Origin of the sequence: Paenibacillus fonticola DSM 21315 (assembly GCF_000381905.1) — a bacterium.
GTDB classification, from domain to species: Bacteria; Bacillota; Bacilli; order Paenibacillales; family Paenibacillaceae; genus Fontibacillus; species Fontibacillus fonticola.
The window spans coordinates 57672-115342 of the sequence record NZ_KB907257.1 but is presented as its reverse complement, the minus strand read 5'-3'; the positions used below and the strand labels follow the sequence as shown (position 1 = coordinate 115342).

Here is a 57671-nt window from a genome sequence, read left to right as displayed (position 1 = left end):
ACTAGCGTCCGGTCAACGGGGGTGGGGCTGGCGGCTTCGTTTGGCCGTATCGGCGGCGTGATCGCACCTTATATGGTTGGCCTGCTCGTGGCCAGGCAATATGAGATTGGCACGATTTTCTGGATTTTTTTCATCACGATTATCGTTGGCGTGATTGCCGTACTTTGGTTAGGTGTCGAGACAAAGGGAAAAGAATTAATAGATTAGATAAAGCCCCCTTTTGCTGCCTTAGCATAACGGGGGCTTGCTTGATTGCTTAAACATTGCGCCGACGATAAAATATCGTGATTATAAGCTAAGCTGATGATGGTGAAGCTCTTCGCCGGGCTGCAATGCATGCCCGGTTATGCCCAGCTTGCCCAGCTCTTCCGCGAACCGGTTGCCATCCTGCCGAATGAGGTCAAATGTATTGTAGTGGATCGGAACGACATGTCTGGCATTAATCCACTCGGCTGCGGTTAATGCGTCCTCGGGTCCCATCGTAAAGTAATCACCGATCGGGATAAAAGCGAGGTCAATCCGGCTGCGGTGGCCGACCAGCTGCAAATCACTGAATAGTGCGGTATCCCCTGCATGGTACACCGTAAAGCCGTTTAATTCCAGCAAAATGCCTGCAGGGACTCCAAGATAAACGTTCGTACCGTCTACCTGGACGGACGAGCTATGCAGAGCTGGCGTAAATTTTAGTTTTCCGAACGGAAAAGAATGGGAACCGCCGAGATTCATGCCGATCGTTTCTACCCCTTTAGCCTGAAAATAATCGGCTAATTCTACAATGGCAATAATCGGGCATTGATTGTTGCGGGCGATCGCTTCAGCATCCCCAATATGGTCAGAATGGCCGTGCGTCAGCAGTACATAATCAGCTTGAATGTCCTCCGCCCGGACAGTCGCCACCGGGTTGCCAGTCAAAAATGGATCAATGATCAGCTTGTATTCACCAGTGTCGATATGAACGGAGGAGTGCCCTAAATAGGTCAGCTTCATAATTAATCACCTCAATAACATAGTTGATATGCTACTAAATTATAACTGACTTGAGTGCGCGAGTCACTTTTTCCATAAATTATTCCAAATTATGCTCAAACGGATTTTGGTGAAAATGTCAGCGGTTTTCTAATAAAGGTTTGAATTCTTACACTGAACATGCTACGTTTTGAAGCAAGAGGTGAAATCGATGAGTATCGTATTTGAGCAATTGCAGCGGGAGCGAATCATCGCCATTTTACGAAACGTCCCGGAAAATCAGGCGGATGCTTTAGTGGAAGCATTGGCCCGAGCCGGAGTCGTGTTCGTAGAAGCGACGCTGAACAGCGCTGGCGCGCTCGCCATGATCTCCCGCTGGCGTGAATGTTATGGTGATCGTATGCGCATTGGCGCAGGGACGGTTATTGATTTGAATCGGGCAAGGGAAGCGGTAGCGGCAGGGGCGCAGTATTTGATTTCGCCAAATTTAGATGAGGCTGTCATCGACTATGCCCGGGAACAAGCCGTTGATGTATATCCTGGGGCAATGACTCCTAGTGAAATTGTCCGGGCCTGGAACGCTGGAGCTACTGCTGTGAAGGTGTTTCCAATGGCTTCGTTAGGTTTGGCCTATTTGCAGGAAATCCGGGCTCCCCTTGATCATATTCCGATGATATCGACGGGCGGCGTGCGGCTTGATAATATTCAGCAATTTCTGGCCGCCGGCGTTACCGCTGTAGGGCTAGGCGGGAGTATTGCAAATTTGGCCTTAGTGAGGGAAGGGCGGTTTGATGAGATTGAGCGGAATGCTGCAGCGCTCGTCCAGGCGGCAAAATCAGCGGCGGGAGTCGTGAACAGCTAACCGCTGCTGTTTGTATCGTCAGATTAAAGACTAAGCAAGCTCCTTTGGCCAGTAATTCAGTAATTAGAGCCGCCAGAGCTTGCTGCTTTGTTTTAACGGGATTTTAACAATATATCATAAAAACACTCTGGCCATTGCACTGAGGCTGTCCGGGGCGAATCATAAGCCGCAGCCCAGTAATAATTGCCGGCCAGCACGCGCTGCGGCCAGAAGCCAACCTGACCCGAAGTTTCTGGCAAGGCTTCAGAGTGAGCAAACAAAATACCATTCGGATCAGGGGCCAGTTCAACATATTTTCCGCCGTTGTAGGTGAAGCGTCCGAATACTCTGGCTGTAATTTGCTCCCCGGTTTCATAATCGGTCACTTTCAGGGCAACCCTCGAGCGCGTGCCGTCGCGGACGATATGCATCCCGTCGATGATCATCGGGCGCAAATTCGTAGGAGCAGTTGTGGCGGCAGCTTCGTGTGAAGCGGGGCCGATGTTGCCGCTGATGTCTTTCGCTGCAACTTTATAGTAGTAAGTCGTGTCCGGCAGCAGCCCGCGATCGATGTAGGTCAAATTGCGGGATTGGCCGGCAATGTTCGATAGATCAGGCTCGAAATCCGGTTCGGTGCTGCGGTAAATGACATAATCTTCGATATCGGAATCGTCGAAAGCCCTTCCATAACGGAGGGTGATGCTCTGGTAGTCAAAGGCTTTAGCGGATGGCTGTACACTGACAGCCGACGGCAGTGTTACATCTTCGGGAGTAACTGTCCATTTTAAACCTCCCGGGCCCCAGGCGGATGGAAGCCAGCGGATCGAGTCATAATGGTGCATGGCGATGCCTCCGAAAGCCGGATTATTGTTGAATGAGGCATACACTTTATCCAGCTCGCTCTCCATATGAGCACGGCCTTCCTCCCGGAACGTTATCGTCTCTGGATCACCGCTGTTTGCAATATCGAGCGTCTCGACGCCGATAATAACCGAGTTCGGCTTGCCGATCCGGTTAGCATAATCGATCTCCCCCTGTGCATGAGCAATAATCCCTGCGGTTCCATCGGCGGTATCCCGATAATCCATAATCGTAATATAATCGCTTATGTCCTGAATGTGCTCGGAAAGCCATTTCGTTTGGCCCTTCCAGGTAATGTCCTTCGCCGGATCATTACTGTCGAACCATCTAGGAATAGCGGGACCGAACAGCAAAGGGATACCTGCTGTATTTCTCCTTTGCACCAGCTTCTCCATAATATCCAAATACTGCAGCTGAACAGATGGTTTATTCGGCCTGAATTCAGGAAGAATATAAGGCTCGATATCGACGTTAACTCCATCGAACTGTTCGGCAGGGGAGGAGGATAAATTATAGTTAATGACCTTTTCCATTTCCCGGACAGCAAGATCGTGATAGGCTGTCAACGCTCCGAAATACGGCGGAACCGTCCCTCCGGCAATACAGGCGTGGACCTTATAACCTTGTTCGTGTGCCCAAGTAACGAAATCACGGACTTTAGCTGTTTCCTCCTCTAATATATCTATGCCTTCGTATGGAAAAACACCGAGATAGAACGTTGTTACCGGATCGGAATTAAATGTGGCTGTATCATCGGCAAAAGCTTTTAATGCCGTCCGTGATCCGGGGTTAAGGAACAAATTATAGGCGGCCTTCTCCCAAATCCAGATGGCACGATCCTGTCTTTCCAGCGTGACAGCTTCTTGGATAATCTCCCCGTTTCTGACATAGACCGTCATACTTCGACCTATATTGCCATACTCATCTATCGCTCTTGCTTCAATGCTTGAACTGCCGTTCAGAGCAGTTTCTGTATCCCACATATATTCATAATGCTCATTAGCTGCAATTGCCGGGCTCCATGAACCGCCGTTGAGTCTAATCTCTACAGCATGAACGGGATTTATTGCGTAAACGGACAGAGTAACCGTAATTTCACCTTCAACGCGGGAGCCGTCAGTTGGATGATCAATACGGACAAGAGGGGGAGAAGCAGGGGGATTGTTGACTTGAATTACTTTTTGCGGCGTTGTTACCCCGTATCTGGTATCACTCTGCAGGCCCCGGGCAACAAGCCTGATGTTACCGTGATACTTGCTCGTATCCAGCTCGGCATACCATGTGCCTGTCTCAGTGCCGCTCAAATTGTTCATGTGTGCATCGAGCTGTTCTTTTCCATTTACAATGAGTTTCAGATCAAAGACGTCGACATAATGACCTGAAATGGTCACGATTCCCGAATCAACCAGCTGGCCATTTTCGTGTGAATCAATCGTAATTTGCGATTCAGCTGAAACGGAGGGAAGTGTAAACAACGGAAACGACGGTAAGACTGGTAACAACGGCACCATACTTACAACGATCATCATAACAAACCATTTGACCAGCAAAGGGAAAACGTTTAATTTCCAGCTCTTTCTGTAGTCTGTCATCGTAAATCCCTCTTTTCATGGGGCAATAACGCCGCTTTTATAGTTGTAAACGATTACATTTACCATTGTAACGGCTGAAAAAAAGGCACGGCAACAGCCTTAAATTGACCTAATAAAAAGCCCCCTTCACTTGCTGAATGTTAATACATTCCAAGTGAAGAGGGCTATTTGCTGCTTTATAGTTCAAAATCAGGCTTAAGGCTAGTTTCGTTCGGCCATTTCTTTCAATGCGAGAAGATCGTGAACGGCAATTCCGCCAAAGGTTGAGTACTGTCCGCCAAGCTGTTCAAGCTTAGCTAACTCGGAGTTAAGATATTCATAACTATTTTTATAGAACGATACGTGATCGCCTTCGGAGGAATATTTCGTTTCGACGGCGGTATATACGCGTTTGTTCAATGCTTCCGCTTCCTCGAATTCTTGCACTGCAAGGCCGATTACAGCCTTAGCCGTATCGCGGTAAGACATCAGGGTGACGGATTCATATTTTGAAATCATCCAGGAGCTCAGGGTTTCTTTCGTATCGCTTGTATCGCTTGTATTGCTCGTTTCGCTCGTATCGTCCGGTTCCTCAACCGTATACTTATCTAACCAAAAAGGCAGGTCTGCCGCAATAGGAAGGTTTAAATTGGCTGCTTCCTGAACGAGAAACTCTACATTGGACTGCCATTGCGGGATGACATCGTACACATTATTTTTCCATTCCTGAGTTAAATAAGGTTCAATATCAACGTGTATACCTGTAAATTTCTCCTCGGCAGCCGCTGACTGTTGGTAGTCTCTGATCCAGTCCATAAAGTCTCGCAAATGCTTTCTGTTTGCTTCCAGCGCCCAATTAGGCGCGCCATTCAGGGCATGAATTTCGATGCCGTATTGATTTGCTTTAGAGATAAAACTTTTGTAGTGACGAATATCGACATTTTTGCTGACCTGCAGGTAAATGACATATATCCCTTCAGAAGCAGCAAACGAGAGAAGCTCGTCAGACTGCGTTTCGATCAATTGGACTTTCCATAGCCATGTAGCTTTAGGAACTTTAACCGCTGTACTTGCTTCCGTTGAAGCGGGGAAGCCGATTGAACCGAAAATAATGATGCTGCTAAGCAGCGTAAAGAACAAGCGCTGTATACAATTTTTTTGATGTGAGTTTATGATGTCCCACTCCTTCAATATTAAAATTTACTCATAAAAATAGGGCTATAGTGCTTAAAATGATAAATAAAATGATTTTAGATTACTGTTAGTTCCAGGCCCTACCTCCTATAATTTATCTTTACCAGATGAAAATGACATGTTGAAATGGTTATGAAAGTACTATATCATACATTTCGACATAACTGTCGGAATTTGTCATAGGTCTTTAGGATGATTTTTTTTAATTTTTGTTTCAATTTTGTTGTTTTTGGGTAAATAAAATTTTTTGAACATGTATCTTTGAACAAGTATCCCGTATGAACAAGAATAAATAGGCTAGCTTCGAGATAAAATAGAGCTGATCATTTCATTTAAAAAATATTGCTGAGCTATTATTAAATGTTTAATTTCCAGCGTAGAATGCTCTATATTAAGGAGAAGATATAATAGACATGAAAATTATCATTACGCAGAGTGAGGCGGTAGAGAAAGGGATTTGGTTAAAGGTGATGAAAGCTTTTGGACTGAACGAGGAGGACGACGTATGGGAGCGGGAACAGTTCATTCTGACGGAGGAACAGGCCCGGGAATTTGGATTGATCCGCTGATTCCACACACAGGATTTTCCATTAAAAAACGCCGACCCAATCGGATCGGCGAAATTTCCATTCATAAATAAAATAATATTTGATAATTTTATATTACTATGTTAAAATGACGGATAGTCAAATAACAATAATAATTTTAGAATTGCTTTTATATTAGCATAAAAGCTGGCAATTGTCAAACGAATAATAGATAAGATCACTATGGTTGACTTGTATTTTTTATTGATGGGTGGGGGTCTGAATCGTGACAGAAGATTTGCAGCTTCATAATGAATCAGAATTTACAGAAGACCTGACGTTACCGCCAGGTATTAAGATTGATGATCCTGTACGTATGTATTTGAAAGAAATCGGTCGAGTCCCCCTGCTGTCAGCTGAGGAAGAAATCGAGCTGGCGAAAAGAATAGAACAGGGTGATGAGGAGGCCAAACGCAGACTGGCTGAAGCTAACTTGCGTCTTGTTGTAAGCATAGCCCGCCGGTATGTTGGCCGGGGTATGGTGTTTCTGGACTTGATTCAGGAAGGGAACATGGGCCTGATCAAAGCAGTTGAGAAGTTTGACTTCAAGAAGGGGTTCAAATTCAGCACGTATGCGACATGGTGGATTCGTCAGGCCATCACAAGAGCGATCGCCGATCAGGCGAGAACGATTCGCATTCCTGTTCATATGGTGGAAACGATCAACAAGCTGATCCGTATTTCCCGTCAACTCCTTCAGGAAATAGGCCGTGAGCCGACGCCGGAGGAAATTGCCAAGGAGATGGAATTGACGCCGGAAAAAGTGCGTGAAATTATGAAGATTGCCCAGGAGCCTGTGTCGCTGGAAACGCCGATTGGGGAAGAGAACGACTCCAATCTGGGTGATTTTATCGAGGATCAGGACGCCCTGGCTCCAGCGGATGCTGCTGCCTATGAATTGTTGAAGGAGCAGCTGGAAGAAGTGCTCGATACGTTAACGGAACGTGAAGAGAACGTACTTCGCTTGCGCTTTGGAATGGATGACGGCCGCACACGAACGCTGGAAGAGGTCGGTAAGGAATTTGGAGTTACCCGGGAACGGATTAGACAGATTGAAGCCAAAGCGCTTCGTAAATTGAGACATCCAAGCCGCAGTAAGCGCTTGAAGGATTTTATGGAATAATATCGTACGTCTTTTTTGGCAACGTAAGAGCCGCTCTTCGATTGATCATCGGAAGCGGCTCTTTTGTTATGATTTAGCATTTATGATCTATGAATTATGATGCATGATTGATGGAGTATAAATTATAGAATATGTCTTGTGCGCTGCACTTTTTGCGGTGCGTTACACTTTTTTCGCATTGTCGGATGTGCATCTATTACCGGCGGTTGTTCTAATGGAACGCAGCAATTCAGGCGGAAGAGGCTGGGTAAATAAATAGTTGCGGCTATGCGCAGGCCGTGAAGCTTGAACCTTTCGGCCTTTGCGCCCCGGGAGAGCTACCCTAGTATTGAACACTTGCATAAACCATTCTACCGGATATGAAATCGATAAGAGGCCGTCGGCTGAACCGGCATAATTGACAGCCGCCGCCAGGTTGCCTCGACGGGTAAGCCAGACAGAACCCGAATCGCCGCTTAGCGAAACAGGCTGTTTCCCGCGAATGACGCTTTGATTTTTGAAGGTAATCGTTCCTAAGCCGCCATATTGTCCGTACCCGACCCGAATATCGGTATGAATAGACTCTACTGTTCCTTTGGTTATGCCAGTAGTGCGGCCTACTTTTCTGAATTGATCTCCAATGCGGTAGGAGCGCAGATGACCTGGAACCGTTCCGAACACCGCGTAACTGGGCTTAAGTAATGAGCGGCGAAGCGGCTTCGCCGTCGCTGCGTCCAAGTAATTGTTCCGCCTCTTACTTAACCGGACAAAACGGTGCATTTCTCCGATCCGATCCTTATTTACCGTTCCGCCATCGGCCCCTCCGGGCTGCAAAGTTTTGGAGCAGCGGCCCGTATTCTCGTTGACGAGAACGTGGTTGTTGCTTAGGACATAACGGTTTTTCCCGCGGGTATCAGTTATGATCAGGCCTGCGGTACCGGATACATTAGGCGTGCCTATGCTGTATCCGGCGATAACCGGTCTGATTCTTCTTCTGAATCGGGGGATATCAACATTACCGTTCTTATGGAAGCTTGTAGATTTAACAATTCGGATGGGCACCCCCGATTTATCCTTTAAATATAAATGAGAGGTGCTCTTCCGCTTTGACTTTTTGAGTTTGGATTTAGCAGTGGATGACAGGGCATTCGCGTAAACAATGACGGCTGCTCCTTTTTTGGGATTGGAAGGATCACAAAGTCCTACCCCGATGCCGTGAATACTGCGTCTTTTAAGCATGCGGGCCGCCAATTGTTGCTTAAGCTTATACGCTCTATGAAAGCTGGCCAAATGAAATCCCCATTTCGGTTTGATTTGTATTATCATATGCTGAGGATGGAAAATTGCCTTTGCACTATGTGAGTAACGCCTGGTTTAATCGGTGTCCGTGATTTACTGTAAGGGTGTACTGTGTGCCGACTTGGATTTTTGTTATGATATGAAATGTTAACATAAGGGATTAACACAATTTAAGCGCTGCTGTTTGGGGGATATATAGGATGAAGTTCAGAATGTATCATTCGATCAAACATATTGCTTCTTATCCTGGCTCATTTTTGCGGTGGGTTATTTTGGGGAGCGCGGTTGGTTTGTTTACAGGCTCGGCTTCTGCTATATTCCTCATCAGCCTGGATACGGTAACCAACTGGAGATATGATCATCCCTGGTTGCTATGGTTTCTGCCTCTCGGGGGAGCGCTCGTCAGTTACGTGTATTTGAAATGGGGAAAGCAAAGCATTCAAGGCAATAACCTCATTTTGGAGCAAATCCAGGGCGGGAATGAACAAGTTCCACTGCGCATGGCTCCGCTTGTATTGTTCGGAACCTTGGTGACCCATCTGTTCGGAGGGTCGGCAGGAAGAGAAGGAACAGCCGTGCAAATGGGCGGAAGCTTGGCAGAATGGTTCGGTAAGCAGATCAGGCTTAATGCTATGGATCGCCGGGTGTTGCTTATGTGCGGGATTAGTGGAGGATTCGGTTCGGTATTCGGGACGCCGCTTGCGGGAACAATGTTCGGTCTTGAGGTAGCCGTACTTGGCCTTTTGAGCTACCGTGCGCTAATTCCTTGTTTCGCCGCGAGTTTCGTCGGTGATTTGGTCACGACGCAGCTGTGGAAAGTTCAGCATCATATTTATGAAATAGGCACGGTGCCGGAGTTTTCTGGGGCAATACTGATGAAGGTCGTAATCGCATCGATTTTGTTCGGGCTGGTCAGCCTGTTGTTCAGCGAGCTGACGCACTTGTTAAAAAGATGGTTTACCCGTATCTTCGTCAGCCCTGTAATAAAGAGCGCGGTTGGCGGACTTATAATTATCGGGCTCGTATACGTTACCGGAACCCGGGATTACCTGGGCCTTGGATTGCCGCTGATTGCCGATTCTTTCGACGCCGGCGTATCGCCGTTTACCTTTTTAGGAAAGCTGCTGTTTACATCCGTGACGCTGGGGGCCGGCTTCCAGGGAGGAGAAGTGACGCCGCTGTTTGCAATTGGGGCGAGTTTCGGCTACACATTGGCCGGATGGCTTCATTTATACGGACCATTTCTTGCTGCTCTCGGCTTTATCGCAGTGTTCTGCGGAGCAGCGAATACGCCGATTGCCTGCTTCATTATGGGCATAGAGCTATTTGGCGGGGAGGGAGCGCTTTACATGTTTATCGCTTGTTTGGTGAGCTATATATTTTCAGGTCATAGCGGCATTTACACTTCACAGCAGATCGGAACCTCCAAGAGTAGTTTGCTGGACATCTCGCCGGACACAAGGATAGGCAGCAGAAGAGAGGGCGGCAAACGCCGTTCGAAAGGATGAAGCAGGAAAGCAATTATGATCATGGCACAAAGTGTAATGTATGCTTGGAAATTGCGGTTGAATCAACTCAATGGTACAGGATGGCAAATCAGCAAGCGAAATTCGTACATTGATTGACGAGAAGTACCGGGAAGGTTATGCTAAGCCAACGGACACTCCGCTGCCATTGTAATGTTCATATCATAGACTTGCGCAATCAAATCATATGAGGCAGGATTATACGAAGATGAAAAAATTTAAAAAGTTTTATATCGAAACGACAAGCATTTGTAATTTGGCCTGCAGCTTTTGCCCGCCAACCGAGCGGAAAGCACAGTTCATCAAAGTGGATGATTTTGTGAAAATATTGGATGAGGTTAAGCCGCATACCGACTATATTTATTTTCATGTAAAAGGCGAACCGCTGCTTCATCCTAAAATTGATACTTTGCTGGATATAAGTCATGAAAAGGGCTTTAAAGTAAATATTACATCGAACGGGACGCTCATTAGAAAGGCCGGACCTAAAATTATCAATAAGCCGGCGCTGAGGCAAATGAACTTCTCGCTGCATAGCTTTGATGGCCATGAAGGCTCGACAGACCGGGAGGGATATATTCGGAGTATTTTGTCTTTTGTAAAGGAAGCGGTGAGCTCATCGGATCTGATCGTTTCATTCCGGTTATGGAATCTGGACAAAAACAATGAGACGAATTTGGTGCGCAGCCGCAACCGGGCCACACTCGAAATGATCGAGCAGGAATTTGGACTGGACTATCATATTGAGGAAAAGGTCGTTCCGGGAGGCGGATTAAAGCTGGCAGAGCGGGTTTATTTGAATCAGGATCATGAATTTGACTGGCCGGATTTAAGAGCGGAGGAGGACGACGGTTACGGCTTTTGTCATGCTCTGCGCAACCAGGCGGGTATTCTTGTGGACGGCACGGTAATTCCGTGCTGCCTGGACGGTGAAGGGGTCATTAACTTGGGCAACGTCTACGAAACACCCTTCTCGGAGATTGTGGAAGGAGAGCGTGCCAATCGATTGTATGAAGGCTTCTCGCGCAGAATGGCCGTGGAAGAGCTGTGTCGTAAATGCGGTTACCGCAAGCGTTTTGGCGGAAGAGCTTAAATAGGCAGCAGTCCCGTCCGCAATCATGTATCGGCGAGCCGCCGAGTCAAGCAAAAGGAGCCGATGTTCGCACGAAACTGCGAGCACCGGCTCCTTTATAATTGCTAGCGAAGCAGGACCGGCTGTATTTCAGGAACGAGCCCTTCTTCGGCAGCCCGGTTTAGAAGTGCAGTGACAGCGGCATAACCGTCATCCCCAAGCGACTCCGTATACTGATTCACATACAGCTTGATATGCGCATCCGCCACTTCTGGCGATAGCTCCTGGGCATGCTTCATAACGTATTCCCGAGAGGAATCCGGGTGAGCCCAGGCATATTGCACGGATTGACGTGTCCACTCTGCAATCGCTTCTAGGTCAAGCGAGCGGCGGGCAATAATGGCCCCAAGCGGAATTGGCAAACCGGTATCCTGTTCCCACCAACTGCCGAGATCGGTCATCAGGCTCAAACCGTAGGAAGGATAAGTGAATCTGGCTTCATGAATGACTAATCCGGCATCGACTTCACCATCTCGAACGGCAGGCATAATTTTGTCAAATGGAAGCACGACTATTTCGCCAACGCCTCCGGGTACAGCTTGTGCCGCCCATAGCCGGAATAACAGGTATGCGGTCGAGCGTTCACTTGGGACCGCGACACGCCGTCCCGATAGCCTGGCCGGGTCCGGCGGCTGTGCGGTTTCCTGTCCTGCCGTGAGAACAAGGGGGCCGCATCCTCGGCCCAGTGCACCGCCGCAAGGGATTAAGGCATAATCGCTTAGTACCCAGGGCAAGGCGGCGTAAGAGATTTTTAATACTTCAGGACCTTTGCCGCTGGCGGCAAGTCCGTTCGTAACATCGATATCCGCATAAGTTATGTCGAGCCGGGGGGCTCCGGGAATAAGTCCATGCGCCCAGGCGTGAAATACAAATGTATCGTTTGGACAGGGAGAAAAGGCGATTTTCATCAATGAAGCACCTCCGGTAATAAAGAACAAGCTTGCTCCAGCGCTAATAATGCATCCTTGATTTTCCACAACTCACGCTGGCGAGGCCCGACAGTGTTGGAGATGGCTCTTATTTCAAGGACCGGAAGCTGAAGATTGTGAGCGGCCATAGCTACGCCGTAGCCTTCCATCGCTTCCGCGGCTGCCCCGGGCACCCGCTGGCTTAGCAGGTTAGCGGTAGCCTCAGAACCTGTTACGGTAGAAAGAGTTAATATGGGAGCGGTACAGACTGGAATTCCGACAGCTGCTGCGGCTTTTGCCCATCGCTCCGTTAAAGTGGCCTCTGCTGCAATCCGGGATGAACCGAAGCCGAGTTCCTCCAGGCTTAGAAAGCCTTCTTGAGACTCGGCGCCAAGGTCCGCAGCGATAATCATTGTGGCCATAACGACCGAGCCTATTTCAGCGGCCCCGGTAAATCCGCCTCCGATGCCGGCGCTGATTACTAAATCCCAGGCCGGTATCGGAGGCGGTCCGTCCGTTAAAATCGCCGCCGTATTTGCCGCGGCAGCGATAGGGCCCACACCGGCTAGGCGGACGTCGAAGCCGGCTGCCCCGTTCAATCCGCGTAATACGGCCTCACGCTCTGCTTCAACAGCGGTCATGATCAGTGTGCGCGAAAATGGGCGTGAAGCGGATGATTGGTTGGATAAAGCCGTTTTCCCATGAACCACGTTTGTAAGCAACTCCTTTAAACTTATTCAGTACAGATGTTGTTTGGGCTGCCTGTAAGTCAAGACATTTGACCACCGTCATGTAACGCCGGCCACCGCGCACTGGGAGCTTCACGCGAATTTAGTCAATCAAGACAGTCAGATCAGTTAAATCATCGAATCAGTCAAATCAGTCAAATCAGTCGAATCATCAAATTATCTATCAAGTCAGTCAAGTTACAGCTTTCTTTACAAAAGGATAAATGACTTTGGTCAACTGCTCAGATATGTTCCATAGCCGCTGTGCGTTATCGCGGTTTCTGGCAGCGATGGAGGCCGATGCTTCACCCGGGAAGCCTTTAATCCCGAAACGGTCAGGGCCATAGTAACGGCCTGCCTTCACATCGGGAGACGTAGCCGCATAAAGAGCGGGCAGAGCCCCCATCTGTTCGGGCTGGGCAATATATCGGGTAATCCAGCCGTATAACAGGGTTTGCATCCGGCTCCCGCTCATTTGCGGCCCGACATTAAACAGATTCGTCGCGGCAATGCCCGGATGCGCTGCCACGCTAAGCATGTTTAGACCGGCCTCATCTATTCGCCGCTGGAGTTCGAAAGCGAAGAGTAAATTGGCCAGCTTCGATTGGCCGTATACAAGTTCAGCGTTGTAAGACCGCTCATGCTGGAGATCTTTAAAGTTGATCCGGCCAATACGGTGAGCGATGCTGCTCAAAGTCACAATTCTCGCCGGCCCCGCAGCCGCCAATTGGGGCAATAGAAGCCCGGTCAGTGCGAAATGCCCGAGGTGATTCGTCCCGATTTGCAATTCAAAGCCATCAGCTGTTTTGCGGGGTGGGGTCGCCATGACGCCGGCGTTGTTAACGAGCAAATCAATTGCGCTGTGGCGCTCCGAAACAAGTGATGCAAATTTATGAATGGAAGACAGATCGGCTAAATCGAGCGGAACTAATTCAGTTTTGACTCCGCCGAGCTTATCATACAATTGGCGAATGGCAATTTCGCCTTTGCGCTCATCCCGGCAAGCCATAATTACATGAGCCCCATTTCGTGCCAATTGCTCTGATATTTGATAGCCAAGCCCGGCGTTAGCGCCCGTCACTATCGCGGTACGCCCTGTTAGAGCAGGGATATCATTGGACGTCCATTTCGTTCTCATGTGCTACCCTTCCTTAGCGTTAAAGTAAGACTGCCGCCCCTAATTAGGAGCGGTGATATGGCTTAGGCCGATCTATCGTGGCGCCAAGCTCTTTAGCAGCGCTTAATGGCCAGTAAGGGTTGCGCAGCAGCTCACGACCGACAAAAATTAGATCTGCCCGCTGGTTGCCGAGAATTTCCTCGGCCTGCAGTCCGCTGGATATTAAGCCGACAGCGCCCGTCGCTATACCGGCCTGATTGCGGATTTGATCGGCCAAGTTGACTTGGTAACCAGGGAATATCTCAATCGCCGCTGGAACAATGCCGCCAGAGCTGCAGTCGATGAGATCTACCCCTTGCTCTTTCATATATTTTGCGAATTGGATAAACTGCTCCAGGGTGTTGCCGTCTTCATGATATTCGTTCGCGGAAATGCGGACGAAGAGTGGACCTTGCCATTCCGTCTTAACCGCTTCGATCACTTCACGGAGCAGCCGGTAACGGTTATCCGCACTGCCCCCGTATTCGTCCGTCCGTTTATTAGAGAGCGGAGAGAGGAATTCACTGATTAAATAGCCATGAGCGCCGTGAATTTCAATAACGTCGAATCCGGCCTCCCGGGCCCGCCGGGCAGCGTCACGGAAAGCCGAAATGGTCTGCTGAATATATTCTGCGGAAGCTTCGTCCGGTGTTTTCATTCCTTCAAACGCAATCGCCGAGGGGGCAAAAATCGTTTCCTCGAGATCTGCTTTTCTGCCGGCATGAGCGAGCTGAATCGCTGCCTTAGCCTCGTTATGATGGATAAGCCGAACGACTTCCTGTAGCCCAGCAACATGCTCATCGCTCCAAATGCCGAGGTCCTGATAGGAAATGCGGCCTTCAGGCAAAACAGCCGTCGCTTCCAGCATAACTAATCCAACCTGGCCTGCGGCCCGGCTAGGGTAATGCACACGGTGCCAGTCGGTCACTTTGCCGTCGCGATTATAGGAGGAGTACATGCACATCGGTGACATAACGATACGATTTTTTAAAGTGACATCTTTAATGGTGTAAGGCGAAAATAGTTGGGTAGGGGTCATCGTTAATCTCCTTTATTTAGTTTTCTTCAATTTTAAAAAATCACGAAAAGCAGGCAACATGCAAAATGCCTTCTGGAAATTATGTTAGACTATACGGGAACCTAAGACAAGTATTGCACGCAAATGCCACCAATGATGGTTGACCCCTCGGCTTCAAACCTGTATCATATAGGTCACAAATGTTCTCTAGGGTTCCGCGGTGTCCTCTGCCGGTCTGGTCCAAGAGAGAACACGCAGGAAACATCCTGCGGACACGGAGGGAGAAAAGCCCGGGAGGATATCAAGCAGATATCTTTCTGGGCTTTTGTCTGTTGAAAGAGAAAGAGAGGGTGTAATAGTTAGAGTGGGTGTGGGGGAAGGAGATTTCATATGGACAAAAGTATGAACCGCTATTGGATGCAGGTAGTTGTTGCCGGAATGTTCGAAATAGGCTGGGTTATCGGTCTGAAGCATTCTCATAATGCGCTCTCATGGACAGCTACCGCGATTGCTATCATCGTGAGTATGTATCTGCTCGTATTATCCACGCGCAAGCTGCCGGCTGGCACGGCATATGCCGTATTTACCGGACTGGGAACAGCCGGGACCGTCTTATTTGAAATGCTCGTATTTGGCGAGCCCTTCAGGCTGGCTAAACTGCTCCTTATTTTATTGCTGGTCTGCGGTGTAGCTGGCTTGAAACTGGTTACGACAACGGAGCAGGCTGCAAAGGAGGGGGATTGAGATGGCGTGGTTGATTCTGATATTGGCTGGATTTTGCGAAGTGATTGGCGTCGCGGGGATTAGCAGAATTAACAAGCAAAGAGACTGGAAGTCCTTCGCACTGCTGTTTGGCGGGTTCATCCTTAGTTTCCTGTTTCTGTCCATAGCGATGAAATCTTTGTCTATGGGTACGGCCTACGCGGTCTGGACAGGGATCGGCACCGTCGGAAGCGCATTGCTTGGCATGCTGTTTTACGGGGAATCCAGGGAATGGAAACGAATCCTGTTTATCGCCATGGTATTAAGTGCAGCCGTTGGCTTGAAGCTGATTAGCTAGTAAGGATATACCGATTAGAAACAATAACGACCGTTTTCCCATTGAACAGGGGAACGGTCGTTTGTATTAGAATTTGAAATATTATTAGCTGCTGGGCTAATTTTGTATACAGCTAAGCTAAACACTATACATTATACACGCTTGGTTGCTTCATTAAAACGATCCCGGATTCGCTTGTTCTCACGTTTCATCGCGGTACGCTGTTCCCGCCATATTTGCGACGAGCTCTTCCGGGAAGGAGCGAACAGCAGTGCTTCCTTCGGCTGAATACCAACCGCTTCGGTTACTTTTCCGTTCTTCGAAACGAATACCCCGCTACTCACGACTGCATCCCTCCTAGAATCAGCTTGATTAACTCGATCATTAAAGGATTTTTACTAATTATAGCATCGTTTACAGCTTCTTTGTAGTGGATGAATTTCTTATAATCCCAATTTGGGTGGGATGGAAAATGGAGCGTTAGAACTAGTCTGCCCGTTCGTATACAGTAAAAAAACATGTGCTTCGAGGCTTTGAAAAACACCTGCTCCCCGTTGTCGCCCTTATGATAGGTCAAGACGTTATAAGAGCTGTGATTGTCCAGCCGGTAATATGCTGCTCCCGCTGCATGGCCTACTTTCGCTGCGAGCTGCAGCCGATCATCCACTTGGATGTAAAGTGTAGCAGCGGAGCAATCGCTGTATTCGCCCACGGTTTCCGCCACATAGGGGCCGTAGTGATGCTCGATTACGCCGCCGGTCATGCGTGATTTAATGATGGACAGGAAGTCCTCGGCTCGCTGCAGCCCGGTAATTTGCACCTGCGGGAGAAGACGATTCAGAAGTTCAAAAGCTTCATCAAACTGTTCCAGCCTTGCGCTGTTCTGCTCAATCGATTGTTCAAGGGGCAGAAGCAGCGAGCCGCGACGGAGAAGATCGCTGAAGTATTCTTTCCAATCGATAGGTACGCCCAATGATAAATCATCAATATATACTTTACGAAGGGTTATGTCGTACAAGAAATACCATACATAAGGATCAACGTGTAAAGGCAGGGTATGATTATTCCTAAGTGAATCCATAATATGTATGGGGGAGGGGAACTGCTCTTTCTCCTTGATATGCTGATCCACAAGCTGCTCAATCAGCGGTTTTACCGTGCTGAAGAAAGCGGTTTTAATTACGGCGTCTCCGAATACGAGAGTAAGTTTTTCTTGTTCATGTGCCTGGATAAACTCCATATGGGTTACAGTAGCTCCCGCTCGAATGTCGTATGTCCCGGCTTTGTTTCCAAGAAACAATAAATAAATATCGCTCTGTCCTACAGCCTCCAGGCACTTCTTGATCGGATCGATATTTGCCGGCCAGGGTCCCAGATTCTCTTCCCACATAAGGGGGTCATGACCAAGAGAAGCTAGATCGCGAAAAGCGGCCCGGCGAAGCGGCTTAAGTCCATCTTCATTTACGGAGCTGATAAACACCTTCGTTCTTGCCATGCGGCATCCCCTTTGCAAATGGGTTTTCCTTCCATTATAATGGAGGGAAGTCAATTTGAATACCTTCAAAAGAGGGGAAATGGATTAAGTAGTTATACCTATTGCAATAATTATTTTGATCAGGTAATATATAAAACAGAGTTGCTAAATAAATGTAAGTTGATATTAAAAGGATAAGGAGATTGATGTATGAGCCAATTTCTGAGCGCTATCAAAGAAAGACGCAGCGTATATGCCATTAGTAAAGAAGAGGTTATTTCTGATCAACGGATCGAGGAGATTGTAGGAGAAGCTGTACTTCATACCCCGTCTTCTTTTAATTCGCAAAGTGCACGTGTTGTGGTTTTATTCAATGAACAACATGATAAATTATGGGATATGACGAAAGAAACACTGAGAGCGATCGTGCCTGCGGACAGCTTCGGACCGACCGAAGAGAAGATGGCTGCATTCCACAGCGGCCGAGGCACGGTACTGTTCTTCGAGGATCAAGAAGTCATTCAAGGGCTTCAAGAGCAATTCGCGCTGTACAAAGACAATTTCCCTGTATGGTCCGAGCAATCCTCGGGCATGCTGCAATTTGTAGTATGGACTGCACTAGCTAACGAAGGCGTTGGCGCTTCGCTCCAGCACTATAATCCGCTAATCGACGAGAAGGTTCAACAGGAATGGAACATTCCAGCCTCCTGGAAGCTGATTGCGCAAATGCCGTTCGGCAAGCCGGTTGCCGAGCCTGGCGACAAGCAATTTAATCCGCTTGACAGCCGTCTGAAAGTATTCAAATAATCGCACTGCGAACATAAAAAGGGAAGGCATCTTGAGGATGCTTTCCCTTTTTTGCATGCGGTTATTCATCGCAGCTACATATAGGCGAGGTCAACCAGATGTCTTTGAAATCCATCCAGCCCAGACGGTTAATGCCGAGTCCGCGGATGGAAGGGTGGACATAGGTATTGATTTTGCGGTGAACGAGAAACAAAAATTGGGCTTCGTCCTGCAGCCGGAACTCGATTTGCTGAAAAAGAGCGCTGCGCGCTTCGATCGAGGCCGTCGCCAAAATTTCCTCGGTAATCCCAAATATCCATTTACGCAAATTGTGCTCCATATGGTTATTAAAGCCCTGGCTTTGAAGGTAAGTTTCCAACTGGCATACCTCATCATCTGCGAAGGCAAGGCAGGCCAATATGCAGTCGGCTTCCGCGCTGATGTCCTCGTCATTGCACATGTCGAACGAAATATAGTTTATACGGACTTGAATACCGATTGAAGCGCATTGCTCCACAAACCAACACGCATCCTCGCGCTGTTGAATGGTCGTAACTAGGTCTAGCGGGGTTCCGTCATAGCCGGATTCCTCGAGCAGTTGCAAGGCAGCGTCCCGGTCATACCGGAATCCGCTGCTGGCGAGGCATTCCTCACGGGGCAAGAAACCTCGGGCAGGAGCTCCTCGCTCTACATCTTGAATCAGTTGCCTCCGGTCAATAATGAGATTCACGGCCTGACGGAAGGATAAGGACTGCTGCGGGCCTGGTTTGTTGCGGTTCCAGCTAATCAAGCTGCAATTCTTCCCCAATCCTTCGATTTGGTTCCAATCCTTCTCCGGTTTGCTTGGAAACCGTGCCTCATTGTCAATAAGCTTCTCCCATCTCAGCCTGGAAGACCCGGGGACCTCTTCGGGAAGGATGACGATGCTCACCGCATCTAGGTAGGCCCTCCCTAGAAAATACTCAGTGTTGACCGAAAGGTTGATAAGGTTCGAGCTCCAATGCGTCAGCCGAAAGGCGCCCGTGCCGATAGGCAGCCTCCAGAACTTCTCTTCATCCTCGCTGACCAAATCTGCTGGCAAAATCGCCGCGCATGCGGAGCAGAGCATACGCGGGAGCAGCCAATTGGGCTGCTTCAGAACGATTTTGACTGTAATCGGGTTCAGCGCCTCGACATGGTCCAGTGTATATAACAGCCATTCGTTTACCGAATGATCTCGAAGCCGATTAAGGGTAAATACGACGTCATGAGCAGTCAACTCGCGTTTATGGTGAAAACGTACGCCTTTTCGAAGGTGGAAAATCCACTGTGTTCCGTCTTCATTGCTCTCCCAATGATGAGCGAGCATGGGTACGATCTTCGAGTTCTCATCGGATTCGTATTGCACTAGCCGATCGAATATTTGTCGTGTGAGATGAGCGTCAAAGCTATGGAACAACTTGGCGGGATCAAGCGTCACTGGGGGTCGGTATACCGGCAATCGGAACAAATCGCTACAGCCCGAATTGGAATTTTCCTCTTCGCTATATCCGAACTGGCCATTGAGCCACTTCATGAACTGGTCGAGAATCCCCTGATCCTCCTCATACTGATTCAACACCTCGAACGCAGTCCGGTACTCGCCTTTGTCGGCAAGACGCTTCGCGTGCTGGAGAAGGAACTCGTCTCGCGGCAAGCGGAACTCGATCCGCGAGCGGTTGCCGCGCCCTCGTCCGGGGTGCCATGTAATGAGTTCTTGCTCTTCGAGTTTACGAACGATCAGCTTGACATTTCTCTCCGTGCAATGGAACAGCCTGGTCAATTCGCTTAAACTGACTTCCTTCGCCATGGCTGAACCCATCGGGATATCCCTTGCGATATATTCATTCAATAATGTCAAATAACGCTCTTCTGTAAGCATATGACCTCCACCTCATCACGGCATAATTTTGCTTTTTTCTCTAAAAGGGGAATTACTTGTTCAATAGTGTACTCTTTTTCTTCCTGATTTTGAAGAAGATAATGGAAATATATTAATAAAGGTTCACAAACAAGGGGTGGGAGAAAATGTACACAGAAGAGTTATATCGGTTAGAAAGAGATCTGAAGTTGTTTCATCATCATTCGCGGGATTACAGAGTGAATGAAGAAGGTAGAATCGTTGGAATGAAAAGGCGGCATATCAAGAGCAAAGCAGCGCTTCGTTTGCTGGGTTCTCTGGCCAGCTTAGTAAAATTCTAAGGCGACGACGGAAAATCCCGTCGTCGCCTTAGAATTTTACATACTCGGAATAGGTGAAATAGGTGAAGATAATTGCTTCAAGTAAGGGCTTTGCGGAATTGTTCTGTTAAAAGGGGAACTACCTCAAATAAATCCCCCACGATGCCATAATCCGCTATTTTGAAGATCGGAGCCTCTGGGTCTTTATTGATGGCGATAATAATACGGGACTGGCTCATGCCAGCCAAATGCTGGATTGCACCGCTAATTCCGCATGCGATGTAGACCTGTGGCGTGACGACTTTGCCGGTTTGGCCGATCTGCAGCGCATAATCGCAATATCCGGCATCGCATGCTCCGCGGGAAGCGCCTACGGCTCCGCCCAGCACCTCGGCGAGCTGCTCTAGCGGCTTAAAGCCTTCCGCGCTCTTGACGCCGCGGCCGCCAGAGACGACGATTTGCGCCTCGGCCAAATCAACGCGCCCTGATGTCTTGGTGATGACGTCGTTGATGATGGTTTTAAGATCGGCTGGAGCAGAGTAAGCGTGCTGAATGAGTTCGGCGGAAGCGCCGGTTTCCGCGGCAAGGGAAATGTTGTTGGGCCGTACGGTAATGATTTGCGGGCCCTCGATGAACCGCTTCTGCTCGAACGCTTTGCCGGCATAGATAGGTCGTGTAAATAGAAGCTCGGAGCAGTTTCTGTGAATGGCCGTCACATCGGAGATTTGTCCGGCCCGAAAATGGGCGGCCAGCATGGGAGCGAGGTCGCGTCCCATCGCAGTATGGCCAAGGACAATGGTGTAGGGCTCCAAGGACTCCAGGACGGGAAGGATCGCGGAGCAATATCTTTCGGCTAAATAATGCTCCAGATCGGGATGATCCAAGACATGCACTTGTCCGGGAACATAACGGGACAACTGGCTCGCCTGCTCGGACAAGTTATGCCCGAGAAGCAGGGAAGAGACCGTATCCCCTTCATTAGCCGCGAGCTGCGCGGCTTCAATAGCCTCCAGGCTGACCTGGCGGAGCTGTCCGCCGCGGACTTCCGCGATGACCACGTAATGTTTGCTCATCGGTATTCCTCCCTTGAGTTATTAAATCACCTTAGCTTCAGTACGGAGCAGGGATACGAGCTCTGCAGCCTGATCTTTCAGCTCGCCATGCAGAATCCGGCCAGCCTTTCTCTGCGGAGGCAGGGACAACGAGACGCGCTCAGTGCGGGGAGCGATGTCCGCTTCCGACAGGCCAAGCTCATTTAGTCCAAGCTGCTGAAAAGGCTTTTTCTTCGCCTTCATAATACCGGGCAGGGAAGGGTAGCGCGGCTCGTTCAGTCCTTGCTGCGCCGTAAACAGGGCGGGAAGTGCGGCTTCGATCGTCTCGGCATCGCCCTCCGCATCCCGGAGCACCTGAGCTTTGCCGTCAGCGATATCCAGCTTCGTGATTGAGGAGACATGGGGTAGAGCGAGCAGCCGGGCCAAGCGAACGGCAACCTGCCCCGAACCCTGGTCCACGGAGAAATTGCCGCCGAGCACAACATCGGCGGATACTTTGGACAAGTACGCCGCGAGCACGACCGATAGGCTGTACTCGTCCGCCGGAATGCGCCCATCCGCGATTAGCACCGCCTCGTCCGCGCCCATCGCCAGGGCGGTTCGCAGCGCTTCGGCAGCCCTTGGCGGACCGACGGAAACAACCGTGACCTGGCCGCCGTGCAGCTCCTTCAGGCGAATCGCTTCTTCTATCGCGTACTCGTCATATGGGTTGATGATGAACTTTACGCCATCCTCGGAGATTTCTCCACCATGAACCACGATCTTCTCCTCGGTATCGAAGGTTTGCTTCAAAATTACGAAGATGTTCATGCCAATGCTCCCCCTTATCATTAGTAACCGCGTCTTGCCAAGTTATTGACCACGTCATAGATCCCGTCATGAACATGTCATAGACCAGGCCATAGTCCATGTCATTGACCCGTCATAGAACAAGCGATAGAACAAGCCATAGAACAAGCCATAGACGAAGCGATAGATCATGCTGTCATAAACCACGTAATAGACCACACCATAAACCACACCATAAACCACTTCATAGGCCATGTTGTTGACGCAGGATAGACGACGGATATGCCCTGCCAGTGCCAGTTTGAGCTAGGAACTCAAGGCCTTGAGGAAGAAGTCGACGGTCTTGTCAACCTGGGCCGAAAGGGAGTATTTTCTCCCGGATATGAGCCACGACGTTACGACCTCATCCAATCCGCCAAAAATCAGATGGCGCGTAAGCTTAGGATCAAGCTCGGGACGGAATGATTTCTCCGCGATCCCCTTCTGTACAATATGCTCGATTAACTGAATATAGGGCTTTACGGACAGGCCGATCGCTTTGCGCAGCTCAAGAGAGCTTTGGCGCAGTTCAATTTGCGTCACATAAGCCAAATCGACATTGTTCTCCAGCTCGCTAAAATGAATTTCGCATACTTTTGCCAGCGCTTGCTCTGCCGTATCTGACTCACGAATGCTAGCATTGAACATTTCGACGAGCTTTCCCAGGCGATCCTCAAACAAAGAGATCAGGATATCCTCCTTATTTTTGAAATATAAATAAATCGTACCGTCTGCAACTCCAGCTTCTTTCGCGATTTTGGACACTTGAGCACCGTGGAACCCGTTCTCGGCAATGACTTTCTGTGCTGCATCCAAAATCATTTCAAATTTTTCCTGTTTTCTACTTGTCATGAGGTCACCTCAATGCTAAAATTTAAAACAACTGAATGAATGCTCATTCATTTTCTTCATCTTAGGGGAAAAAGCATGAAAAGTCAATTGTTTCCACCCCCAAGATTTATTAAGCCACTTAAATGTAAACGCTCTCTTTGGCTTGTCGCTTTCAGGCTCGATTACTCGCAGAAGAAAGGACGGAAAAGCACATGTTGTGGCAGTTGCTTCAATTAGGTTCATTTTTGATCATTTCGGGAATCGGAGTATTTTGGTTTGTGCTTGCGGTCTATCGCCGTTATTTGTATTTGCGGCTTGGAAGCCCGGATCATATCCGCGAACGCCGGAAAGGGAGCCGATCCGGATTTGCCGCCGAAGTATTCGGTCAGAAGAAACTGTTGAAGGATGTGCGGAGCGGTGTGATGCACGTCGTCATTTTTTACGGATTTATTATTTTACAGTTCGGCGCCCTCGACTTGATTGTCAAAGGCCTGGCTAAAGGCAAGCATTTGCCGTTACCTGCTTACGAGTACTTCGGCTTGCTGCAGGAAATAACGGTGCTGCTCATTTTAATCGCTATGGCCTATGCCGCATACCGGCGGTACGGCGAGAAGTTGGCCCGATTGAAAAAAGGATGGAAACCGAGTCTCGTCGTCTATTTCATTTATTCGCTCATGATTACTGTCCTCTTATCGCTTGGTTTTGAACGGCTATGGCTCGGACTGGAGCATTCCGGCTTCGCCCCGATCTCCTCACTGATTGCCGCCTTATTTCATGGAATATCACCTGCAGCGGCCGCTGTATTGTTCTTCTTGTTTTGGTGGCTGCACTTGCTCATTCTACTATCCTTCCTAGTATACGTTCCCCAATCGAAGCATTTTCACATTATTACAGCTCCAATTAACATTTGGCTTCGCCGCAGCGGGCCGGTTGGCCGCCTGAAGCGGCTAGATCTCGAAGACGAGGCCGCTGAGAGTTTTGGCGCCGGAAAGATCGAGGATTTTTCCCGCAAGCAAATGCTGGATTTTTACGCCTGTGTCGAATGTGGGCGCTGTACAAACGCATGCCCTGCCTCGAATACGGGCAAGACATTGTCGCCGATGCATCTGATTACGAAGCTGCGCGATCATTTACAGGATAAAGGCGCTGCGGTTACAGGAAAATCGCCGTATGTGCCGGGTTTTGCAGGTTCTGTCCGGGGTACCCACACCTTGCAGCCGCCCACGGATGCCCGGCCGTCCGAGCTTTTGTGGAGCGACGCAAACGGCATTACCAACATTACGCCCACGATGGAATGGCACAAAGCGGCGTGGACCCTTCAGGACACTTCGCCAAAGGATATATCCTTGATCGGTGATGTTATTTCGGAAGAGGAGCTTTGGGCCTGTACGACCTGCGGAAACTGTGAAGATCAATGTCCAGTAGGCAATGAGCATGTCGACAAAATTATCGATATGCGCCGCTATCTCATTTTGATGGAAGGCCGTGTGCCGCACGAGGGACAGCGGGCGATGATGAACATTGAACGCCAGGGAAATCCATGGGGACTCAGCCGGAGTGACCGGGTGAACTGGACGGGAGAGGTGGAGGCGGAGGGGATACCTGTACCAACAGTTCAGGAAAACCCGCAGTTTGAATATTTATTTTTCGTCGGGTCGATGGGTTCTTATGATCAACGCAGCCGCAAAATATCCAAAGCGTTCGTTCGCCTGCTGCATGAAGCGGGTGTCAGCTTCGCCATTCTTGGCAATGAGGAGAGAAATTCGGGTGACACTCCAAGGCGGCTAGGCAATGAGCTTGTGTTTCAGCAGCTTTGTTTGGAAAATATCGACACTTTTCGCAAATACGGTGTCCGCAAAATTGTGACCGCCTGCCCACATACGTTCAATACACTAAAGAACGAGTATCCCGAGTTCGGCTTGGCGGACGTAGAGGTGCTGCACCATACACAGCTGCTGGATCAGCTCATAAAGCAAGGCCGGCTTCATCCTAGGCATCCGGTGAACGAACGGATCACTTATCACGATTCGTGTTATCTCGGAAGATACAACAACGTTTATGACGCACCTAGGGATATCCTCCGGGCCATACCTGGCGCAGAGCTTGTTGAAATGCAGCGAAGCCGGGAGAATGGCATGTGCTGCGGCGCCGGAGGCGGGCTGATGTGGCTGGAGGAGAACAGCGGTAAACGCGTCAATGTTGCGAGAACGGGGCAAGCGCTGGAAGTGAAGCCGGACATGATCAGCAGTGCCTGTCCTTACTGTCTGACGATGCTGGAGGATGGAACGAAGCTGCTGGAGGCGGATGAGACGGTCAAGGCGAAGGATATCGCGGAAATTGTTGAGCTGTCTGTTTTCGGTATTGGTAAGGGCGGCGGGGCTGCTGCCTCGCAATAAAGTTGATGTGAATTGGAGGTAAAGTACATGGGCAACAACATTTCTAGCGCAGCCGTGATCGGCTCGGGAATTATGGGCTCAGGGATTGCGGCCCAATTGGTCAATGCCGGCATATCGTGCTTGCTGCTCGATCTCGTTCCTTCGCAATTGACAGAGGCCGAGGTCAAGCAAGGATTGACGCTCGAGGATGCGGGAGTACGAAATCGGCTGGCCGTCGCAGCTGTTGAACGGCTGAAGAAGACCAGGCCGTCGCCGCTCTATGACGAGCGCTTTGCAAGCCGGATCATCCCCGGAAACTTGCAAGATCATCTACACCTGATCGCGGAGGTGGACTGGGTTATTGAAGTTGTCGTGGAAAAGCTGGAAGTAAAGCAGCAGCTGCTCGGTGAGATTGAACGTTATTGGAAGCCTGGAGTCATCGTCAGCACGAACACGTCGGGCATATCCATTCATGAGATGGCGAGCGGTCGGTCGGCAGCGTTTTGCAGTCATTTTTTGGGGACACATTTTTTTAATCCGCCCAGGTATATGAAGCTGCTGGAAGTCATTCCTGGTAAGCATACAACAACTGAAGTCGTGGCGAGGATGAGCAGGTTTGCGGAAAAATACCTGGGTAAAACCGTTGTGTTGGCTAAGGATACCCCGAACTTTATCGCTAATCGAATCGGTACGTATGGATTGCTCGTTACACTGCAGGAAATGATGGCAAAGGGCTTTACGGTGGAGGAGGTGGACGCTGTTACAGGCCCGGCGCTTGGAAGGCCTAAAAGTGCGACCTTCCGCACCCTTGATCTGGTAGGGCTGGATACGTTCGTGCATGTGGCGGGCAACGTGTTCGACAACGTGGCGAACGAGCGGGAGCGGGCGATTTTTGCGATTCCCGGGCTGCTCAAAGAGATGGTTAAAGAGGGACGGCTGGGTGAGAAATCCAGTCAAGGTTTTTATAAGAAAATCAAAGGGGATGGCGGCAGCCGAATATTGGCGCTTGATTTTGAATCGATGGATTACAGGCCCCAAAGCAAACCGGTCTCGGATGCACTGGAGGCAGCAAAATTGGCCAAAGGCGCGAAGGCCAAAATAAATGCGCTGCTCTCTGGCAAAGATCGCTATGCGGATTTTGCCTGGAGCGTGTTGAAGCAGGTGCTCGTGTACTCAGCCGAGAAAGTCGGCGAAATCGCGGACAGCATCCGCGAAATCGATGAAGCGATGAAGTGGGGCTTCAATTGGGAGCTCGGCCCCTTTGAGACGTGGGATGCTATCGGTGTTTCCCGTTCGGTGGAGCGGATGGAGGCGGAAGGGACGGAAGTGCCGGGCTGGGTTAAGCAATGGCTGGAGCAGGGGCATACGACGTTTTATAAAAAGGAGCAAGGAGTACTGTTCCAGGCGGCAGGCCAGCAATTCAAGAAGGTGGATGTACCGCCGGAAACGATTATACTGCGGGATTTGAAAGAGCAAAACAAGGTCGTTAAGCATAACAGCGGAGCCAGCTTAATTGATCTCGGGGATGGTGTAGCCTGCCTGGAATTCCACTCGCCAAACAATGCGATCGGCGGCGATATATTAGCGATGATTAACCAAAGCGTGGAGGAGGTGCGGCGGAATTTCACCGGGCTGGTCATTGCGAATCAGGGCCGCAACTTCTGTGTCGGCGCCAATCTGATGCTGCTGCTTATGGAAGCACAGGACGAGGAATGGGATGAGATTGATCAAATTATCCGAATGTTCCAGACCACGATGTATAACCTGAAGCGGTTTGAGAAGCCTGTCGTTGCTGCCCCGCACCGGATGACACTTGGCGGCGGTGTAGAAGTCTGTCTGCCTGCGGACCAGGTGGTCGCCGCCGCCGAGACGTACTATGGGCTCGTTGAAGCGGGCGTCGGACTTATTCCTGCAGGCGGGGGATGCAAGGAGCTCGCGCTGCGGGCGAGCCAGCGCGCGGAGGGAGAGCTTATGCTGCTGCAGCCGCTGATTAACCGGGTTTTTGAGACGGTCGGCATGGCCAAAGTTTCGAGCAGCGCTCATGAAGCGAAGGCGCTGGGTTATTTGCAGCCCGATGATCGAATCGTAGTTCAACCGGATTATTTGATTTATGAAGCGAAGCAGGCGGTATTGCGAATGTCAGCGGCCGGATATGAGCCGCGGCAGGAAGAGAAGCTGCGGGTGGCCGGTTCGGAAGGCAAAGCCGTGCTGCAGCTCGGCGCGATCGGGATGAGAGAGGGGCGTTATATTAGCGGACATGATTTGTTAATCGCGCGCAAGCTCGCTCATGTGCTGGCTGGTGGAGACGTTCCGCCGGGAACTTATGTAAGCGAGCAATATATGCTCGATTTGGAGCGGGAGGCGTTCCTTAGTTTATGCGGCGAACCGAAGACCCAGCAGCGGATGCAGCATATGCTGTCCACGGGCAAGCCGCTGCGCAACTAATTTGCGGGAGGGTGAGGCTGTGATGAAAGAAGCAGTAATCGTATCGATGGCGCGAACAGCCGTCGGCAAAGCGAAGAAAGGCAGTCTGGCCAACGTCCGGGCCGATGATCTGGGGCGAACGGTACTTGAAGCCGTCATGGAACGAACGCCGGGCCTACACAAAGCGGAGGTCGGGGATATTCTTATTGGCTGCGCGATGCCAGAGGGAGAGCAAGGCCTGAATTTCGCCCGTATTATGGCGCTGTACGCGGGTTTTCCAGTCACTGTACCGGCGATGACGATCAATCGGTTTTGCTCCTCGGGTTTGCAATCGATCGCCCTGGCGGCTGAACGGATTATGCTCGGTCATGCCGAAGTGCTCATTGCCGGCGGAGTAGAAAGCATGAGTCATATACCGATGACCGGATTTAAAGTGTCGCCGAATCCGCAGCTCGTGGAGCGGATGCCAGAAGTTTATATGGCGATGGGTCATACCGCGGAACGGATTGCAGAGCGGTTCGGCATCAGCCGGGAGGAGCAGGACCAGTTCGCACTTGGCTCCCATCAAAAGGCGGCAAAGGCGCTGGCGGAAGGTAAATTCCGTGACGAGATCGTTCCGGTGGAGGTTGAACTGAAGTCGGTAGAGGAGGGCGGGAAAATTCAGAGCACCACCTTTACGTTCGATCAGGATGAGGGAGTGCGGGCGGAGACGACGATCGAGGCGCTGGCCGGGCTGAAGCCCAGCTTTAAGCGCGGCGGTACGGTGACGGCCGGCAATGCTTCGCAAATGAGTGACGGAGCCGCCGCAGTAGTCGTGATGAGCAAAGAACGGGCGCTGGCGGGAGGGTTAACGCCGCTGGCCACCTTTCGTTCTTTTGCGCTTAGCGGGGTAGAACCGGAATTGATGGGCGCAGGTCCCGTCAAGGCGATCCCGAAGGCGCTGACCTTGGCGGGCATTACGCCGGACGACGTAGCTTTGTATGAGATCAACGAGGCGTTCGCCTCGCAATGCGTTCATGTTATACGGGAGCTGGGCATCGATGAAGCTAGAGTCAATGTCAACGGCGGAGCGATTGCTCTTGGTCATCCGCTGGGCTGTACGGGGACGAAATTGTCCGCAACGTTAATTGCCGAACTGCGGCGGCGGGGCGGCGGCTTTGGCGTAGTCTCCATGTGTATCGGCGGCGGCATGGGGGCGGCGGGGGTGTTTGAAGTGCATGCAGGGCCTTAGCGGCGAATGAATTTAGTGCAAATCGCCATACATTGCGAATGAAAAGGAGATGAGCAGGGTGAACGTGGAACGACGGGGTAATGCAGGTCAATCGGCGGAGAATCATGCAGCAGAGCGTCATACCGTAAAAAGCCATGCAGCAGAGAATCATGCTACGTGGGGCGATCCCGCGGGTGATAACAGCCCGGGAAGTCAAGCCGCTGAAAATCAAGCCGCAGATAAACATGCTACGGAGATTCGTGCACCAGAGGGTCATGCCGTAAGGGGGCAGGTTGACGGAAGAGGTGCCGCCGCAGGGAATGAAGCGGCTAGTACTGTCCAGTGGACGGAAGCGGTTCGCCGCAAGGTGACGGGCGGAGCATTCGTCATTGAGGATTTGGATTACCGCGAAATGACAACGCCCGAGGACTTTACGGAGGAGCAGCGGATGATTGCAGAGACGACGGAGGATTTTGTCGCAGAAGAAATTTTACCGCGGGACGAGGAAATTGAAAAGCTGGATTATGAGCTCACTGTAAAGCTGCTGCGTAAAGCGGGGGAGGTAGGCCTGTTGAGCGCAGAGGTGCCGGAGGAATACGGCGGAATGGGGCTGGATAAAGTGAGCGCCACCCTGATCAATGAACGTCTAACGAAGGCTTCCTCGTTTGCTCTGTCTGTAGGGGCTCATGTAGGCATCGGCACGCTGCCCATTGTGTATTTCGGCTCGGAGGCTCAGAAGGCGAAGTATTTGCCCCTGCTGGCGGCAGGGGAGAAAATCGCTGCCTATTGCCTCACTGAACCGTCGTCCGGTTCGGATGCGCTTGGCGCCAAAACTACGGCTGTCCTAAGCGAAGACGGCTCCCATTACGTGCTGAACGGGACGAAGCAATTTATTACTAACGCCGGATTTGCCCATATTTTTATCGTTTATGCGAAGGTGGATGGCAAGGATTTTAGTACATTTATCGTTGAGCGCGATATGGAGGGCGTCAGCGTCGGCCCGGAGGAGAAAAAGATGGGCATCAAGGGCTCCTCAACCTGCCCGCTTATTTTGGAGGAGGTGAAGGTGCCGGCCGAAAACCTGCTGTGGGAAGCCGGAAAAGGCCATCTGATCGCCTTTAACATTTTGAACATCGGGCGGTTCAAATTAGCTGCCGGATGCGTTGGCGCGGCGAAGGATACGATCCAATACTCCGCAAAATACGCCAATGAACGCTCGCAGTTCGGCCGTCCGATCAGTTCGTTCCCGCTCGTCGGCAAAAAGCTGGCGGAGATGAATATCCGTACTTTCGTGCTGGAAAGCATGGTGTACCGGACTGCGGGCTTGTTTGATGTCGGCTTGGCCGAAGCCGATCATCAGAGCGCTGCTGCAGGCTACCAGTCGGCCAAGGCGATTGCCGAATATCAGCTGGAGTGCTCAATTAATAAAGTATTTGGCTCGGAGGCGCTTGATTTCGTAGCAGATGAAGGCGTGCAAATTCATGGCGGCTATGGTTACATCCAGGAATATCCGATTGAACGGATTTATCGCGATGCAAGAATCAATCGCATATTTGAAGGCACGAATGAAATTAACCGGCTGCTTATTCCGGGCACGCTGATCAAGCGGGCGATGAAGGGAGAACTGCCTTTAATGCAAAAGGCAATGGCGCTGCAGTCGGAGCTGCTCGGCATGGTGCCGCCTCCATCGTTCGAAGGGGTATTGGATCAGGAAGCCCATATGCTGGCCATGGCGAAAAAAATATTTTTAATGACCGGAGCCGGAGCTGTACAGAAATATCAAACAAAGCTGGAGCAGGAACAGGAAATTTTAGCTCTGCTCGCAGATATGATGATCGCAATTTACGCCATGGAGAGCGCTTTGCTAAGAACTTATAAAATAATAGACCGGACGGATACGGGCAAAGCTGAACTGCCGATTGCGATGACAACCGTATTTGTGCACGAGCAGTTTGCCCAGCTTGAAATATGGGCCAAGGAGCTGTTGGCGGCGCTGGAATCGGGTGACCTGCTCAGAACCCAGCTATCTGTGCTAAAAAAACTGACGCGCAGAACGCTAGCGAATACGTTGAGCCTAAAGCGGAAAATCGCCGCAAAGGTTATTGATGCCGAGAAGTATGTGGTGTAATGAACATCTGAAGATAGGGGTGGCCGGCGATGTCAAACAAACCCTGGTTGAGACATTATCCCGTTGAAGTACCACCGACCTTTAAATATCCTGCACATAACCTGGCTAAATTTCTGGTAGATTCCGCTGCACGTTATCCTGAGAAAACAGCGCTTGATTTTTTGGGCAAAAAAATAAACTATCGCACGCTGCTGGATGCTTCTTACCGCTTTGCCAACATGCTGCTGCGCCTCGGTCTGAAAAAAGGAGACCGGGTAGCGGTTATGCTGCCCAATTGCCCGCAGGCGGTTACAGCTTATTACGGCACGCTATTGATGGGCGGGATCGTCGTAATGACGAACCCGCTGTATATGCGGCGTGAGCTGGAGCATCAGCTCAAGGACGCCGGAGCGCGCATCATTGTTACATTGGACGCCCTCGTTGAACGGGTTAAAAAATCAATGGGGGAAGAAGAGGAATATTTAAACTATATTATTGTTACTTCTATAAAAGATAGCTTGCCTTTTCCAAAAAATATATTGTATCCGATCAAGGCCAAAAAAGACGGCATGTTCGTAAAAATCAGCTATAATCACCGGGTTCTGCCGCTGCTGGAGCTGCTGAAAAATTCCTCCGCAGTACCGTGTGAAGACGTCGTCGACGGGGAGCGGGATTTAGCTCTCATTCAATATACCGGAGGAACGACGGGTTTTGCGAAGGGGGTCATGCTTACGCATGCCAATTTGGTAGCCAATACGATTCAAACCCAGCTATGGTTCTACCGCGGACGAATAGGCGAGGAAAAATATTTGGCGGCATTACCGTTTTTTCATGTGTTCGGGATGACGGTGCTGTTAAATAAAGCGGTGTATATGGCAGGGACGCTAATATTAGTCCCTCGTTTCGAGGTGGAGCAAATATTGAAAGTCATTGACCGGAAGAAGCCCACGGTGTTTCCGGGAGCGCCCACGATGTATGTGGCCATTATCAATCATCCTGACATCCGGAAATACAATTTGTCCTCCATCGATGTATGCATCAGCGGAGCGGCCCCGCTTCCGCATGAGGTGCAAACGAGGTTCGAGGCTTTGACAGGCGGCAAGCTGATCGAAGGCTACGGTTTGACGGAAGCGTCGCCCGTCACACATGCCAACAACATTTGGGAGAAGCGCAAGAGCGGCTCGATCGGCATCCCTTTTCCGGATACGGATGCACGGATCGTCATCCCGGATACGCTGGAGGAAGTAGAGCCGGGAGAGATCGGCGAGCTGGCGGTAAGAGGCCCACAAGTGATGCAAGGTTACTGGAACCGGCCGGAGGATACCTATAAGGCGTTGAAGGAGGGCTGGCTGCTAACGGGCGATCTTGGCCGCATGGATGAGGACGGGTTCTTCTACATTCTCGACAGGCGCAAAGATTTGATTATCGCGGGGGGCTATAACATCTATCCCCGGGAAGTGGAGGAAGTGTTGTTTGAGCATCCCGATGTGGCTGAAGCGATTGTGGCCGGGGTGTTTGATCCTTATCGCGGGGAGACGGTCAAGGCTTTTGTCGTTCCTCGCAGCGGCTGCGTCCCGGATGAGGAAGCTTTAAAGCAATGGTGCAAGGAGAAGCTGGCGGCTTATAAAGTGCCCAAAATCTATGAGTTTCGTGAAAGCTTGCCCAAGACAATGGCCGGTAAGGTGCTGCGCCGTAAATTGCTGGAAGAAGGGGAAGAAGAAAACGAAAACTAGCGGCTGCCGGTGTAAAGGATTAGATAATTATAGTCGCATATAGTTGCAGTACGGGGAAGGGGGACCATCATGGACAGCGGAACAGGTGATCAAAGCGGATTGCAGCACAATAGCGAATTACAGCGCAATATTGAGAGATGGAACAGGTTGGCTGCAAATACTTTTTGGGACTATTTGGGCTGTCAGATTGCCGAGATCAGCGCGGAAAAAGTTATCGTAACGCTGGACATCCAACCGCATCATCTCAATCTCATCGGCATCGTGCATGGCGGAGTGCATGCGACATTGATCGATTCGGCCATGGGGCTGGTGGCGATGATCGCCCGGCCAGACGATGCTGTAGTGACGACAAACCTCAGCATGAATTATGTGGCGAAAGCCGAGCGGGGACGTCTCATCGTCACTGCGGAGATGATACACAGCTCGCGAAAGTCCATATCGACGCAGGCTTTTGCCCGTCTGGAGAATGGGGAGCTTTGTGCCTTCGGAACTGGAACGTTTCGCGTCATTGACGGAGCTGTTAAGCAGGATTAGTAAAAAGGAGCGCCGCGCGCAGTTACCAGTACGGTGTTTTACTGCATGACGGCGGCCGGTTGAGTCACTCTAATGAGTTATAAAGTTATATCAGCCATAGTGAGATCATACCGGCTTTTATGTTCAGTGAGCTTGCCTGACAAGCAGGAACATAAAGGCCGGTTGTTTTGCGTACGGAAGTTATTCGATACGGTCTCGGCGTTGCAGCAGTTTAAACACAATGAATATGACGCTAAGGAAAAAGCCGGCCGTCAGAACGTCCACCAAAGCCGCATCATAGTAAACGGATGCCACAGGCTGCCATAGCTTGGCAGCGGTCAACCCTGCGAAACTGGCCGCTAACATGAAGAGGATATCGGTGATCGGCTGAAACCATCTTCGATTTCTTCGCCAATAAGTTCTCGATATAATAATGAAGCAGATGATTATCATGTATACTCCTAGCGATGGAGAGCTGTCTGTGAACACTTCCTCTTCCACCGGCCAATGAGGCATCCACAGCATGGCGATGAAAAATAGCATGAGCATGGCCACTGCAAATGCTGGCCTGAATATTTTCCGGTCATTCATCAACTGCTTCTGAGCTTTACGCTGCTTCATTTCAGAACTAAGCCAGAGGGGAATGTTGTTGTATCGCCTCGTTTCCACATCAGACACCAGGTCCAAAGAAGTGAGCGGAGCCTTCTCCAGTTCGGCATATCCGCTTAGGAAATCAGCCGTTGACGCTTCACTCACATTTTGAAAAGAATTGAACACCGGCACATGATGCTCCTGAAATTTCTCAATCCATTTCGAAAGATCGCTGCGGCTGGCTATGCCAAAGCGGCTATACTCTGTATTTCCATATTCGTCCTGCCATTGCATCACAATTTGCGAGCCAATCACATAGTAGCCAGAACCACTTCGGCTGCCGGAAGATACATATTGCGACTTGCGGGCGATCAGAACTTCGTGCATACGGTGGAATGGGATCAGATGCTCCTCTTCATAGTTATTTTTAATATTTTTGAAATACGTGTAATAACCTTCATCCCGCAGCTCGCTCAAAAATACAAAATCAGTATGCAGCTTACTGCCGATAATCATCATTCGCGTTGCCCATACTACGACAAGCCCAACAAATATACATAGAACGGCTCCAAGCCAATCCCCGGAAAAAATGAAATAACCCCCGAGAATAAACGCTGCTAAGCCAATAAGAGCAACTATAGAAATAAGAATGATGTGGACGATTTTCGCCCAACCTGGAATTTGATTGGAATACTTTAAGTCTTCTCCGCCGCGCATTTCTATCATATAAACGCACCTCCCAGTCAAAGATGTAGGTATTAAATGAAGTAATACGAGCCTGGACAAACGTAGTTTCGCAAATTGCTCAAATTAGGACTATAGTCTATTTAAACCGGTGTGAGTTTTTGAAGCGGGCAAGTAAAGGGAGACATTCTTGACAGGAAGACATAAAAGACATATCATCTTTTTATACCCCTGGGGGTATCTTGGTGTTTTTTTGGCCTAGTCTAAGAAAGGTATAGCAAATTCGTACATTTCATAAACTGTCTGTCGTTGATTGGAGGAAATATGAACGGAACTGTTTCGCTTGGCCCGTTTGCGTTAAGGGCGGATTTACTTGTTTTTCTGCTGGCTGCGGTTATCGGATATACCGTTTTGGCCGTAAAAGTTCGCCGTATTGAAGCTGCTGAATGGATTAAAGAAACATATGTAAACGTGATGGGAATCGGATTCCTCTTATGGAAATTTAACCTGCTGTTTTTCGAACCGTTGGAGGCGGTGGCAAATCCGTTGTCGCTGTTGTATTTTTCAGGCGGGGGACGTGGATTATGGTTGGGGATGATCGGCGGATTTGGCTATTTTTTGTATAGAGGTTACAGAAACCGGCCTCAACTTGGGCCGCTTATTAAAGCGGGGGTTCTCGCATACGGCGTTGTCCAAGCTGTCAGATTTGCGCTGATCCTGTTGTGGGAAGGGGAGATGAGCCAGGAGAGCATTTTGTCCGCGCTTTTATCCGCAGCATTATTTATTGCAGCTTGGCTGAAGTTTGACTCATCGCTTAAATCGTTCGTGAAGCTTGGCATGTGGTACAGCATCGGTTGCGCGATAATTCCTTTTTTGAACCCGCATCGCAGCCTGATGTGGATTGGATTTTCACTGGAGCAGCTGTTATTTGTTCTGTTGGCTGTTTCGCTTTTGATCTTCGATTCATTATGGCGGGGGGACGGAAATTAGAACCGCTCAGGCCGCGATGATCGCTGCTATTACAGCCGGCATGCTGTCAATTCATCATCTATATTTTGGCATAATTTAAGGAGGCAGGAGTGCAGATGAAGCAAAACTGGATTGCGGTCATAGTCATCCTCGGGCTGATTAGTTGGGGTGTCTATGATTATGTGAATAAAGCAAATGTTCAGAAACAGCAGGCGCAAGACGCTGCCATTGAGGATGCTTCGGCCTCGGCAGCTGTCGGCCTGAAGATCGGCAATCGGGCGCCTGATTTTAGCTTGCTGAATCTCAATGGGGAAGAGGTTAAGCTATCGGATTATCGCGGGAAGACGGTGCTGCTGAATTTTTGGGCCAGCTGGTGTCCGCCGTGCCGCATAGAAATGCCGCATATGGAGAAGTTCTACAAAAAATATGGGGATAAGGATGCGGTTATTTTGGCAGTTAATATGACTCATCTCGAAGACAGTCAGGACGAGGTGAAGTCTTTTTTGGAGGATTTAGGCCTGACGTTTCCCCATGCGATCGATCCGAAGGGAACTGTAACCGACACGTATCGGGTGGTAGGCTATCCTACGACTTACGTGCTGAATGCAAATGGGGTTATTACCCAGCGATTCCAGGGCGCGATCGATTACAACATGATGAAGGAAGCTTATAATAAAGCGAACAAATAAGCATGAATGAAAGGAAGAATGAAGAGATGACCAATCCGGCTCTATCCGATCATTTATTTATGCTCTTTGACGGGAATAACCTGGCTCGCAAGCAGCATGAAGCGTTTATGCTGTTAACTGTTACAGAGCAAAATTGGCCGCATACGGCGATGATTAGTGTTGGGGAAATTGTCGCGCTTAGCCGCACTTCGCTTAGGCTCAGTTTATGGGAAAATACAACGACAACGCGTAATATTATCCGCACCGGACAGGCGACGTTAACAGCCGTTTCGAATCATTCCGCCTGCTATATTCAGTTGTCGCTGAACAGGCTTCCCGCTCTCGAGGAGGCTAAGCATCCCCGGGCAAGATTCGCAGCAGAGGTTGTCTCCTATCGGGAGGATACGGCTAAATATGCGGACATTATTTCCGGCGTACAAATCCAGCTGAAGGAGCCAGCGGCGGTAATTGAACGCTGGGAAGAAAGTCTGAGGGAATTGCTTCAGAACTAATTCACTGTTCTTCTACGGCTGCTGTTTATGATGGAAAACGCGATGACGGAAGGTTTTGAGCCGAATCAGAAGGGCGCGGGCTTGTAGACGATAAAGCATAATTATGCTATTCTCAAATTGGAATGTACTGACAATAAAATATGAATTTGCTAGGGGTGCTTTTGTGTTAAAAGCTGAGAAAAGACTGAAAGTCTTTAACTCTTTGAACCTGATCTGGTTTGTACCAGCGTAGGGAAGTGAGAATTTGTGAGGGATGAGCTGTACAGGCTCATGTTTATGTTAATCATGAATTCAGGCTTTCACCACTACCCTGCGGGAGTGGTTTTTTTATTTTTTGGCTGTTTGCTGGATTTTTCATCATTGCTTCAGAAGGTGATTACGCCTAAAAACTAGTTCAAGGAGAGAGAAATCAATGCTTGCCGAACAATTTGATGTATTTCTGTTTGATTTGGATGGAGTCGTTTATGTTGGCGCTGAACCGCTTCCGGGAGCGGTTCAGTCGCTTCGGCGTCTGCGTGAGGAGAAGAAGGAAATTCGCTTTTTGACGAATGATCCCTGTACAACCCGAAAGAAAACAGCAGCCAAGCTGACCGGTTTAGGTATTGAAGCAAGTGCGGAGGAAGTGATTACGTCCGGTTGGGCCACGGCGCAGTTGTTATGCCGGGAAAAGATTAAGACAGCTTTTGTGCTGGGAGATGAAAATTTAAAATGGGAATGCGAGCAAGCGGGCATTCAATGGATCGGTACTGATGAAGCTGATCCGGATGCGGAAGCCGTAGTTGTCGGCTGGGACAGTGATCTATCCTTCCATGATATCCAGAAAGCCGTGCGGCTTATATACCGGGGAGCCAAATTTGTGGCCACGAATGCTGACAGGACATTCCCCACTCCTGCAGGCCCTTCACCCGCGGTGGGAGCGATCGTCGAAGCTATACGCATATCTACGGATATGAAGCCGCTGGTTGCAGGAAAGCCGTCCCCGTATATGTTTAACGCAGTGCTGGAGCGTTTTCCTGCGGCTTCCAGAATAGTGATGGTAGGGGATAATCCGTATACTGATGTTTTAGGGGCGCATCAGGCCGGTATTTCGGCCATTTTAATATCCGGCGATAAGAAAAAAAAGTTTCCCTCTGCACTAGATTTTCGCAACCCTGACGCTGTCATACCTGATTTGCAAAGTTTGTTTGTTGACGGTCTGGCCATGAAGAAATGGAATAGGCCTTCCTTTAGCTGGCCTGACTATGTTCAACCGGGTGTAGCAGGAATTATTCTGGACGAAGGACAGCGAGTGCTGCTGATGAAACGTGCTGATAACGGCCTATGGGGGATTCCATCAGGCCATGTGGAGCCGGGAGAAACGGTCGAAGCGGCAATTATTAGAGAAATGCAAGAAGAGACCGGTCTGACGGTACGGGTCAAGCGGCTGATCGGTGTTTATTCTGATCCGCAGTCGCAAGTATTCTCCTATCCAAACGGGAAGGTGAGCCAATTTATTACGGTTTGCTTTGAATGTGAGGCGGTAAGCGGCGAACTCGAATGGGATGTCGAAGAAACGCTGGATGTCGATTACTTCGCGTTTGATCAGCTGCCGGAGGATTTATTGAAAATGCATCCAAGATGGCTTAAGGATGCCCTGGATTTAAAAGAAGGGCATATCTCGTTCATTCGTTAGGATACCTAAAAATTGAAATGCCTGCTCAGGAAGGGAAATGATGTAGAATTTAAAATCATTAAGAATGAGAGAATGTAAAGAGTGTTTTACATTTTGCGCGGAAAATGATATGATTATGGCAAATAAAGTAAATGAGGTGTTGAGATGAGAAAAAGAGCAGACGAAATGCAATTATCTCAAGCGACACGAGCTACCAAATGGCTAGGCTTATTTTATTCTGTCAGTTTATTGATTTGGACGCTGTACGATGTCGTAATGCATAATGAGCTAGGCATACAATTTATTATTTTGATGGCAGGCATGCTTATTTTCTTTGGATCGCTGATCGTGTTGAAGCGAAGCGTGCGGTGAATGCGGATGATACTTGAAGGTTTGTTATGAAGAACAATATTTATAAGAGAAGAAAAGAGTTGAAGCTGACCCAGCTGGAGCTGGCCGAGAAAGCCAAGGTAACCAGGCAGACGATCAACGCGATAGAGAATAATAAATATGATCCGACCTTGAGGCTGGCTATTCGAATTGCGAAAATTGTTGGAGTACCCGTTGAAGAACTGTTTGAAGATGATGAATAAAGGAACTGAAGTCGTCTGATGGAAAAGGCCGAATATACTGTATTTATACTTGAGTAACTTAAATCAAGAGCCCGGCAGCATGAAATTTTGGCTAAAACATCAGACGGCTTCAGCCTGTCAATGTAACGTCCAGTAAGGCCTTTTTATGGCTACGTAAGTGAGGGTATGCAGAAAAGTTTGCAGAAGAGGCCGTGCAGGGATTGTTTTCCATATGGAAATATATTAGAATTCAATTAGACTAAACGGTCAGTATAATTAAGACAGGTCGTGATTCAATTGGCTCGCAGAACACCGGAGGAAGCCGAACGTACGAAGCAGAAAATTATGGAAAGCGCCAAGGAGTTGTTTATTCGTAAAGGCTATGGTGCAACTTCGATGGAGGATATAAGAGTTTTGTCTGGCGTGAGCAAGGGCAGTATTTATTATCATTATAAGAGCAAGGAACAGCTCTTTGTCCAGCTGCTGGAACAAAATATGCTCGAATGGGAAGAGGAATGGCGGACGATTTCCCGCCCTGAAATGACAGCGACAGAGAAGCTGTACGCTTTCGCTCACCATTATGCCAACAATTTTGACGATCCGCTGATCAGTGCAAGCGAAGAGTTTGCCGGCAGCCATGGCAGCGATCCTGCGGTGCTTGACAAAATTTTTGAGATAAACCGCCAGCACTATCCGATCATCAAAGAAATTTTGGAAGAAGGGATGAAACGAGGAGAGTTTCGCCAGGAAGAGCTTAATACCCTTACGATGATCCTAATGGGACTTATAGCCGGTCTCGGACTTACTTATTTTGAGAACATGTCCAAAGATGAAATACTGGCGATACATCAGAAAGCGATCGACTTATTTTTGCAAGGTATTTCGCATAAGTCATAAACCACAAACCCCACAGTGAGCAGATGGCGAGTACGAAGCATAGAGAGAGTAGAAAGACGAAGCATGGAGAGCAATATAATGAAGATGCTCTCTAAACTTAATTATACTGAACGGTCAGATTAAATTTAAATGTGGAGGCTGATGTATGAATTCTCTTTTTAGAAACCGTGTTTTTCTCATTGTAGCTGCTGCGGATTTGCTGCAACAGGCCGGAATATGGATTCGGAATATGGCTTTGCTCTACTACATTATGGATGAGACGAATAATAATCCGACTGCTGTCTCATTGTTAACCGTGTTTGAATATTTGCCCATTTTTATTTTTTCACTGCTCGGCGGTGCTATGGCGGACCGTTGGAATCCGAAGCGAACTGTTATTGCAGGCGATGCATTAAGCGCGGTATCTATTTTGATCATCTTAGGCTTAGTCATGGCGGGGTGGTGGCAGGCTGCATTTGCCGCGACGATCGTTTCTGCTGTTGTAAGCCAGTTTTCGCAACCTTCCTCTGCAGTACTGTTTAAGCGGCACGTTCCGAGCGAGTATATCGGCACAGCCATCGGGATAACACAAAGTTTAATGGCTCTGTTTCTAATCGCCGGCCCTGTCGTCGGAACGATGGTATATACACAGCTGGGGATACAGGCGTCACTTGCAGTTTTAATAGGGATTTTTCTGACCGCCGCGCTTATTCAACTGGCACTGCCTTCAACCCCTCGTTCCCCGGTTGAACCGGGCTCCTCGATATGGAAGGAGGTACGGGCGGGAATTCATTACGTTCGCAGGAAGCCGAATCTTCGGACGGTATCCCTCATGTTCCTGACTCTTGGATTTGCCATAGGGATTACGCAGCCGCTGGATGTGTTCGTTATTATGGAGCGGTTAAGTTTGCCCAAAGAAGCGGTGCAATGGTTCGGAGCCGCAGCTGGAGCCGGCGTGCTGATCGGGGGAGGAATCGCAGCGGCCACAGCAAGCCGAATAGAGCGCCTGGGCCATAAAATAATACCGGCTACGTTCGTTTGGATGTCGATAGCGACGATAATTGAAGTAATTTCTCTATGGCCGTTAGTTACCGGAAGCGTTCGACTGCTGCTCGGCATTGCATTGAGCTTCTTTCAGGTCGTGTTCGGTGCGATGATGATTCGTGAGGTGAACGAGGAATTTATCGGTCGTGTAAACGGGGTAGTCATGCCATTGATGACGGCTGGAATCGTTCTGGGGGCAGGTGTGGCAGGAATGCTTGTGCGGTCTGTTACTCTTTTCGGAGCTTACGGGGCATCAGCTTTGTTGATATTGCTTTGTGCATGGATATCTAGGCGCTTGCAAGCGGCATCGGAAGCAAACCTAGTTGCGAAGATGGATCAGGCTAGAATGGAACAATAGACAAGATCCTAGGGAATGTCCTAGGAGTAGTCAAAGAAATGTCCAGTGCTACTCCTTAGAATTCCTTAGAAATACCTTAGAGTGTATTTGCTTTGCAGCATTGAAGACCGTCTTTTATCAATTATTTATTTTCAGTGGAGTGGTCATCCTCTACAAAAGCAACGGGCTTAGCCACCCATTCTTCTGCTTGCGGTTCAATATCTGAGCCGCTTTTTATTTTTTTCTTCTCAGCCAGGGAATCGCCTTCCTCATCCAGCTTGTTACGGATTTGATCTTCTGATTGGTGATCCATTATGGCAGCCTCCTTTTTTCGGCATAATTGATTCTGTCCCTATTTATAGTTACCCGTTGCGGGTCATTACAAACATAATTACTAAGAAGATTGCAGCGATTGGATAAGGACGTCCATGAACTGTTTTGCGCTGATGGACAGCGACACATCCCGGCGCGTCGCGACGGCAATGGAACGCAAGGGGATTGGCTCGGCAATTTGCAGTTCGAACAGCGTCTCGTCGCGCAGCTCCTGAACAGTGAAGGAACGGGCAACAAAGGCGGCCCCATAACCGCGTTTGGCAAACTCGATCAGCATATCCAGGCTGCCGAGCTCGATGTCCACTTCAGCTTCTATACCGAGGGAGTGAAGCCACTTTTCGACGAAATGACGTGTACTGCTGTCTTTGGAAAATAAGAGCAGCGGAATACGATTCAATTCGCTTGCATTAATCTGCTGTCCGGCAAAATGACGAAAGGCGGGCCCAACGACGAAAATATGCTCCTGTGAAATAAGATGATTGGAGACGATCCTCTCATCGTTAAGCGGCAGATGGACGAGCCCAATGTCGATTTGGCCGTCCAGAAGCTGGTTTTGAATATCGCTGCTCTTCCCTTGGGATAGGCGAATCCTTACTTCGGGATACCGGTCATGATACTGATCAAGGGTAGGCAGAAGAAGATGCTTGATCATCGGTCCGCTCGCCCCAACGCGGAGCTCTCCGCTCGACAAGTTTTTGAGGCTGGCAATTTTCTCTTCTCCGGCCTGAAGCAGCGCGAACGATTGCTCCACGTATTCGAGCAGGGCGCTGCCTTCCGGGGTCAGCTTCACCCCTTTGGAGAGCCGATCAAACAGTTTGACGCCAAGGCGCGATTCCAGCTGCTTAATGGCGTAGCTAACCGAGGGCTGCGTGATGTGCAATTGCTGGGCGGCTTTGGTTAAATTGCCAAGGCGCGCGGTGTGAAGGAAAATGCGATACAGCTCGATGTTGGCTTGGTTCAATGGCGGAGTCGGATCAATCATTTTGTCACCTGCTTTTTCACCTGTTATGTTGTAGTTATTTCCGTGAATTGTACTCGCCTACAATAAATTGGATATGATATAGATCTGATCTATATCACTTTGTCTAATTTTGAATTTCATTTATATCAATGAATAAATTATAATGAGAGGTATAAGATGCTGTCAAATATAGAGATATGAAGGAGAGAATGATATGGCAGGCAATACATTTGGAGAAGTGTTCAAAATAACAACGTTCGGCGAATCGCATGGGGCGGCCGTTGGTGTCATTGTCGATGGAGTGACGCCCGGAGTAGAGCTGACCGAGGCTTATATTCAGGCGCAGATGGACCGCCGCAAACCGGGTCAATCCTCGGTGACGACACCGCGCAAGGAGTATGACATCATTAGCATTAAATCCGGCATGTTTGAAGGCAAGACGACGGGTACACCGCTTTTCATCATGCTTGAAAATAAAGATATGCGTCCAGAGGCATACAGCGACATTCAAAACGCATTTCGCCCTGGGCATGCCGATTTCACCTATTTGCAAAAATACGGCATTCGCGATCACCGCGGCAGCGGCCGGGCTTCCGGCCGGGAAACAGCGGGAAGAGTAGCCGCCGGCGCAGTTGCCCGCAAGCTGCTGGAGCTTCGCGGCGTGCAGGTGGTAGCCTATACGAAGGAACTAGGCGGAATCCGCTGCGAAACCTTTAACGAAGAAATCATTGAGCAAAATGCGGTGCGGGCCTGCGATCCCGATGCTGCTGTGCGGATGATTGAGCGGGTCGAAGAGCTTGCAGCCGCGGGGGACAGCTGCGGCGGCATCGTCGAATGCCGGATTCGCGGCGTGAAGGCCGGGCTGGGCGAGCCGGTGTTCGACAAGCTGGATGCCGAGCTGGCCAAGGCCATGCTCTCCATCGGCGCTGTCAAAGGCATCGAATTCGGTGCGGGTTTTGCCGCAGCGGACATGCTGGGCAGCGAGCATAACGATGGAATGGATGCTTCCGGATTTTTGAGCAACAATGCCGGTGGAATTTTAGGCGGAATCAGCACGGGCAATGAAATTGTGTTCCGCATCGTCGTTAAGCCGACTTCATCGATTTCCGTCCCGCAGCAAACGATGAATATTCGCGGCGAGGAGCAGGAAATCGTTACGATCGGCAGACATGACCCTTCGATTTGCCCGCGGATTATTCCGGTTGTCGAAGCGATGGCTTGCCTGGTGCTGGAGGATCATTACAAACGGCAAGCCGCGATGCTTGGTTAAGCAGGTAAGCAGGATTGGCTTAACCTTTTGTGAGCATAGCTATTAAGCTTCCGTTGGGGAGGCGCGCAAAGCCAGCTCCAGGAAAGCTTGGGCTTGCGGAGGCAGCGGGTCGCCCGAGCGCACGCAGCACGAAATAACATTGCTGGCCTGGAGTCCGCCCGCCTCGATGCGTACTAAAGCTCCGTTGTTTACGTATGAGCGGGCCTCGATGGCCGAAATGAATGTAACGCCAAGACCGGCGAGCGCAGCGCGCAGAGCCTCTTGTGGCCCATTTACCCGAACCGCGGGCTGCGGTTCGGGTACTTCTGCTGCCCGGCAGAGCGACATCAAAGCCTGAAGCGTAAAGCTCCCCGGTTCTCTCATTATAAAAGGGGAGGCGAACAGCTCGGCGGGAGACACGCTTCGCCCGGCAAGCGGATGGTTCCGCTGCGCTACAAACCATAATTCGTCTTCATGGACCGGGATGAAGTCGATGTTCGCCGGAAGCTGCTGATGCGAGCCGCCGATCCAGGCCATATCGGTTTCGTAACGAAGCAGCTTGTCTAGCGCGAACTGCACATTTCCGGATACGAGGCTGATTTCAACCGCGGCGTGCGACCGCTGGTATTGAGCGAGCCAGTCAGGCAGCAAATAATTCGCTGGCAGATAGGTGGCTGATATTTTCAAGCTGCCGATGCTTCCTCGCTGATAGGCAATGCACTGCTTGTCGATTTCGGCTTCGAGGGCAAACAGCCGGTCCGCCTGAGCCGCCAGCCATTTCCCCGCATCGGTCAATACTACATTTCTGCCTTCCAGACGCGTTAAACGCATTTGCAATTCTTTTTCCAGCTTGCGAAGCTGCATTGTGACTGCCGGCTGGCTGATATTAAGCTTTTCTGCCGCCTTGCTGACTCCTCCGGCTCGTGAAATTTCATGAAAAATGCGTAAAGCATGAATATTCATAGGACGTGTCCTTTCTTATACATAAATAATACTTATCTATTATTAAATTATATATATTATTTTTATTCCCTGCTATCCTTTATTGTAGTCTTATCTACACATATCAAATGGGAAGTAAGGAGAGATTTAAATGGGGAACGAAATTGACGGGGAATACATGCTGTGCTGCTTGGAATGCGGGGCTGAGATCGGGGGACATTGGCGTATTCGCTGCGATTGCGGCGGGATTCTCGAGCTTTGGCGCGATTTTAGCGGTATGGACGGTGAACGATTGCAGCAGCTTTTCGAACAAAGGCTCTATTTGGAGCGTGGAACTGTTTATGGCAGCGGGGTGTGGAGATATAAAGAGCTGATTGCCCCGGAGTTGCCGGAGAACGCATTGACGACAAGGGGAGAGGGGAATACTGGATTATATCTGTCACAGGCCTGTGCAGCGTACGCAGGAATCAGAGAGTTGAGGCTCAAGGCGCAGAGCGAGAATCCGAGCGGCTCCTTCAAGGACAATGGTATGGCCGCGGCCGTATCGCATGGGCTATCTTTAGGAAAAAACGTATTTGCCTGCTCATCGACGGGAAATACCTCGGCATCGCTAGCGATGTACGCAGCCTGGAGCGGGAGTTCTTCCCTTGTCATCGCGCCAGCCAGCAATATTTCTCCGGCAAAAATCAATCAGACCACCGCTTACGGCGCCCAGGTGATCCGGTTTGACGGCACTTATGACGATGGGATCGCGTTCCTCGAGAAATGGGGTGACGCGCTTGGACTGTATGTATGCAATTCGCTGAATCCCTACCGGATCGAAGGACAGAAGAGCATTGTTTATGAGCTAGCGCAGCAGCTGCAATGGAAAATGCCTGACTGGATCGCGATTCCCGGGGGCGCTCTCAGCAATGTGTCCGCGCTTGGCAAAGGATTGGGAGATTTATGGCGCCTAGGCATGATCGATAAGCTGCCGCGTATAGCGCTTGTACAGGCCGAAGGTGCTAGTCCTTTTCATCGGATGGTGGAGCAGAAAGGGAAGACGTTTGTTCCAGAGCCTAATCCGCGCACTAGGGCCAGCGCCATGAACATTGGCAATCCGCCAAGCTGGCGCAAAGCTCCGGCTGCGCTGGAATTGACACAAGGGGTGACGGCAGCGGTCAGCGATGAAGAAATTATGCTGGCTAAGCGGGTCATTGACCGCAGCGGTATCGGCTGCGAACCGGCCTCGGCCGCCACGCTGGCCGGGTTGAAGATGCTTAGGACAGACGGAACAATTGATAAAGACGAGACAGCGGCGGCGATATTAACCGGGCATATGCTGAAGGACGCGGATGCGCTGGAGGAGCTGTATAGCGGGGGAATCATGCATATGCCCGGAGGGGAGCCTTTATCGCCTGAGGTGGTTCGAAGATTTATTTTAAAATAAATGCCAATACTACCGGTTAGTTTAGCTTAAATGTGTACTTCTGGTTATTAGCGTTAAAAGGGCTGCGGTTCTCGAATTGCAGGGAGCCATCAACGTTCTCGCCCAAGAAGACGAGCTGATCACCATGATATGGGACATCGTTCAATTCGGCGTATTCACGTTCTTGGCCGCTAAGAAACTGTTGATAAAGGAGAGTTGCCGAGTTGTCCTTCAAATCGATCAAGGTCAGATGTCCGCTCAGATTCGGGCGGATTAGCAAATAGGATGAGCCTGCGGCTAGAACGGAATGATTCTCGTCTTTTCCGGTAAGCTGAGGCAGATCATACTCCTCGACGATCTGGCCCTCGGCATCAACGATTGAAAGCAGTTTACCATCTGTGAGAACGGCGTTCCCATCATGATCGAATACGGCATTTTTCTCATAACGCTGGAAGTAGTACGCTTTGCTTTGTCTGATGATCTCATCGCCATTCATTAAAGCCGTGTATACATTCGTATGGACATGGGGCTCGCCATAGTTGTCTTCTACAGTAAGGACATAGCTTTGCTGCGTCCCTGGCATACTGTAGACATTGATGCTTGCAAGCTCCTTGATATCCGTATTCAATTGGCCGATGCGTTTCGGCTTCGTTTCAAAAGGATACGCAAAATATACGTCGCCGGTGTTCTTGTTCAGCCAAATGGTTGTATTCACGCTGCCTCCTTTAACATATATAGGCTGCTGAGATAAGGATACTGTTTTCTTGGCAGCATTCCACTCTACGCCAGCGCCGATCGCTTCTGAGAAGAAACGGATGGGCACAAACGTACGCCCGTTGCGCACGATAACCGGGGCGTTCAGCTTCACCGCCGCTTCGTTAACGGTAGCGCTAGAAGCATTTAATTTTACCTTCACAATTCGATTGGGATACGTCATCGTCACGCTGTGATCCTTCGCGTTCCAGAAAACGACACTGCCCAGCAGTTCGCCGATATCTCGAAGCGGCAAATAGAAGGCGCCCTTGTGCAGCAGCGGCGCCGACGAAGGCGAGTACTCCTGGCCGTTGAATACAAGCTTGATATTCGACTGCGTTGTGGAGCTGCTTGCCGCCGCGGCAGCTGTTGAAGCTGATGAATAAGCAAGAGGGGTAATGGATAATATGGCTGCCAGTCCGATCATGGCGATTTTGGCTGAAATACCTCTTGAAGTTCGTCTTGAAGTGCCTCTTGAAATGTTCATTGGTTTCTCCTTCCGGTACCATTTATATTTATTGCGTTAAATATTTGAACGAACTATTTTGGAAAAAGTTGCAGAGAGATATGCCAGTTCTTGATGAATAGGCAAAAACCTGCAGATGAACTGATGACAAGCAGCTTGCGATTTGATCCCTGACAAATTCCCGAGGGGTCTTTGTTATACAAGGATATAAAAGGATATGCAGTCATTGACAAATGGTTTAACTGTAACTATACTGTCTACAACAGTTGTAACTGACGTTGTTACAAGTTTTGCGTTGTAATACTTAGACGGAAGGGGCACTAAATATGGCACAAATTATTCACCCGCAGGCTGAGATTGGCCTGGTTCGTTTGAAGGTACAAAACTTGGAGCGCTCGATCACTTTCTATGAAGAGGTGATTGGGCTGAAGCTATTGGGGCAAGAGGGCAATGTGGCCGAACTCGCTGCCGATGGGCGCCACGCGCTGGTAGTCCTGGAAGCAAACGCCGACTATCGCATATCGGAAAGCCGTTCTTCTGGCCTTTATCATTTTGCTATCCTGCTGCCGGACCGGGTATCTCTCGGTTTAGCGCTGCGCAATTTGGCCAAGCATAATATATCGGTCGGCCAAGGCGATCACCTAGTAAGCGAAGCTCTATATTTGAACGATCCGGACAATAATGGAATAGAAATATATGCGGATCGTCCGCGGGAAACCTGGCAGCGCAGCGCTAACGGAGAGTATGTGATGACGACAGATCCCGTGGATATTGAGGGGCTGCTGCACATTTCGGAGCAGGCACAGTGGCAAGGGCTGCCAGCAGAAACGGTAATCGGTCATGTCCATTTCCACGTGGGGAATTTGCAGCAGGCGAAGCGGTTCTACTGCGACGTGCTCGGCTTCGAAATTACCGCCCATTACGGCTCAGCGGCATTGTTTATTTCTGCGGGCGGGTACCATCACCATATCGGGCTGAACACCTGGGCGGGAGTTGGCGCGCCTCCGGCGGCTGCCGATGCGACCGGTTTGGCGTATTACACCGTAACTCTTCCTGACCAGCAGGCGCTAGCCGAGGTGGAAGCACGGATTAGCGAATCAGGGATAGCTTACGAGCGCGAGGATGATGATGCAATCAATGTTAGCGATCCATTTGGCATTCAAACTCGTTTAATCGTGAAAGGATACTAATTCACTGACGAAAAAACACTGAGGCACCAGGAAGTTGTTTGATCCTGAGCTTCGGTGTTTTAGTTCGTCCACCAACAGCAAACGCAGTGCTCTTTCAGCATTTGGCAAGTTAATACGAACTTAACGAGGAGCTGCTAATATATGAATTATCAACAAGTAGGAATTATGCTTTTAGCCAATGTTGAGACCATTTCTCTATTTCACTAAAAATGGGTTTAAACGCTAAACCTTTGTCCGTTAATGAATATTCAATTCGCACAGGAGTTTCCGGATAAATAACTCTTTTGACTATCCCCTCGTTCTCTAAATCCTTCAATCTATCTGAAAGCACTTTGCCGCTTATTCCGATTGCCGTTTCAATATTACAAAAGCGCTGTGGGCCAGATAATAACTGATAAATAATCAATCCAGTCCATCTTTGGCTTAATAAACCCATAGCTTGTTCAAATCCCGGACAAATTGATTTATCCAATTGGATCTCCTCCTTATATCCTTAGTATACCACTTTCCACAAGTACAATCATTACTTTTACATAATTACACACTTGACGTTTGTTAGTTATATAAATATAATAACTTACATAAAGTAACTGACTGATAAATTGAGGCCTTGGTTTCCGGTTTATTTGGTTGGCATCATAATGAAGGAGTGTTTAGTCAATGGTAAGAAAAGATGAGCTGGGTTTGACATTGTTAAGATTGAGTTTAGGAGTCACATTCTTGATACACGGATTTGACAAATTCCAAAGTGGAATTGCCGGTACTGCGGGCTTTTTTGAAAGCTTAGGGATGCCCGGTTTTGCTGCTTATGTTGTAGCGCTAATTGAATTGTTAGGCGGCATTGCGATGGTATTAGGGCTTGGAACAAGGATTGTCGCCGCTTTATTCGCGATCATTATGGCGGTTGCAATCTTTAAAGTAAAACTTGCCGCAGGATTCCTTGGCAATGAGCAAATGGCTGGATATGAGCTGGATTTAGCTTTGTTTGTAATTTCCGTTTATCTCGCTTTGAAAAGTAAATCCTTCTGGGCATTGGAAAATGTTATTTTTCGTTCAAAAAAAGATTAAAAGGAGGATGTATGATGAATTTTCACCGCGAACCCAATATTTATGTCGGGCAAGTAAATCTTAAGGTTCAAAATATAGAACGTTCGCTGAAATTTTATAAGGAAGTCATCGGCTTTAAGGTGCTGGACCAAACAGAAAAAACGGCGGACTTGACCGCAGATGGAAAGACGGTTTTGCTGTCCATTGAACAACCAGATAACGTCGTGCAAATGCAAGGAAAGACCACGGGCTTGTACCATTTTGCATTGCTCTTGCCTAGCCGCTCTGATTTGGCGCGCATCGTTCAGCATTTCGCTCATCTTGGGCAGAGAATCGGTTCATCTGATCATCTTGTCAGTGAAGCCCTTTACCTATCGGATCCGGATGGAAACGGGATTGAAATTTACAGAGACCGTGATCCTTCGGATTGGGTATGGAATAAAGGTGAAGTGGAGATGGCCGTAGATCCATTGAATTTTAGTGACCTTCTGTCGGGAGCAGATCAGAACAAAGCATGGGAAGGGTTGCCAACAGAAACAGTGATGGGGCATATCCATTTGCACGTATCTGAATTGCATCGGGCGGAAGAATTTTATGTTAAGGGGCTCGGATTCGAGATCGTAAACCGATTTGGGGCGCAGGCGATGTTCATTTCTACGGGGAAATACCATCACCATATTGGCTTAAATACATGGAATGGTGTGGGTGCGCCCCGTCCAGCTGAGAACAGTGCCGGTCTCAAATCATTTACATTAATGTATCCCAATGCTGCAGCGCGAGAGCAAGTCATCGCGAATTTAAAAAATATAGGTGCCTCCGTTACGGAGGAAAATGGGGCATTCGCTACAGCCGATCCATCGGGGAATCGTATTCTTTTGCTGGTCTGATCCTAAACAGCTTTATAGGAGGAGTGTCATGAAAGAGGGAGAACGGTCTTTAAATTCAGGTATCGAAGTGGGACTTTATACGCTTGCAGATATAGGTCCCGATCCTCTTACCGGAACAAGGGTTAGTGCACAGCAAAGGATTAAGGATATCATCGCAGCAGCAAAGCTTGCGGATGAGGCCGGATTTGACGTTTTTGGAGTGGGTGAACATCATCGGCTGGACTATGCCGTGTCTGCTCCCCCGGTTATTTTGGCTGCCATTGCTCAAGCCACTAAACGAATCAAGCTGACAAGCGCAACCACAGTGCTTGGCACGGCAGACCCCGTTCGTCTGTTTGAGGATTTTGCCACGTTGGATCTCGTTTCGGGCGGCCGGGCAGAGGTTATTGCTGGCCGAGGGGCATTTGTGGAGTCCTTCCCTCTGTTTGGTTATGACACAAGCGATTATGATGAATTGTTTTCAGAACATCTGGATTTATTTTTAAAACTTAACAAGCATGAAAAAAATCACTTGGAGCGGTCGATTTCGTCCCCCTCTAAGGAATGCCGAAATTTCCCCTCGGCCTGTACAGAAGCAGCTGCCCATCTGGGTTGGTGTCGGGGGGACGCTGGATAGCGCAGCTCGCGCAGGCCGGTTAGGCGTTCCAATGGCTATAGCAATGCTTGGCGGTGATCCGGATCGATTTATACCGCTGGTCGCAGCATACCATAGCGCGGGGATAGAGGCTGGGCATAATTTTGAAGCCCTTAAGTTAGGCGTGACGGGTCACGGGTACGTCTCGAAGACTACCCAGCAAGCCAAGGATGAATTCTATCCTTATTACTCAAATTATTGGTCGTATGTGAACCGTCAGCGAGGAATGGCCTTTAGAATGACGCGGGCTGATTATGAACAGATGACAGGTCCGGATACGGCCCTGTTTGTGGGCAGTCCACAGCAGATTGCTGAGAAAATCCTGCGTCAATACGAGCTTTTTGGACATCAACGTTTCATTGCCCAGATTGACATCGGCGGCTTGCCGTTTCATAAAGTTGCTTCAGGCATTGAGCTTATCGCTGCAGAAATAATTCCAGTTGTCCGGAAAGCAACGAGTAAATAAGCGGTTTATGGTACGGTAGTCTCTAAGGAACAATAATAAGATCGGGAATTAAGTAATTCAGCTTTGCCTCCTTGTTAGCTTCTATATGGGCTGACAAGGGGGTTTTTGTGTAACAAAGAGTATTTCAAAAAGAACAAATACTCATATTTGACCATATATACTCGAATGAGCGTAATTAATTTAACTGAAAACGCTTTACAAAATTAATATGATCACATATAATCATAAACAACGACAAACAATCACATATGAGCGCAATCTCTTATATTTATGATATATACTATAAAGATAGAAACCGTACTAGAAATGAGGTTAGAACAATGACAACCCTTTTTGAAGAAGAACGCAAACGAGAAATCGCACAATACGTACAAAGACAGGGCCGGGCGCTGGTTCCTGAATTAGCAGAGCAGTTTAAAGTGTCAGAATCCACCGTTCGCCGAGATTTAAGAGACTTGGAGGAAGCGAAACAGCTGCGCAGAACTCATGGCGGCGCGGTTGCTGTAGAGCAGGATAACACAGAACCAACCTTTGTGGAGAAGGAGGACCGTTATCGGTCACAGAAGGAAGAAATCGCCCGCAGCGCAGCAGCTTTCATCGAGGAAGGGGATACGATCTTTCTCGATTCAGGCACGACGACGTATTATTTGGCGCAGCATCTGAAAGACTTCCAGGAGCTTACCGTAGTCACGAACTCCAATATGGTCGCAGAGGTGCTAAGGCCGGCGAAGCATATCCAGATTCTGCTTACCGGAGGTACGCTACGCCATGAAACTCAGGCGATGGTCGGTCCGCTAGCGAATCGTTCCATTGAAGCCATTCGCGTGAATAAATTGTTTCTGGCGACTAATGGTGTGGATACCGATGCCGGTCTGACCACGCCGAATTTGACCGAAGCGGAAACAAAGCGCTGCATGATCCATGCGGCCAAGCAAATAATTTTAGTAGCTGACCATAGTAAATTCGGGCAAATTTCATTTGCCAAGGTCGCAGATTTGTCGGAAATTCACCACTGCATCGTCGATGACGCGGTATCAGAGCAAGTGGTCGGCGAGATGGAAGCAGAAGGCGTTAAAGTCACAATAGCGGGGAGAACATCATGATGAAGAAAGTGCATACGGTAACTTTAAACCCAGCGGTAGATAAAACGGTAACGGTCGATCATTTCGCGACAGGTGAATTAAATCGGATCAAGACGATGCGAACAGATGCCGGGGGCAAGGGCATTAACGTCGCTAAAGTTTTACATAGCTTCTCGGTTCCGGTGATTGCCCGGGGATTTCAAGCGGGCCATCAAGGGAAGATTCTTTTGGATAAGCTCCGGGAACAAGGCATCCCAGCACAATTTATTGAGGCAGAGGGGGAGACCCGGACGAATCTGAAGGTAGTTGATGAACAAACGAAGCAAACGACCGAATTAAATGAAGCTGGCTCTATACCTAGCAAAGAGCTTCTGGAGCAATTCGCGGCCGATTACGAGTCCGAACTTCATGAAGCTGCCATCGTAGTTCTGGGGGGGAGCCTTCCTCCAGGGACGCCGGCTGACTATTATCGCCGTCTGATCAATATAGCCAATCACAAGGGGGTGCGCACGATATTGGATGCAGACGGGGAAGCTCTGGCCCGCGGCATCGAAGCCAAGCCTTTTGCCCTGAAGCCAAACATTCATGAGCTGGAGGCCTTGTATGATACCAGGTTTGAAACGGAGGAGGAAATCGTTGCAGCGGCGAGGCATTTAGTGAGCAAAGGGATTTCTTATGTTCTTGTCTCGATGGGAAGCGCGGGATCGCTTCTGGTAAGCAAACAAAAGGTGTTTCGTGCCAAGCCGTTTCCGATTACACCTTTAAGTACGGTAGGGGCAGGGGATTCCATGGTCGCTGCAATGGCTTATTGTTTGCTGCATCACAAATCCGATGAAGAAATGGCACGCTGGACATCAGCCGCTGGAACGATAACGGCATCCAAATCAGGAACGGAGGTCTGTACGCTTGAGCAGGTGAACAAGTCACTTGCGCGCATTGACATTAAGTGTTTGGCAAAGTCATAACCAGCATTACACTTCATGTGAGGAGGAGAATCATCAATGACGAAAATAATTGCTGTTACTGCTTGTCCAACGGGTGTGGCTCATACGTATATGGCTGCAGAGTCGCTGCTGAAAGCGGCGAAAGAGAAAAATGTGGAGCTAAAGGTCGAAACCCGCGGCGCCATTGGTGTCGAAAATGAACTGACTGAACAGGATATTGCCGCGGCGCACGCGGTTATCCTGGCCGCAGATACGGATGTATTGGAGGCCCGGTTTGCGGGGAAACCTGTCGTGAAGGTAGGAGTAGCGCAAGCGCTGAAAGATCCGGGCGGTCTGCTTGATCAGGCGCTATCAATGCAGGCGGCTGCTCCGGAAGATTATCTCAAGCAAATTAATCAGGCGAAGTCAGAGCGCGGGGCAACGCGCAAAGGACCCTACAAGCACCTGATGACCGGCGTGTCAGCCATGCTGCCCCTTGTTGTGGCAGGCGGTTTATTGATAGCGATTTCATTTATATTTGGCATTGAAGCTTCTAACGAGGAAGGGACGTTGGCCGCGGCGTTTATGGAGATTGGTGGAGGGGCGGCATTTGCCCTGATGGTACCGATCCTTGCCGGATTCATCGCCTTCTCGATCGCCGAGAAGCCGGGTTTGGCGCCAGGCCTTGTCGGAGGGATGCTGGCCACGAAAATTGGCGCGGGATTTATCGGCGGTATTGCCGCCGGCTTCCTGGCAGGGTATTTGGCCAAGTGGCTTAAAGATTGGATCAAGATGCCCCGCAACATGGAAGGGCTCAAGCCCATTCTGATTATACCTCTCCTGGCTACTGGAATTACGGGATTGTTAATGATTTATGTCATCGGTGAACCGGTCAAATTCACGATGGACAGTCTGACGAACTGGCTGAACACGATAGGCTCTACCAATGCCGTATTGCTCGGCTTGCTGCTCGGCGCAATGATGGCTTTCGACATGGGCGGACCAGTGAACAAAGCGGCTTATACTTTTGCCGTCGGTCTGCTGGGGAGCAGCGTGTATGGTCCGATGGCCGCCGTTATGGCTGCAGGAATGACGCCTCCGCTTGGGTTGTGGCTGGCAACGCTGATCGCACGGAAGAAGTTCACTTCAGAAGAGCGGGATGCAGGTAAGTCTGCGGCCGTACTGGGAATTTCGTTTATTACCGAGGGAGCTATCCCGTTTGCAGCCAGTGATCCGCTGCGCGTCATTCCATCGATTATGGTTGGCTCAGCAACTACCGGTGCACTGTCAATGCTGTTTGGTGCAACACTGCAGGCTCCGCATGGCGGCATATTCGTCCTGGCGATCCCTAATGCGGTGACACAATTAGGCTTATACGCATTAGCCATTGCTATCGGGACATTAGTAACAGCTGTGATGCTGTATATTTTGAAAAAACCTGTAAATACACAACTAGGCGGGTGAGCACAATGAAAATTATAGATTTGATGCATGAACAATCGGTCTTAATGCCTCTTAATGTATCCTCTAAAAATGAATGCATAAACGTTTTGGTTAATGCGCTTGCCGATTCCGGCACGGTTACCGATAAAGCTTCCTATCAGGAGGCAGTTATTAACCGGGAAAAAGTAAGCTCTACGGGAATCGGCTTTAACGTCGCTATTCCCCACGGCAAATCTGCCGGCGTAGCGAAGCCGGGACTAGCCTTTGCCCAATTGACGAGTCCGCTGGACTGGGATTCCATTGACGGCAAGCCGGTATCGATCGTCTTCATGATTGCCGTACCCGAGAAATCAAGCGGAAATGAGCACTTGCACATCCTAATGGCGCTTTCCCGCAAGCTGATGGACGATGATTTCCGTAATCAGCTGCTCTCCGCCCGGGATCGGGGAGAACTTATGGAGCTGCTCGGCACCATTTAATCCGGAATGTTTGGGTATATTATCGTCCGCGGCCGTTTACACTGATCATTCAGTGGAGCGGCCGCTTTTCATGTTATTGAGCAAACATAGTCGATTGTGATTGATACGGAGTTCAAGTTAAAATAAAGTATTATTTCAAAATAGCTAGGGAGGATGACATGAAAAAAGAGACGGTTGTATATAAAAAAGTGAAGGATTGCCCGATTCAAGCGGATATTTACAATAACAGTAACAATTCACCTGTGCTCTTGTACATTCATGGCGGGGCCTTAATGTTTGGTTCGCGAAGCTGGCTGCCGCTGAACCAAATCGAGCTGTACCATAAGGCCGGATTTACGGTGATCAGTGTAGACTATCGGCTCGCGCCGGTCACCAAGCTGTACGACCTTGTGCAGGATATCCGGGACGCCATTCAATGGGTCAAGTCAGCTGCCCCGCAGTATGGATTTGATGCGGACAAGCTGGCGTTGATGGGCGGTTCTGCCGGAGGTTATTTAAGTTTGCTAATGGGGACGATGGAAATGAAGCCAAAGGCGATCGTATCTTTTTACGGGTACGGCGATATTTTGGGCGATTGGGTGACAAAGCCCAGCGAGTACTACTGTACAAGACCGCTAGTCAGTAAGGAGCAGGCGCTTCAGGCCATCGAGCATAATATCGTATCGGAAGGGGATTGGAGCCGATTTAATTATTACTTGTACTGCCGTCAGCAGGGAGTTTGGCTGACAGAAATGTCCGGACTCGATCCGTTGCAGGACCGCAGCCTGCTAGAGATGTACAATCCGATCCATAATATTCAGCCAGACTATCCCCCAGCCTTGCTGCTGCATGGTGACCAGGATACAGATGTGCCTTATGAGCAGTCCGTTATGATGCATGAGCGGCTGCGGAAAATCGGTGTAGAAGCTGAACTTATTACGATTTCAGGAGCAGATCATGTTTTTGATCAGCAGCTGTTCACAGCGCCGGAGGTTCAGCAGGCTTTTACGCGGGTGATTGAATTTTTGAAGCAGCAGCTCATGGTTAGTGACTGACGCAGAGAATAGGAAAGAGGTGTCCCAAAATGACTACATGGGCACCCCTTTTTAAGCTTTTATGAATGTATTATGCAGTTTTTATGGTTGTACGGAATCAGGTGCTGCCTGTTCTACAGGAGCTTTGGTTCGTTTTGTAAATAACGATAGCGCTAAGGCGCCGATGGCGAAAATCAAGCCAACAACGAAAGCTTGGTGTATTCCTGCCAGCAAGCCCTCCGACATTTGCGTTAGCGTTGGCTCTGCAGTGAGGCTCATAAAATAAGCCTGCTGTCCGGATGTCATAATACTGATAAATAATGCGACACCGATAGCTCCGGAAATTTGCTGCAGTGTGTTCAACACCGCCGTTCCGTGAGGGTACATTCGCTGCGGCAGCTCATTCAAGCCGTTCGTTTGCGTTGGCATCATAATCATCGCGATGGCAATCATCAGCGCCACATGAAGAATGACCAGTGTAGTCGTGGTCGTCTGCAAATCAATCCGTGTAAACAGCCACATAATAATTAGCAGCAGGGTGCTGCCGGGGATGACGAGCGCCCGCGGACCGAATTTGTCGAACAGCTTGCCGGTGACCGGTGAGATCAGACCGTTGAGCAAACCGCCTGGCAGCAGGACAAGCCCCGCTGTAAATGTAGTCATCAAAAATACGCCTTGCATGAGAAACGGCAACAGCAGCATCGTTGAAAACATCGTCATCATGGCGATGATCAGCATCAGCGTCGTTAATGTAAACATGGGAAATTTAAACACGCGAAGATCCAGCATCGGTTCCTTCGACTTCAATTGTCTAATTACGAACAACAGCAGGGAAACTCCCCCTACAATTAATGGAAAATATACATTTGTACTGGCCCATGTCGTATCCGCTTTACCTGCGTTGCTGAAACCGAAGACAATTCCGCCAAATCCAAGCGTAGACAGCAGAATCGACAGCACATCGACTTTAGGCTTGGTGATGGTAGTCACATTTTTTAGAAAAATGAACGAGACGACGATCGATAAAGCGG

55 protein-coding genes, 2 pseudogenes and 2 riboswitches (2 of these 59 cut by a window edge) are annotated in these 57671 nt (G+C 49.4%); of the genes and pseudogenes, 36 read left to right on the top strand and 21 right to left on the bottom strand.

Annotation, left to right across the window (positions count from 1 at the left end; all coding sequences use genetic code 11):
• Positions 1–207: the final stretch of an MFS transporter gene (locus tag G358_RS0114595; protein ID WP_019637978.1), read on the top strand. 1020 nt of this gene lie to the left of the window's left edge; 207 of the gene's 1227 nt are visible here — the last part of the coding sequence; the start codon falls outside the window, past its left edge; it ends in the stop codon at positions 205–207.
• Between the two features lie 81 nt (positions 208–288).
• On the opposite strand, the gene G358_RS0114590 is transcribed toward G358_RS0114595, so the two are convergent.
• Positions 289–987 (bottom strand): metal-dependent hydrolase, encoded by a 699-nt coding sequence (locus tag G358_RS0114590; RefSeq protein WP_019637977.1) that lies wholly within the window; start codon positions 985–987, stop codon positions 289–291.
• A gap of 190 nt (positions 988–1177) precedes the next feature.
• On the opposite strand from G358_RS0114590, the gene G358_RS0114585 reads away from it, so the two are divergent.
• A complete protein-coding gene (locus G358_RS0114585; protein WP_019637976.1) occupies positions 1178–1828 on the top strand; it encodes a bifunctional 4-hydroxy-2-oxoglutarate aldolase/2-dehydro-3-deoxy-phosphogluconate aldolase in 651 nt (216 codons plus the stop codon).
• A 92-nt stretch (positions 1829–1920) separates the two neighbouring features.
• Here the strand turns inward: G358_RS0114585 and G358_RS0114580 are convergent, their stop codons facing one another.
• Together G358_RS0114580 and G358_RS30230 are read right to left on the bottom strand one after the other, a co-directional pair.
• Positions 1921–4260 (bottom strand): Ig-like domain-containing protein, encoded by a 2340-nt coding sequence (locus G358_RS0114580; protein WP_019637975.1) that lies wholly within the window; start codon positions 4258–4260, stop codon positions 1921–1923.
• Positions 4261–4461: 201 nt separating this feature from the next.
• Positions 4462–5430 carry a hypothetical protein gene (locus tag G358_RS30230; protein ID WP_019637974.1) on the bottom strand — a complete coding sequence of 323 codons (969 nt, stop codon included), beginning with the start codon at positions 5428–5430 and terminating at the stop codon, positions 4462–4464.
• A 416-nt stretch (positions 5431–5846) separates the two neighbouring features.
• Here G358_RS30230 and G358_RS33490 point away from each other — a divergent pair, with 416 nt between their 5' ends.
• Together G358_RS33490 and rpoD are read left to right on the top strand one after the other, a co-directional pair.
• Positions 5847–6002 (top strand): hypothetical protein, encoded by a 156-nt coding sequence (locus G358_RS33490; RefSeq protein ID WP_019637973.1) that lies wholly within the window; start codon positions 5847–5849, stop codon positions 6000–6002.
• 244 nt (positions 6003–6246) lie between these two features.
• Positions 6247–7143, top strand: a complete 897-nt coding sequence (gene rpoD, locus G358_RS0114565; RefSeq protein WP_019637972.1) for an RNA polymerase sigma factor RpoD — start codon at positions 6247–6249, stop codon at positions 7141–7143.
• Positions 7144–7305: 162 nt separating this feature from the next.
• Here rpoD and G358_RS0114560 read toward each other — a convergent pair whose 3' ends face one another.
• A complete protein-coding gene (locus tag G358_RS0114560; RefSeq protein WP_019637971.1) occupies positions 7306–8412 on the bottom strand; it encodes a hypothetical protein in 1107 nt (368 codons plus the stop codon).
• A gap of 209 nt (positions 8413–8621) precedes the next feature.
• Here G358_RS0114560 and G358_RS0114555 point away from each other — a divergent pair, with 209 nt between their 5' ends.
• The 3 genes and pseudogenes from G358_RS0114555 to G358_RS0114550 all read left to right on the top strand — a co-directional run bounded on the left by G358_RS0114555 (position 8622) and on the right by G358_RS0114550 (position 11040).
• Positions 8622–9929, top strand: coding sequence for a voltage-gated chloride channel family protein (locus G358_RS0114555; protein ID WP_019637970.1), 1308 nt, complete (start codon positions 8622–8624; stop codon positions 9927–9929).
• Between the two features lie 17 nt (positions 9930–9946).
• Positions 9947–10101, top strand: a pseudogene (locus G358_RS32365) (PCYCGC motif-containing (lipo)protein); the annotation flags it as partial.
• Between the two features lie 54 nt (positions 10102–10155).
• Positions 10156–11040, top strand: a complete 885-nt coding sequence (locus tag G358_RS0114550) for a radical SAM/SPASM domain-containing protein (protein WP_019637969.1) — start codon at positions 10156–10158, stop codon at positions 11038–11040.
• A gap of 104 nt (positions 11041–11144) precedes the next feature.
• Here G358_RS0114550 and G358_RS0114545 read toward each other — a convergent pair whose 3' ends face one another.
• The 4 genes from G358_RS0114545 to namA all read right to left on the bottom strand — a co-directional run bounded on the left by G358_RS0114545 (position 11145) and on the right by namA (position 14910).
• On the bottom strand, positions 11145–11987 hold the full coding sequence (locus G358_RS0114545; protein ID WP_019637968.1) for a 1,4-dihydroxy-6-naphtoate synthase: 843 nt from the start codon (positions 11985–11987) through the stop codon (positions 11145–11147).
• Positions 11987–12697, bottom strand: a complete 711-nt coding sequence (locus tag G358_RS0114540; protein ID WP_019637967.1) for a futalosine hydrolase — start codon at positions 12695–12697, stop codon at positions 11987–11989. The genes G358_RS0114545 and G358_RS0114540 overlap by 1 nt, the downstream gene beginning before the upstream one ends.
• A gap of 211 nt (positions 12698–12908) precedes the next feature.
• Positions 12909–13853 carry an oxidoreductase gene (locus G358_RS0114535; protein ID WP_019637966.1) on the bottom strand — a complete coding sequence of 315 codons (945 nt, stop codon included), beginning with the start codon at positions 13851–13853 and terminating at the stop codon, positions 12909–12911.
• A 43-nt stretch (positions 13854–13896) separates the two neighbouring features.
• Complete coding sequence (gene namA, locus G358_RS0114530) at positions 13897–14910, bottom strand: NADPH dehydrogenase NamA (protein ID WP_019637965.1); 1014 nt, start codon at positions 14908–14910, stop codon at positions 13897–13899.
• 175 nt (positions 14911–15085) lie between these two features.
• A riboswitch (guanidine-I (ykkC/yxkD leader) is annotated at positions 15086–15188 on the top strand.
• A gap of 91 nt (positions 15189–15279) precedes the next feature.
• Between namA and G358_RS0114525 the strand changes: the two genes are divergently transcribed.
• Together G358_RS0114525 and G358_RS0114520 are read left to right on the top strand one after the other, a co-directional pair.
• Entirely contained in the window at positions 15280–15633 is a 354-nt protein-coding gene (locus G358_RS0114525) for a DMT family transporter (RefSeq protein ID WP_019637964.1), read from the top strand.
• 1 nt (position 15634) lies between these two features.
• Positions 15635–15949, top strand: coding sequence for a DMT family transporter (locus G358_RS0114520; RefSeq protein WP_019637963.1), 315 nt, complete (start codon positions 15635–15637; stop codon positions 15947–15949).
• A 131-nt stretch (positions 15950–16080) separates the two neighbouring features.
• Here G358_RS0114520 and G358_RS0114515 read toward each other — a convergent pair whose 3' ends face one another.
• Together G358_RS0114515 and G358_RS0114510 are read right to left on the bottom strand one after the other, a co-directional pair.
• Positions 16081–16272: a hypothetical protein gene (locus G358_RS0114515; protein WP_019637962.1), complete on the bottom strand. Its 192-nt coding sequence runs from the start codon at positions 16270–16272 to the stop codon at positions 16081–16083.
• Positions 16269–17423 (bottom strand): DUF4062 domain-containing protein, encoded by a 1155-nt coding sequence (locus tag G358_RS0114510; RefSeq protein ID WP_019637961.1) that lies wholly within the window; start codon positions 17421–17423, stop codon positions 16269–16271. The genes G358_RS0114515 and G358_RS0114510 overlap by 4 nt, the downstream gene beginning before the upstream one ends.
• Positions 17424–17612: 189 nt before the next feature.
• Between G358_RS0114510 and G358_RS0114505 the strand changes: the two genes are divergently transcribed.
• The gene (locus G358_RS0114505; protein WP_019637960.1) at positions 17613–18209 is read left to right on the top strand and encodes a nitroreductase family protein; all 597 of its coding nucleotides are present in this window, start codon (positions 17613–17615) and stop codon (positions 18207–18209) included.
• Positions 18210–18270: 61 nt separating this feature from the next.
• On the opposite strand, the gene G358_RS0114500 is transcribed toward G358_RS0114505, so the two are convergent.
• Positions 18271–20088: an ABC transporter substrate-binding protein gene (locus G358_RS0114500; protein ID WP_019637959.1), complete on the bottom strand. Its 1818-nt coding sequence runs from the start codon at positions 20086–20088 to the stop codon at positions 18271–18273.
• A gap of 146 nt (positions 20089–20234) precedes the next feature.
• Here G358_RS0114500 and G358_RS33110 point away from each other — a divergent pair, with 146 nt between their 5' ends.
• Positions 20235–20408: a hypothetical protein gene (locus tag G358_RS33110; RefSeq protein WP_019637958.1), complete on the top strand. Its 174-nt coding sequence runs from the start codon at positions 20235–20237 to the stop codon at positions 20406–20408.
• 77 nt (positions 20409–20485) lie between these two features.
• Here the strand turns inward: G358_RS33110 and G358_RS0114490 are convergent, their stop codons facing one another.
• The 3 genes from G358_RS0114490 to G358_RS0114480 form a co-directional block, all read right to left on the bottom strand.
• Positions 20486–21460: an electron transfer flavoprotein subunit alpha/FixB family protein gene (locus G358_RS0114490; RefSeq protein ID WP_019637957.1), complete on the bottom strand. Its 975-nt coding sequence runs from the start codon at positions 21458–21460 to the stop codon at positions 20486–20488.
• Between the two features lie 21 nt (positions 21461–21481).
• Positions 21482–22249, bottom strand: coding sequence for an electron transfer flavoprotein subunit beta/FixA family protein (locus tag G358_RS0114485; protein WP_019637956.1), 768 nt, complete (start codon positions 22247–22249; stop codon positions 21482–21484).
• Positions 22250–22534: 285 nt separating this feature from the next.
• Positions 22535–23119 carry a TetR/AcrR family transcriptional regulator gene (locus tag G358_RS0114480; RefSeq protein WP_019637955.1) on the bottom strand — a complete coding sequence of 195 codons (585 nt, stop codon included), beginning with the start codon at positions 23117–23119 and terminating at the stop codon, positions 22535–22537.
• A 191-nt stretch (positions 23120–23310) separates the two neighbouring features.
• On the opposite strand from G358_RS0114480, the gene G358_RS0114475 reads away from it, so the two are divergent.
• From G358_RS0114475 to G358_RS0114450, 6 genes are all read left to right on the top strand, one after another.
• Positions 23311–25494 carry a heterodisulfide reductase-related iron-sulfur binding cluster gene (locus G358_RS0114475; RefSeq protein ID WP_019637954.1) on the top strand — a complete coding sequence of 728 codons (2184 nt, stop codon included), beginning with the start codon at positions 23311–23313 and terminating at the stop codon, positions 25492–25494.
• Between the two features lie 27 nt (positions 25495–25521).
• Positions 25522–27918 (top strand): 3-hydroxyacyl-CoA dehydrogenase/enoyl-CoA hydratase family protein, encoded by a 2397-nt coding sequence (locus G358_RS0114470; protein ID WP_019637953.1) that lies wholly within the window; start codon positions 25522–25524, stop codon positions 27916–27918.
• Positions 27919–27940: 22 nt separating this feature from the next.
• Positions 27941–29128: an acetyl-CoA C-acyltransferase gene (locus G358_RS0114465; RefSeq protein WP_019637952.1), complete on the top strand. Its 1188-nt coding sequence runs from the start codon at positions 27941–27943 to the stop codon at positions 29126–29128.
• 391 nt (positions 29129–29519) lie between these two features.
• Complete coding sequence (locus G358_RS0114460) at positions 29520–31235, top strand: acyl-CoA dehydrogenase family protein (RefSeq protein WP_157274381.1); 1716 nt, start codon at positions 29520–29522, stop codon at positions 31233–31235.
• Between the two features lie 29 nt (positions 31236–31264).
• Positions 31265–32947, top strand: a complete 1683-nt coding sequence (locus tag G358_RS0114455) for a long-chain-fatty-acid--CoA ligase (RefSeq protein WP_019637950.1) — start codon at positions 31265–31267, stop codon at positions 32945–32947.
• 69 nt (positions 32948–33016) lie between these two features.
• On the top strand, positions 33017–33481 hold the full coding sequence (locus tag G358_RS0114450; protein WP_019637949.1) for a PaaI family thioesterase: 465 nt from the start codon (positions 33017–33019) through the stop codon (positions 33479–33481).
• A 180-nt stretch (positions 33482–33661) separates the two neighbouring features.
• Here the strand turns inward: G358_RS0114450 and G358_RS0114445 are convergent, their stop codons facing one another.
• Positions 33662–34777 (bottom strand): hypothetical protein, encoded by a 1116-nt coding sequence (locus tag G358_RS0114445; protein ID WP_019637948.1) that lies wholly within the window; start codon positions 34775–34777, stop codon positions 33662–33664.
• Between the two features lie 282 nt (positions 34778–35059).
• Between G358_RS0114445 and G358_RS31775 the strand changes: the two genes are divergently transcribed.
• From G358_RS31775 to G358_RS0114400, 8 genes are all read left to right on the top strand, one after another.
• Positions 35060–35725: a hypothetical protein gene (locus G358_RS31775; RefSeq protein ID WP_026342266.1), complete on the top strand. Its 666-nt coding sequence runs from the start codon at positions 35060–35062 to the stop codon at positions 35723–35725.
• A 95-nt stretch (positions 35726–35820) separates the two neighbouring features.
• Positions 35821–36393, top strand: a complete 573-nt coding sequence (locus G358_RS0114435) for a peroxiredoxin family protein (RefSeq protein WP_026342265.1) — start codon at positions 35821–35823, stop codon at positions 36391–36393.
• 26 nt (positions 36394–36419) lie between these two features.
• Positions 36420–36884, top strand: coding sequence for a hypothetical protein (locus G358_RS0114430; RefSeq protein WP_019637947.1), 465 nt, complete (start codon positions 36420–36422; stop codon positions 36882–36884).
• Between the two features lie 141 nt (positions 36885–37025).
• A riboswitch (TPP riboswitch) is annotated at positions 37026–37136 on the top strand.
• Between the two features lie 160 nt (positions 37137–37296).
• Entirely contained in the window at positions 37297–38556 is a 1260-nt protein-coding gene (locus G358_RS0114420; RefSeq protein WP_019637945.1) for an HAD-IIA family hydrolase, read from the top strand.
• A 144-nt stretch (positions 38557–38700) separates the two neighbouring features.
• The gene (locus tag G358_RS0114415; RefSeq protein WP_019637944.1) at positions 38701–38907 is read left to right on the top strand and encodes a hypothetical protein; all 207 of its coding nucleotides are present in this window, start codon (positions 38701–38703) and stop codon (positions 38905–38907) included.
• Between the two features lie 26 nt (positions 38908–38933).
• A complete protein-coding gene (locus G358_RS0114410; RefSeq protein WP_019637943.1) occupies positions 38934–39128 on the top strand; it encodes a helix-turn-helix transcriptional regulator in 195 nt (64 codons plus the stop codon).
• A gap of 276 nt (positions 39129–39404) precedes the next feature.
• A complete protein-coding gene (locus tag G358_RS0114405; protein WP_019637942.1) occupies positions 39405–40004 on the top strand; it encodes a TetR/AcrR family transcriptional regulator in 600 nt (199 codons plus the stop codon).
• A gap of 145 nt (positions 40005–40149) precedes the next feature.
• The gene (locus G358_RS0114400; protein WP_019637941.1) at positions 40150–41385 is read left to right on the top strand and encodes an MFS transporter; all 1236 of its coding nucleotides are present in this window, start codon (positions 40150–40152) and stop codon (positions 41383–41385) included.
• Between the two features lie 121 nt (positions 41386–41506).
• On the opposite strand, the gene G358_RS33485 is transcribed toward G358_RS0114400, so the two are convergent.
• Positions 41507–41677 (bottom strand): hypothetical protein, encoded by a 171-nt coding sequence (locus G358_RS33485; protein WP_019637940.1) that lies wholly within the window; start codon positions 41675–41677, stop codon positions 41507–41509.
• 81 nt (positions 41678–41758) lie between these two features.
• The gene (locus G358_RS0114390; RefSeq protein WP_019637939.1) at positions 41759–42679 is read right to left on the bottom strand and encodes a LysR family transcriptional regulator; all 921 of its coding nucleotides are present in this window, start codon (positions 42677–42679) and stop codon (positions 41759–41761) included.
• Positions 42680–42872: 193 nt separating this feature from the next.
• Between G358_RS0114390 and aroC the strand changes: the two genes are divergently transcribed.
• The gene (gene aroC / locus G358_RS0114385; RefSeq protein ID WP_019637938.1) at positions 42873–43928 is read left to right on the top strand and encodes a chorismate synthase; all 1056 of its coding nucleotides are present in this window, start codon (positions 42873–42875) and stop codon (positions 43926–43928) included.
• Positions 43929–43970: 42 nt separating this feature from the next.
• Here aroC and G358_RS0114380 read toward each other — a convergent pair whose 3' ends face one another.
• A complete protein-coding gene (locus G358_RS0114380; protein WP_019637937.1) occupies positions 43971–44870 on the bottom strand; it encodes a LysR family transcriptional regulator in 900 nt (299 codons plus the stop codon).
• Positions 44871–45000: 130 nt separating this feature from the next.
• Between G358_RS0114380 and thrC the strand changes: the two genes are divergently transcribed.
• Positions 45001–46278: a threonine synthase gene (gene thrC / locus G358_RS0114375; protein WP_019637936.1), complete on the top strand. Its 1278-nt coding sequence runs from the start codon at positions 45001–45003 to the stop codon at positions 46276–46278.
• Between the two features lie 16 nt (positions 46279–46294).
• Here thrC and G358_RS0114370 read toward each other — a convergent pair whose 3' ends face one another.
• Positions 46295–47497, bottom strand: coding sequence for a copper amine oxidase N-terminal domain-containing protein (locus G358_RS0114370; RefSeq protein WP_019637935.1), 1203 nt, complete (start codon positions 47495–47497; stop codon positions 46295–46297).
• Positions 47498–47802: 305 nt separating this feature from the next.
• On the opposite strand from G358_RS0114370, the gene G358_RS0114365 reads away from it, so the two are divergent.
• Positions 47803–48666, top strand: a complete 864-nt coding sequence (locus tag G358_RS0114365; RefSeq protein WP_019637934.1) for a VOC family protein — start codon at positions 47803–47805, stop codon at positions 48664–48666.
• 163 nt (positions 48667–48829) lie between these two features.
• Here G358_RS0114365 and G358_RS0114360 read toward each other — a convergent pair whose 3' ends face one another.
• The gene (locus tag G358_RS0114360; RefSeq protein WP_019637933.1) at positions 48830–49138 is read right to left on the bottom strand and encodes a winged helix-turn-helix transcriptional regulator; all 309 of its coding nucleotides are present in this window, start codon (positions 49136–49138) and stop codon (positions 48830–48832) included.
• A 188-nt stretch (positions 49139–49326) separates the two neighbouring features.
• On the opposite strand from G358_RS0114360, the gene G358_RS0114355 reads away from it, so the two are divergent.
• The 8 genes and pseudogenes from G358_RS0114355 (at position 49327) to G358_RS0114320 (ending at position 56661) form a co-directional block, all read left to right on the top strand.
• Positions 49327–49734 carry a DoxX family protein gene (locus G358_RS0114355; RefSeq protein ID WP_019637932.1) on the top strand — a complete coding sequence of 136 codons (408 nt, stop codon included), beginning with the start codon at positions 49327–49329 and terminating at the stop codon, positions 49732–49734.
• 14 nt (positions 49735–49748) lie between these two features.
• Entirely contained in the window at positions 49749–50600 is an 852-nt protein-coding gene (locus G358_RS0114350; protein ID WP_019637931.1) for a VOC family protein, read from the top strand.
• A 28-nt stretch (positions 50601–50628) separates the two neighbouring features.
• Positions 50629–51700 (top strand): annotated as a pseudogene (locus G358_RS31320) (LLM class flavin-dependent oxidoreductase).
• Between the two features lie 320 nt (positions 51701–52020).
• On the top strand, positions 52021–52803 hold the full coding sequence (locus G358_RS0114340) for a DeoR/GlpR family DNA-binding transcription regulator (protein ID WP_019637930.1): 783 nt from the start codon (positions 52021–52023) through the stop codon (positions 52801–52803).
• The gene (gene pfkB / locus G358_RS0114335) at positions 52800–53747 is read left to right on the top strand and encodes a 1-phosphofructokinase (protein WP_026342263.1); all 948 of its coding nucleotides are present in this window, start codon (positions 52800–52802) and stop codon (positions 53745–53747) included. The genes G358_RS0114340 and pfkB overlap by 4 nt, the downstream gene beginning before the upstream one ends.
• Before the next feature lie 36 nt (positions 53748–53783).
• Positions 53784–55169 (top strand): PTS fructose transporter subunit IIC, encoded by a 1386-nt coding sequence (locus tag G358_RS0114330; protein ID WP_019637928.1) that lies wholly within the window; start codon positions 53784–53786, stop codon positions 55167–55169.
• Positions 55170–55174: 5 nt separating this feature from the next.
• Positions 55175–55627, top strand: a complete 453-nt coding sequence (locus tag G358_RS0114325; protein WP_019637927.1) for a PTS sugar transporter subunit IIA — start codon at positions 55175–55177, stop codon at positions 55625–55627.
• Positions 55628–55785: 158 nt separating this feature from the next.
• Positions 55786–56661 (top strand): alpha/beta hydrolase, encoded by an 876-nt coding sequence (locus G358_RS0114320; RefSeq protein ID WP_019637926.1) that lies wholly within the window; start codon positions 55786–55788, stop codon positions 56659–56661.
• An 81-nt stretch (positions 56662–56742) separates the two neighbouring features.
• On the opposite strand, the gene G358_RS0114315 is transcribed toward G358_RS0114320, so the two are convergent.
• On the bottom strand, positions 56743–57671 hold the 3' portion of the coding sequence (locus G358_RS0114315) for an MDR family MFS transporter (RefSeq protein ID WP_019637925.1). The gene runs 541 nt beyond the window's last position; 929 of the gene's 1470 nt are visible here — the last part of the coding sequence; its start codon lies off the right edge, out of view; the stop codon is at positions 56743–56745.

Coding starts and splice junctions, on each gene's coding strand:
- G358_RS0114510 (WP_019637961.1), bottom strand. CDS start 17,423: ATGGCAAGAACGAAGGTGTTTATCAGCTCCGTAAATGAAGATGGACTT.
- G358_RS0114505 (WP_019637960.1), top strand. CDS start 17,613: ATGAGCCAATTTCTGAGCGCTATCAAAGAAAGACGCAGCGTATATGCC.
- G358_RS0114475 (WP_019637954.1), top strand. CDS start 23,311: ATGTTGTGGCAGTTGCTTCAATTAGGTTCATTTTTGATCATTTCGGGA.
- G358_RS0114520 (WP_019637963.1), top strand. CDS start 15,635: ATGGCGTGGTTGATTCTGATATTGGCTGGATTTTGCGAAGTGATTGGC.
- G358_RS0114480 (WP_019637955.1), bottom strand. CDS start 23,119: ATGACAAGTAGAAAACAGGAAAAATTTGAAATGATTTTGGATGCAGCA.
- G358_RS0114535 (WP_019637966.1), bottom strand. CDS start 13,853: ATGAGAACGAAATGGACGTCCAATGATATCCCTGCTCTAACAGGGCGT.
- G358_RS0114380 (WP_019637937.1), bottom strand. CDS start 44,870: ATGAATATTCATGCTTTACGCATTTTTCATGAAATTTCACGAGCCGGA.
- G358_RS0114400 (WP_019637941.1), top strand. CDS start 40,150: ATGAATTCTCTTTTTAGAAACCGTGTTTTTCTCATTGTAGCTGCTGCG.
- G358_RS0114445 (WP_019637948.1), bottom strand. CDS start 34,777: ATGATAGAAATGCGCGGCGGAGAAGACTTAAAGTATTCCAATCAAATT.
- G358_RS0114550 (WP_019637969.1), top strand. CDS start 10,156: ATGAAAAAATTTAAAAAGTTTTATATCGAAACGACAAGCATTTGTAAT.
- thrC (WP_019637936.1), top strand. CDS start 45,001: ATGGGGAACGAAATTGACGGGGAATACATGCTGTGCTGCTTGGAATGC.
- namA (WP_019637965.1), bottom strand. CDS start 14,910: ATGACCCCTACCCAACTATTTTCGCCTTACACCATTAAAGATGTCACT.
- G358_RS33485 (WP_019637940.1), bottom strand. CDS start 41,677: ATGGATCACCAATCAGAAGATCAAATCCGTAACAAGCTGGATGAGGAA.
- G358_RS0114545 (WP_019637968.1), bottom strand. CDS start 11,987: ATGAAAATCGCCTTTTCTCCCTGTCCAAACGATACATTTGTATTTCAC.
- G358_RS0114465 (WP_019637952.1), top strand. CDS start 27,941: ATGAAAGAAGCAGTAATCGTATCGATGGCGCGAACAGCCGTCGGCAAA.
- G358_RS0114350 (WP_019637931.1), top strand. CDS start 49,749: ATGAATTTTCACCGCGAACCCAATATTTATGTCGGGCAAGTAAATCTT.
- G358_RS0114430 (WP_019637947.1), top strand. CDS start 36,420: ATGACCAATCCGGCTCTATCCGATCATTTATTTATGCTCTTTGACGGG.
- G358_RS0114485 (WP_019637956.1), bottom strand. CDS start 22,249: ATGAACATCTTCGTAATTTTGAAGCAAACCTTCGATACCGAGGAGAAG.
- G358_RS0114580 (WP_019637975.1), bottom strand. CDS start 4,260: ATGACAGACTACAGAAAGAGCTGGAAATTAAACGTTTTCCCTTTGCTG.
- G358_RS0114585 (WP_019637976.1), top strand. CDS start 1,178: ATGAGTATCGTATTTGAGCAATTGCAGCGGGAGCGAATCATCGCCATT.
- G358_RS33110 (WP_019637958.1), top strand. CDS start 20,235: ATGTACACAGAAGAGTTATATCGGTTAGAAAGAGATCTGAAGTTGTTT.
- G358_RS0114355 (WP_019637932.1), top strand. CDS start 49,327: ATGGTAAGAAAAGATGAGCTGGGTTTGACATTGTTAAGATTGAGTTTA.
- G358_RS0114500 (WP_019637959.1), bottom strand. CDS start 20,088: ATGCTTACAGAAGAGCGTTATTTGACATTATTGAATGAATATATCGCA.
- G358_RS0114420 (WP_019637945.1), top strand. CDS start 37,297: ATGCTTGCCGAACAATTTGATGTATTTCTGTTTGATTTGGATGGAGTC.
- G358_RS31775 (WP_026342266.1), top strand. CDS start 35,060: ATGAACGGAACTGTTTCGCTTGGCCCGTTTGCGTTAAGGGCGGATTTA.
- G358_RS0114590 (WP_019637977.1), bottom strand. CDS start 987: ATGAAGCTGACCTATTTAGGGCACTCCTCCGTTCATATCGACACTGGT.
- G358_RS0114490 (WP_019637957.1), bottom strand. CDS start 21,460: ATGAGCAAACATTACGTGGTCATCGCGGAAGTCCGCGGCGGACAGCTC.
- G358_RS0114365 (WP_019637934.1), top strand. CDS start 47,803: ATGGCACAAATTATTCACCCGCAGGCTGAGATTGGCCTGGTTCGTTTG.
- G358_RS0114450 (WP_019637949.1), top strand. CDS start 33,017: ATGGACAGCGGAACAGGTGATCAAAGCGGATTGCAGCACAATAGCGAA.
- G358_RS0114340 (WP_019637930.1), top strand. CDS start 52,021: ATGACAACCCTTTTTGAAGAAGAACGCAAACGAGAAATCGCACAATAC.
- G358_RS0114390 (WP_019637939.1), bottom strand. CDS start 42,679: ATGATTGATCCGACTCCGCCATTGAACCAAGCCAACATCGAGCTGTAT.
- G358_RS0114525 (WP_019637964.1), top strand. CDS start 15,280: ATGGACAAAAGTATGAACCGCTATTGGATGCAGGTAGTTGTTGCCGGA.
- G358_RS0114320 (WP_019637926.1), top strand. CDS start 55,786: ATGAAAAAAGAGACGGTTGTATATAAAAAAGTGAAGGATTGCCCGATT.
- G358_RS0114370 (WP_019637935.1), bottom strand. CDS start 47,497: ATGAACATTTCAAGAGGCACTTCAAGACGAACTTCAAGAGGTATTTCA.
- aroC (WP_019637938.1), top strand. CDS start 42,873: ATGGCAGGCAATACATTTGGAGAAGTGTTCAAAATAACAACGTTCGGC.
- G358_RS0114460 (WP_157274381.1), top strand. CDS start 29,520: ATGACAACGCCCGAGGACTTTACGGAGGAGCAGCGGATGATTGCAGAG.
- G358_RS0114415 (WP_019637944.1), top strand. CDS start 38,701: ATGAGAAAAAGAGCAGACGAAATGCAATTATCTCAAGCGACACGAGCT.
- G358_RS0114410 (WP_019637943.1), top strand. CDS start 38,934: ATGAAGAACAATATTTATAAGAGAAGAAAAGAGTTGAAGCTGACCCAG.
- G358_RS0114470 (WP_019637953.1), top strand. CDS start 25,522: ATGGGCAACAACATTTCTAGCGCAGCCGTGATCGGCTCGGGAATTATG.
- G358_RS0114555 (WP_019637970.1), top strand. CDS start 8,622: ATGAAGTTCAGAATGTATCATTCGATCAAACATATTGCTTCTTATCCT.
- G358_RS0114325 (WP_019637927.1), top strand. CDS start 55,175: ATGAAAATTATAGATTTGATGCATGAACAATCGGTCTTAATGCCTCTT.
- G358_RS0114455 (WP_019637950.1), top strand. CDS start 31,265: ATGTCAAACAAACCCTGGTTGAGACATTATCCCGTTGAAGTACCACCG.
- pfkB (WP_026342263.1), top strand. CDS start 52,800: ATGATGAAGAAAGTGCATACGGTAACTTTAAACCCAGCGGTAGATAAA.
- G358_RS0114435 (WP_026342265.1), top strand. CDS start 35,821: ATGAAGCAAAACTGGATTGCGGTCATAGTCATCCTCGGGCTGATTAGT.
- G358_RS33490 (WP_019637973.1), top strand. CDS start 5,847: ATGAAAATTATCATTACGCAGAGTGAGGCGGTAGAGAAAGGGATTTGG.
- G358_RS0114330 (WP_019637928.1), top strand. CDS start 53,784: ATGACGAAAATAATTGCTGTTACTGCTTGTCCAACGGGTGTGGCTCAT.